Origin of the sequence: Salinimicrobium terrae DSM 17865 (genome assembly GCF_000424665.1) — a bacterium.
GTDB classification, from domain to species: Bacteria; Bacteroidota; Bacteroidia; order Flavobacteriales; family Flavobacteriaceae; genus Salinimicrobium; species Salinimicrobium terrae.
In genome coordinates, this window is sequence record NZ_KE384222.1 from 1 (window position 1) to 55,033 (window position 55,033).

Here is a 55,033-nt window from a genome sequence, read left to right on the forward strand (position 1 = left end):
TGCAGTTAACGCCAATCCTACTCCGGAGCTGGATACTGATGCCGTATGCTATGGAGTGGAATCCACCTTTACAGCGACAACAGGATTTGCAGACTATTTATTCTTCGTTGATGCAAATGAAAACGATGAGTACGATGCAGGAGAGGAAAATCTTCAGCAAGGTGTTGATAATACTTATTCAGCGGTGCTTGCAGATGGTGATGTGATCAGTGTCTGGGTGACTGACGGGAATGATTGTACTGGTTACGCTGAAGCTGCGGCTGAAGTAATACCAAATCCCGAACCTCCCGTTTACCAGACAACACAAGCCGATTGTCTTGGTGGAGATGGCAGCCTGGTGTTTATTGATGCCGGAGAAAATCTTTACTATAGTATCGATGGAGGTGATTTCATCCATTATTCAGAAGAGATTAGTCTTAGCGTAGGCACCCATATCTTTGAAATTCGTTACGACGAAGATGGCTGTATTTCAGCAGAATTTGATGTAATCATAAACAGACCAAGTGAAGTTGAAATTACACTTCTTGCAGAGGTTATTCAGCCTGATTGTGAAACATTAGAGGGCACAATTAAAATTACAAATCCAGACTTAAATCCTGATTTGAGATTTACTGTTACACATGATGGTTCTGGAATGGAATACTACACTAGAGTCCTGTATCCCGTCGATGGTTTCGTAGGACTTCCTGTAGGATCCTATTTAATCGAGGCAAAAAGCAGCGATGGATGTGAATTTGGAAGTACTACTGTTCAATTGGTTGAGCCAAATTGTCCTGAATTCACAGGCTGTACCCTTGGATATTGGAAAAACCATACTGACAGATGGTGTGGTGAATACCAGACTTGTTCAGAATATGGAGACGTATTTGTAAACGCACCCGATGAATTGGCTACTTTAACATTGCTTGAAGTACTGAATCTTGGTGGTGGAGGCATCTATAACCTTGGACGTCAATCTGTAGCTGCATTGCTCAACGCTTGTAGTAGTGAAGTTGATTATGAAATAGGAACCACTGCAGAAGTAATTGAATATGTGAACGCCAACTTCAATAATGCAGACAGTGCTGGTGCGCACCTTGATATGCTCAATAATGCCGGTTGTACTCTTGGAGGTTCCAAAGCAACATCAGCACCATCTGAAAGGTGTGATGACGAAGCTGATAGCGGAAATGGTAAGAATGGAAATAGCGATAACAATGGAAGAGGAAATGATGAGGCTAAAGTAGCTTCTTCAGTAAATGTTTATCCCGTACCGTTTAAAGAGACTTTAAACCTGAAGTTCGAGATGGAATATACTCCAAGTGTTGTAATCGAGGTATACGATATGGGAGGAAACCATCTGAGAACCTATTATGATACAAATGTCGGAGAGGGTTCTGTGACTACATTAAATATTGATTTTGCTTTAAAAGCAAATCAGATGTATGTATTGAAGATCATTACCGAAAGAGAAACTATTGTTAAGCAAATAATTTCTTCTAAAAAGTGATATAATTAGTTAATTTTAATGAAAAAGCAGCCAGAAACGGCTGCTTTTTCATTTTAGTTAAAGATCAGGCAGCAGGAAGATCTCCGTTTCCTTTAGTTGGCAAAAATGATTTCCCCATTAAATACTCATCTACAGATCTTGCTGCTTCCCGGCCTTCAGAAATAGCCCAAACTATTAAAGACTGTCCGCGGCGCATGTCTCCGGCAGTGAATATATTAGGAACGTTGGTTTGATAGTTATCTCCGGCTTTTATGTTCGTTCGGGTATCAACTTCCAAACCGAGTTGCTGACTCAAAGTATTTTCGGGTCCTGTAAATCCTAGCGCCAGGAGTGCAAGATCACATGGCCATTCCTTTTCAGTTCCTTCAATTTCCTGTAACCTGGGGGCTCCACTTTCTGTCTTTACCCACTCAACTTCAATTGTTTCCAGACTCTTTAGTTTTCCTTTATCGTCCGTTATAAATCTTCGGGTGGAAATGCTCCAGTTCCTCTCAACTCCTTCCTCATGAGAGGACGTAGTTTTAAGAGTAAAAGGCCAGTAAGGCCAGGGGCTGGCGTTTGTTCTGGATTCTGATGGCATAGGCATGATCTCAAAATTAATGACAGATTTTGCACCATGTCTGTTTGATGTTCCCACACAGTCAGACCCAGTGTCTCCTCCACCAATGACGATCACATGCTTATCTTTTGCGTGTAAATCTTCAGTAGGTTCTGAAAGCCCGTCTACTACTTCATTGTTCTGTTTCAGAAAATCCATTGCCTGTACTACTCCTTTTGCATCGGCTCCGGGAATTGGTAAATGTCTTTTCCTGGTAGCACCACCACATAAAACTATCGCATCATATTCTTTAAGTTTTTCGATCTCATAATTCACTCCAACATGGGTGTCAGTTTTAAAATTTATGCCTTCTTCTTCCAAAATTGCCAGGCGACGATCGATTATTCTTTTTTCCAGCTTAAAGTCGGGAATCCCGTAACGTAACAGGCCGCCCACCTTCTTATCTCTTTCAAATACGGTAACAGTGTGGCCCGCTCTGTTAAGTTGTTGTGCAGCTGCAAGACCTGCAGGTCCCGATCCTACTACAGCCACAGTTTTCCCTGTTCGCGTTTTGGGAGGACTGGCGGTTATCCATCCTTCCTGAAATCCCCGTTCAGGGATGTATTTTTCGATAAGTTCTATTGCTACCGGTGGTTGTATTATTCCCAGAACGCAGGCAGATTCACAAGGTGCAGGACATAAGCGTCCTGTAAACTCAGGGAAATTGTTTGTGGAATGTAAAATCTTAAGTGCATTTTTCCAGTCGTTCTTGTAAACAGCATTATTAAAATCGGGAATAAGATTTCCAAGGGGGCAGCCGCTGTGACAAAATGGAATTCCACAATCCATACACCGGGCGCCCTGTTCGTTTAGCTCCTCATTGCTTAGTTTATGAGTGAACTCCTGATAATTTTTTACCCTTTCCTGAACTGTAATTGTTTCTTCTTCTCTCCTGGGATATTTTAAAAATCCTTTTAATTTGTCCATTATTATGCTGTTTTAAGTTCTTTTTCGGCATCTGCTCTTTTCTCGTCCTCCAGAAGTTGGAGAGCTTTTTTGTACTCTACTGGCATTACTTTTATAAACTTCCTGATGTTTCCTTCCCAATCCTTTAAAATTTCTTTTGCTACCTCACTTTGGGTATAGGTGTAATGATTGTTGATCAGCTCTCTTAATTTTATTCCGTCTTCTTGATTTGGTTCTTCAAGGCCTATCATCTCCATGTTGAAGTTATGACTGTTTATCTTGTTGTCAGGATCAAAAATGTAAGCAATTCCTCCACTCATGCCTGCTGCAAAATTCCTTCCTATTGTACCTAAGATCACAGCAATTCCTCCAGTCATGTATTCACAACCGTGATCTCCAATTCCTTCAATTACAGCTTTTGCACCCGAATTTCTGACGCAAAAACGTTCTCCACCAATCCCATTAATATATGCTTCTCCATTGGTAGCTCCATAGAGAGCAACGTTTCCAATAATGATATTTTCATTGGATTTAAAAGTTGCTTTTTCCGGTTTCTTTACAGAAAGTATGGCACCACTAAGACCTTTTCCGAAATAATCATTTGTATTTCCTTCAACTTTTAGCGTTAAACCTTTTGTGGCAAAAGCCCCAAAACTCTGACCTGCTGAACCACTAAAATTTATGGTTAGCGTGTTTTTAGGAAGTCCTTTGGCTCCGTGGATCTTGGATATTTCATTACTTATTATTGCGCCTGTGGTACGATTAATATTTGAAATAGCATAATCAAGGTTCATCTTTTCCTTTCTGTAAATGGCGGGATGCGCCTTCTTTAGAATTTTGAAATCTAAAACATCGTCCAGACGGTGATCCTGTTCCAAAGTATTATACAGCGGCATATCTTCGTCGATTTTTGGCTTGTAAAGGATCTTAGAAAGATCAATGCCTTGTGCTTTATAATGGTCAATAGCTTTGTCCATATCTAATTTTTGACTTTGCCCTACCATTTCATTAATAGTTTTAAAACCAAGATCTGCCATGATCTGCCGCAATTCCTGAGCGACGAAATACATGAAGTTTATTACATGTTCAGGAGTTCCTTTAAAATTTTTCCTTAATTCCGGATCCTGGGTAGCTATTCCTACAGGACAGGTATTTAAGTGGCAGGCACGCATCATGATGCAACCCGAAGCCACTAACGGAGCAGTTGAAAATCCGAATTCTTCTGCACCCAATAGACAGGCTACTGCCACGTCTCTTCCGGTTTTTAACTGTCCGTCACACTCTACAACTATTCGGCTTCTCAGATCATTTAACAGCAAAGTCTGTTGAACTTCAGCTATACCGAGTTCCCAGGGAAGGCCGGCGTGTCTCAAAGAAGTTAGAGGTGCGGCTCCGGTTCCTCCATCAAATCCTGACACGAGTACAACATCGGCTTTAGCTTTTGCTACCCCGGCGGCAATTGTTCCCACTCCAATTTTTGATACCAGCTTCACATTAATTCTGGCTTCTCGATTCGCATTTTTTAAGTCGAAAATAAGTTGCGCCAAATCTTCAATCGAGTAGATATCATGATGTGGAGGAGGGGAGATCAAGCCGACATAAGGAGTAGAATTCCTCGTTTTGGCTATTTCGGGATTTACTTTTGGACCCGGCAAATGTCCACCTTCACCTGGTTTTGCTCCCTGGGCCATTTTGATTTGAATTTCCTGTGCGTTTGTCAGGTAATCTATAGAAACACCAAACCTACCAGATGCTACCTGTTTTATAGCAGAATTTCGCCAGTTGCCGTCGGGGCTTTTGTGAAAACGGCTCTCATCTTCACCCCCTTCTCCAGAATTACTTTTTCCTTTCATCCTGTTCATCGCAATGGCCAGGTTCTCATGAGCTTCCCTACTTATGGAGCCAAAAGACATGGCCCCCGTTTTGAACCTTTTTACAATCTCTGTCCATGGTTCTACCTCTTCAATTGGGATAGGGTTAAGATGCCGGAATTTAAACATACCCCGAATGGTCATCAGATTTTTACTCTGGTCATTTATTAGTTTTGAGTATTCCTCGTAGCTCCGGGGATTGTTCTGTTTTACGGCCTGCTGAAGTTTTGCTACACTTGCAGGATTAAACATATGTCTCTCTCCTTTTCTTCGCCAGCGGTAATCTCCGCCTATTTCCAGTTCAGTGGGGGTATTTTCATTGTCTGGATTAAAGGCTTTTTTGATCCTTTTCTGAATTTCTTTTTCTACTTCATATAAACCGATGCCTTCTATTCTCGTTGGAGTATTGGAGAAATATTTATCTACAAATTTTTGGTTTAATCCCAGGATTTCGAATATCTGGGCACCCCGGTAGGAATGAAGAGTTGAAATCCCGATTTTATTCATGATTTTCACAATCCCTTTCCCAATGGCAGTGTTGAAATTTTGAACTGCTACCTCAGGATCTTTTATTTCAATTTCTCCGGTATTTGCAAGATTGTAAATAATTTCATTTACCATATAAGGATTTATTGCACTGGCCCCATAACCAAACAATAATGCAAAGTGATGAGGCTCTCTTGGCTCGGCAGATTCAATTACAATTCCGAAAGAGGAACGGCGTTTGTGTTTTTTCACCATATGGTGCACATAGGAGCAGGCGAGTAAGGAAGGAATTGGAGCATGGGAAAAATCTGCACCTCTGTCAGAAAGAATTATAATGTTGGAACCTGCATCAACTGCTGCTGTTATTTCATTTATCATTTGGTCCAAACGTTCTTCCAGTCCGTTTAGTCCTTTTGCCGTTTCATATAAGATTGATATTGGAGTCGCTTTAAAACCTGGCTTTTGAATTGACTTTATTTTATCAAGATCTTCGTTGGAGATCACAGGGTTTTGTATCCGCAGTTTCCTGGCGTGCTCTGGAATTATATCAAATAGATTTTTGTCCTCACCTATAGAAAGGCTGATGTCTGTTACAATTTCTTCCCTGATTCCATCCAGAGGTGGATTAGTGACCTGTGCAAAAAGCTGTTTAAAGTAGTTGAAGAGCAACTGTGGTTTATCTGAAAGTACAGCTAAAGGGATATCTGATCCCATAGAACCTATAGCTTCTTTTGAAAGCTGAGCCATTGGCGCAATTATACTGTTCACATCTTCAAGAGTATATCCAAAAAGTTTTTGCCGTGTTTTAAAATCAATTTTTTCAATGGGCGTTTTATTGCCTGTATATGGAACATCTGCGAGGGGAAGTAAATTCTCTTTCAACCATTTCCCATATGGTCTTTGAGCTACAATTTTACTCTTTACTTCTTCGTCTTCAATAATTCTTCCTTCATTCATGTCGACCAGGAACATTCTTCCCGGTTCTAATCGACCATGTCTTTCGACATTTTCGGGGGCGATTTCAATTACCCCGGTTTCTGATGCCATTACGACATATCCGTCTTTGGTAAGGGTGTAACGGGAAGGGCGAAGACCATTTCTGTCCAGAAGAGCACCAATATAATTTCCATCTGTAAAAGGTATGGAAGCGGGACCGTCCCAAGGTTCCATTATACAGGAATTGAATTCGTAAAAACTCTTTTTATCCTCGGTCATCATGGGATTTTTTTCCCAGGCTTCGGGTACCATCATCATAATTGCTTCCGGTAAAGAGCGGCCAGTATGAAGAAGCAGTTCCAGGACAGTATCCATTGATGCCGAGTCAGATTTTCCTTCCGCAGTAATGGGCAGGATCTCTTTTACATAGTCTCCCAGTAATTCACTTTTAAAGAGTTCTTCCCTTGCCTTCATGCGGCTTAGATTTCCCCGCAGCGTATTAATTTCCCCATTGTGGCACATGTATCTGAAAGGTTGAGCCAGGTCCCAACTTGGGAAGGTATTGGTGGAAAAACGCTGGTGGACGAGAGCAAGTTTTGTCACCAGGTCAGGATCATCAAGATCCCGGTAATAGATATTAATGTCTTCGGGCATAAGGAGCCCCTTATATATTATGGTGTTGGTAGATAAACTTGAAACGTAGAAATAAAAAGCCTCTGAAAGTTCTGAGTGCTCAATTTTGTGTTCAGCAATTTTTCGTGCTGTAAAGAGACGTGCATTAAATTCTGTAGCAGAAATGTCGTCTCCTTTACTGATAAAGAGCTGTTGGACATTAGGCTCAGTTAAGGCCGCAATACTTCCAAGGCAGGAATGGTCAACAGGAACCTCCCGCCATCCTATTATATCAAGGCCCTGCCGAAGAATTTGTTCTTCAAATTTCTTTTTTACAATTCTCCTTTGATTCTCTGACGGAGGTAGGAAAACCATTCCCACAGCATATTCCTTTGGCTCCGGAAGTGAAAATTTACAGACTTTCTTAAAAAAATTGTGGGGAATCTCAATTAAAATTCCTGCACCATCTCCTGTTCTTCCATCGGCACTTACCGCACCCCGATGTTCTAAACGAACAAGAATATCCAGTGCTTTATGGATAATATCGTTTGTTCTTTCTCCTTTGAGGTTACAAATAAATCCTGCTCCACAATTATCGCGTTCAAATTCCGGCGAATAAAGACCCTGCTGCTCTGGTTTCATTGAAATGTATTTTTATGTGATAATCACAAAAATACATTATTTTATGCATTTAATTTATCATATGGACTAATTATATGATAAAAATGCATAAAAATTAATTAAATCGGCTTATTTTATTAAATTCGGAATTAGGCGGTACCTCAATTATGATATCCAAAATTTATCGGGTTTTGTCTATCCTAAATCCTTGATATTCTAAAAATTTTAAAAAAATAGACCTAAAATTTACACCCCCTATAACATTAGGGGGTTTAACAAATTAAAACACATATTTATTATTGATATCACATAAAAAAACAGCCTTATTGGCTGCTTTTTTATATTAAATATGAGTACACCCCCTTAATCTCTAAAAACGCTTCTTGAGATTACAATTTTTTGAATTTCGGAAGTTCCTTCATAAATCTGCGTAATTTTCGCGTCTCGCATTAATCTTTCTACGTGATACTCCTTCACATATCCGTTTCCTCCATGTACCTGTACGGCTTCGACCGTCACATCCATGGCCGTTTTTGACGCGAACAATTTTGCCATGGCGCCGCTAAGGTCATAATTTTCCCCGTTGTCTTTATCACAGGCTGCTTTCATAACCAGGTGACGGGAAGCTTCAATTGAAGTATACATATCGGCAATTTTAAAAGCAATTGCCTGGTGATTCATTATTTCTGTTCCAAAAGCCTTACGAACTTTTGCATATTCCTTTGCCAGTTCGTAAGCTCCCGCTGCAATACCAAGGGCCTGGGCAGCAATTCCAATACGTCCACCCGAGAGGGTTTTCATTGCAAACTTAAATCCGAAACCGTCTTCTCCAATCCTGTTCTCTTTAGGAACTTTTACATCATTAAAGTTTAAAGAATGTGTGTCACTTCCCCGAATTCCCAGTTTCTGCTCTTTAGGGCCAATTTCAAATCCTTTAGAACCTTTCTCAACAATGAAAGCGTTTATTCCCTTATGCTTGAGCTCGGGATGAGTTTGTGCAATTACAATATAAATATCTGCAGTGCTACCATTGGTGATCCAGTTTTTGGTGCCATTTAAAACATAGTGGTCTTCTTTTTCAATAGCTGTTGTTTTTTGTGAAGTTGCATCACTTCCGGCTTCAGGTTCAGAGAGACAGAATGCTCCAATAGATTCTCCCGTAGCCAATTTGGTAAGATATTTTTGTTTTTGCTCTTCATTTGCAAATTTTTCAAGACCCCAGCAAACAAGAGAATTATTGACCGACATCACTACAGAAGCTGAAGCATCAATTTTTGAAATCTCTTCCATAGCGAGAACATAAGACACTGTATCCATGCCGCCGCCGCCATATTCGGGAGAAACCATCATCCCCAGAAATCCAAGTTCTCCCATCTTTTTTATCTGCTCCTTCGGAAATTCTTGTTTTTCGTCTCTTTCAATCACCCCGGGCAGCAATTCATTTTTTGCAAAATCACGTGCCGCATCGCGTATCATTATATGTTCTTCAGTAAGATTAAAATCCATTCGGTATATTTTTAGAAAATGTTGAATTTTGGATGGCAAAGATACCGTTTTAGAGGTGTTTTATCAATTGAGTTGGCTATTTTTACCTAAATGAATAGAAAAAACTATAACGTTATAGGAGTAATGTCGGGGACATCCCTTGATGGCATAGACCTGGCGCATGTAAATTTTACCTTATCTGAAGGTTGGACTTATAAAATAATTACCGCGGAAACTGTTCCTTATCCTGAAGATTGGCAAAAGATTCTTTCCAAAGCTGTTCTTTATGATGAGGATCAACTGAAACGGCTTAATGAAAATTATACTCAGTTCCTTTCTGAAGTCATTTTAGATTTTCTCACTAAAAATGCCATTTTTGACCCCGATGCAATTTGCAGCCATGGCCACACCATAAAACATGATCCCGAAAATGGTTATACCTTACAATTAGGCAACCTTCCGCAGCTTGCCGAAAATTTGGGACACACAGTAGTATGTGATTTCAGGGTGCAGGACGTGGAATTAGGAGGACAGGGTGCGCCATTGGTCCCGGTGGGGGATGAGTTGCTCTTTTCTGAATACGATTACTGCCTCAACCTGGGAGGATTTGCTAATATTTCCACAAAACCTAACGGGAGCCGGTTAGCCTATGATATTTGTGCGGTAAATACAGTTTTAAATTTCCTTTCTCAGAAGATTGATCTTCCTTACGACAGAAAGGGAGAAGTAGCAGCATCTGGAGAACTAAATGAAGAACTTTTGGAAGAGCTTCAGAAGATACCTTATTACGGACTTCGTCCACCTAAATCTTTAGGGATCGAGTGGGTAAACAAGTATATTTTTCCCCTTTTTGGAAGGTATGAATCTATTCCTTGCTTGCTTAGAACCTACACTGAGCATGCTGCGGAAGTTATTTCGAATGAATTGCGGGATTCTTCCGAAGAAAAAGTGCTGGTAACGGGTGGAGGGGTTTTTAATGATTATCTCATCAAGGAGATTAAAAGGCGCACGCGAACTCAAATTGTCATTCCGCCTGTAGAAATGGTTAATTTTAAAGAAGCTCTTATTTTTGGTTTTTTAGGAGTCCTTAAATTGAGGGGGGAGAATAATGTTTTTAGCTCAGTCACTGGAGCCTCAAAAGATCATTCCACAGGTAAAATTTTTACGGCTAATGGATTTTCTAAATATTCTAAATAAATGATAAGAGAATTATTTAATTAATATCTTTTTACGAATTAATGAAGCCGGCAAGTTTCGTTTAAGATTGAAACTTACCGGCTTATTTTCTAAAAAGCGTAAACTGCCGCCAGGATAAATGAGGATAGATTATCTGTAGGTTCAAGATCTTGATTTAGAAATACATCTCTGTCTACGTTGTCCAGCCTTAACTCAGGCTTAATGATCAGGCTTCCAATGGTATAGTTTCCGGTAAGGGTAAATGCGGTTACACTTGCATCAGAATCGTATACAATTACTTCATTACCCCCATTTGCAAGTTCCTTAAAGTATTCTGCTCTGAGGCCAATAGCAAAATTATCTGAGGTTTGAAGCTGTGGATAAAATGCCGCTCCGTAAAACCCTACATCGTCTGTGTTGTTGTAGGTTGTATTTAATCCAAGGTAAAAAGCTTCCGAAACATTCCATCCGGTAGTAAGATCTATTTGAAAAGTAGGATCTAGACCCGGTGCCTGTTCGCCGTAAATAAGATTTAGGTAAGCACTTCCGGATCCGACTGAGTACCCGAGCTGGGCTCCAAAAGTATAAACTCCGAATGGATCAAATTCAGTATAATCTGTAGGGTTCATGATGGCGAACATTGCACTCCAGTTATCACTAAGAGTTATGTCAGCTTTTAAACCGGTATGGGAGAAAGGACCATAGGAGAACATGTAAGAAGTGGAGTAGTTGAAGTTATCCACCGGGGATATAACTTCATATCCCAAAAATGTATTGAAGTCACCCAGGGTTAGCTTTACATTATCAGAAATATTATAAAATACGTACAGTTGGTTAACGATGTTACTTGAGCCCATAGAAAGGAAAACTGCTTCTTCGCCTCTTGGTCCAAAAACCAGGTCGGCTACAAATCCTATTTTCTCACCTTCGTAGCCAAAAATGACATTTGCCATCCCAAGCGCAAAGCCCGGGTCATTGGCAAAAGCGGTTGCCGGTGCCTGTGGCCCGGCAATTGGAATTTCACCATCAGGTCCATATACAAATTTGTTGAGGCCATTGAAATTCGCCCGGAAATAAGTGTCCACCGAACCGTTAATGCTGAAGCCCGGTAATGTTTCTTCCAGCTCATTTGATTCCTGGCCAGACATTGTAATATTAAACAGGCCGAGCAATGCCAAAAATAAAAATTTCCGCATCTTTGTAATTGTGATTTGTTTCATAATAAAAGCATAGTTTGATTAGTTGAAATGAGTTGAACTTTGGTTTATTGAAATGAATTTAGAGGAGTGCCCTGCCAGGCACTCCTTTTTTTAATTATTTATCTGCCTTACCTGCAAATTCTGCGTAGGCATCCATGCCATGTTCATGAAGATCAAGTCCTTCCGTTTCTTCATGAGTTTCCATCCTGAGTCCTATAATAGCTTTTATACTATAAATGATTATAAAAGCAGAAATGCAGCAAAAAGCTCCGATTACAGCGACTCCAATTAATTGGTTTAGAAATTGTTCCACGCCTGCAAGAGATCCAAATATCCCTACGGCTAAGGTTCCCCAGATGCCGCAAATAAGGTGAACAGCTACTGCTCCTACGGGATCATCAAGTCTTAATTTGTCTATGAGTGCAACACCAAGTACGATGAGCGCACCGGCAATTAAACCTATTGAAACAGCATCTGTAGGAGACATTACATCGGCACCTGCAGTAATTCCTACCAGTCCTCCTAAAATTCCATTCAGAAACATAGTCAGATCGTAATTTTTATACCACGTTGTGGAAATGATGAAAGCAGAAATACCACCGGCCGCCGCAGCTAAACATGTAGTGACTAAGGTTAGGGAAGTTGCGGAAGGATCTGCAGAGAGTACCGAACCTCCGTTAAAGCCAAACCATCCAAGCCAAAGAATAAATACTCCGGCCGTAGCTAAAGGCACATTATGTCCGGGAATGGCAAGTGAGCTTCCGTCTTCCCCAAATTTTCCAATTCTTGCTCCCAAAAGAGAGATTGCCACAAGTGCAGCCCAGCCGCCTACAGAGTGAACCAGTGTAGACCCTGCAAAATCATAAAAGCCCAGTTCATCAAGGAACCCTCCACCCCACTTCCAGGAGCCTGCAATAGGATACACGATTGCGAGGTAGATAATTGAGAATATCATAAAAGAAGAAAGCTTGATTCTTTCGGCAACGGCTCCGGAGACTATAGTGGCGGCTGTTGCGGCAAACATGCCCTGGAAAAGAAAATCGGTCCAATAAGTATACCCTTCACTATATGTGAGGTCCAGGGCTCCCTCGGCTACAGGAGCGCTCAGGCCAAAGAGGCCAAAGAAATAATCGGGTATAACTCCAAGAATAAAGGATCCGGGATACATTAAGTTAAAGCCAATCACAGCATAGAGAAGTAGTCCGGTGCAAATGATGAATACGTTTTTGAACAGGATGTTGATGGCATTCTTTTGACGGGTTAATCCAACCTCCAATAAGGAAAAGCCGAGGTGCATAAAAAACACGAGGGCGGTGCATACCATCATCCATACGTTATTTGTAGTAAGTAATTCCATTTGTATAATTTTATGTTGGTTTAGTAAGTTTTGTGGATTATGACAGGGAGTGGGTCCCTCTCTCTTTGGTTCTTATTCTTAAGGCCTCTTCTACCGGTGAAATAAAGATTTTACCGTCGCCTACAGAACCCGTATAGGATGAATCCAGAATAACCTGTACCGTTCTCTCTAAAAATTCGTCAGAAACCACTAGAGATATCATCCTGCGTTGAATGTCTGTGGTACTGTACGCCACGCCGCGATAGACATGCCCCTGTGTTTCATTGCCTACTCCGGTTACATCCCAGTAACTAAAGAAGTTGACACCCGTTTCATGAAGGGCCTTTTTTACTCCGTCAAATTTTGACTTTCTAATAATTGCTTCAATTTTTTTCATAAAGACATTGTTTTGTTTTGACCGAATAAAATTATGTTAAATGTCAAACATACACTATAAAAAATGGGGTATTCGTTTAAAAAAGTGTATTTAATAAAATTACATCCCTAAAATTATAGGGGGTAAAAAAATATTATATGTTTTTTGTTGTATTGGTAATTAGAAAAGCTCAGTCGGGGGGAAAATTATATCAATTGGAGAGGGAAATGGCTTTAAAAAACTGTCTAAAACATCCAAAAACGTCAAATCCTTAGAACCGGAGGTGAAAAAATTTATAATTTTTAAAATCAGAATCATTAGGTTCATTTTTTGACTTTCTTGTCTTTATTTAAATATGTCTTTCTATATAGATATCACCATTGATAGTTTTTTATATTTGTGCGACAATTTTTAAATTATCATGAAAGAATTACTCGACTTATATCAGAATAAAGCTCCTGAAATTGTTTTTAACTGGAAAGATCCCGAAACCGATGCCGAAGGCTGGGTTGTGATTAACTCTTTGCGCGGTGGTGCTGCAGGTGGAGGGACAAGGATGAGAAAGGGGTTGGACATGAACGAGGTATTGTCGTTAGCAAAGACCATGGAGGTAAAATTCACAGTTTCCGGTCCTGCGATAGGTGGGGCGAAGTCGGGTATAAATTTTGATCCTAATGATCCACGGAAAAAAGGGGTTCTGGAACGCTGGTATAAAGCAGTGTCGCCTCTTTTAAAAAGTTATTATGGAACGGGAGGAGATTTGAACGTTGACGAGATTCACGAAGTAATTCCAATAACCGAAGATTCCGGAGTGTGGCATCCACAGGAGGGAGTTTTCAACGGCCATTTCAAGCCGACCGAAGCCGATAAGATCAACCGTATTGGCCAGTTGCGCCAGGGAGTGATAAAGGTTCTTGAAAATTCAAGATTTTCACCCGACGTTTCCAGGAAATACACTGTGGCCGATATGATCACCGGCTATGGAGTAGCCGAAGCAGTGCGACACTATTATGATATTTATGGAGGCAATGTTCAGGGGAAAAAAGCTATTGTGCAGGGATTTGGAAATGTAGGTGCCGCCGCCGCTTACTATCTTGCCCAAATGGGGGCCAAAGTGGTGGGGATCATAGATCGCAATGGTGGATTGATTAACGAGGGTGGTTTTTCTTTTGATGAGATAAGGGATCTTTTTCTCAATAAAGATGGAAACACATTAAAATCTGAAAACCTGATTCCTTTTGGAGAGATCAATGATCGTATTTGGTCACTTAATGCACAGGTTTTCGCACCTTGTGCTGCTTCCCGCTTGATTACGAGAGACCAGGTTGACAAAATGGTAGCTTCGGGATTGGAAGTTATTTCCAGCGGTGCTAATGTTCCTTTTGCCGACAAGGAAATATTCTTTGGACCAATAATGGAATATACAGATGAAAGAATTAGTGTTATTCCCGACTTTATTGCCAACTGCGGGATGGCAAGGGTCTTCGCCTATTTTATGGAGCGAAGAGTGCAAATGACAGATGAAGCCATTTTCAATGATACCTCTATTACCATAAGAAACGCTATTCAAAATACCGCCAGCCATAACAGTAACAAAACTCACATCAGTAAAACAGCATTTGAAGTTGCACTAAATAAACTGGTATGACCAGAGCTTAGGCCGGTTCAGATTCAGTTGCTGAATAGCTGTTCCGGATAATTGATTATAAAGGTGTCTTTAAAATTTCGGCCTGCGGGCATGTAGATTTAGGTGGTGCAAATAGTTTATTATATTTACTTTCATCTTCACTATTTATATTCCTGTTTTAGGTTGTATTAAATCAAAGGCTGTTTATCTTTACAATTAAAAATAGATTCTCACGTTACATAAAAAACCAGATACACAAATGCTATACTTTTTTCAGGAGGATGGTCTTGCCCAGGCAGCTCAGGAGGCAGAACCGGTAGTAGAGGAAAAAACCCTCTCATTATTTGATTTGTTCCTTAGCGGCGGAATTGGAGGGCAGGTAATAATTCTTATCCTTTTTATTTTGTTGTTTGCAGCCATTTATATCTATTTTGAAAGATTGTTTGCTATTAAAGCTGCTTCAGAGACCGATAGTAATTTCATGAACCAGATTAAAGACAGCGTTTTACACGGAAATATTGAATCTGCACGAATTCGGTGTGCGCAGGCTAATTCGCCGGTTGCCAGGCTTACTGCCAAGGGACTTGATCGTATAGGAAGCCCATTGGAAGATATTAATACGGCAATTGAAAACGCCGGTCGCCTTGAAGTTTATAAGCTGGAAAAAAACGTGAGTGTGCTCGCAACTATTGCAGGTGCTGCGCCTATGATTGGTTTCCTCGGAACAGTAATAGGAATGGTGATCGCCTTCCATGAATTGGCAACAAGTAGCGGACAAGCCGAGATGGGTGCTCTTGCTGAAGGTATTTACACCGCGATGACTACCACTGTGGCAGGTCTTATTGTAGGTATTATTGCCTATATTGGATATAATCACCTCGTAGTAAAGACAGATAAGGTAGTGCATCAAATGGAAGCTACTGCCGTTGATTTCCTTGACCTTCTTAACGAACCTGTATAGTATGAATTTACGAGGCAGAAATAAGATCAGTCCGGAATTCAGTATGAGTTCCATGACAGATATTGTATTCCTTTTATTGATCTTCTTTATGCTCACCTCTCCGGCCATAACTCCGGAAGCCCTGGATCTTGTTCTGCCAAAAGCTAAGGGCAAAACTACGACCAAGCAAAATGTGGCGGTGAGTATCACAAAAGACCTTCAGGTCTATATTGACAAGGAAAGAGTGAGCAATAGCTCCTTGGAAGCAAGACTTAAGCAGGCATTGTCCGGGGTTGAAGATCCAACCATTATTTTAAGAGCCGAAGAAGGAGTGCCAATAGAAAGGGCGGTAGATGTTATGGACATTGCAAACCGCAACCGGTACAAAATTGTACTTGCAGTAAAACCTGAATAATTTTGAATGCTTTTACCATTTTTTGGTAATTGTGGAACCAAGTTTGCTGAATAAAACAATAGAAAAATAGCAGAGTGAAATACCTGGAGACAGAACATGAAAGAAAATCAATGGCAATTACAGTGGTGCTCCACGTATTGCTGATTTTATTATTGCTGTTCTTTGGATTCAAATATCTTGATCCTCCTCCCCAAAATGGAATTGCTATAAACTTCGGAACTTCAGATGTTGGTTCGGGTATTGAGCAACCAACCGAGCCTGTGAGAACATCTCCTCAGCAAACCAGTACTCCTGTTACTCCCGTAGAAAATAATATTCAGGAAGAAGTAGTTACCCAGGACATTGTTGAGGCTCCTGTAGTTGAAAAGAAAAAGGAGGAGAAAATAGTTCAGAAGGTGGAGACTCCGGTGGAGAAGGTGGAAGAACCTGTAAAAAAACCAGATCCTAAACCTTCTCAATCTACAACAGATGCCTTGAGCAGTATTCTTAACGGACCTGTAAGTGACGGGCAGGCGAGAGGCGGAGAAGTCAATGATGAAGCTGCAGGTGATAAAGGTAGTCCCGATGGAGATCCAAACGCAAAGTCGTACTATGGTGCTGGGATGGGACTCGACGGGGACGGTAATTACCGCCTGGGAGGTCGTAAAGCCTTAAACAAAGAAAAATTTGTACAGGATTGTAATGAGTCCGGTTTGGTGGTGGTCCAGATCGAAGTAAACCGTAGCGGCGCCGTTACTCGAGCTATACCCGGAGTAAAAGGTACTACCAACAATGCTACCTGTCTTACAGATCCTGCCAAAAGAGCTGCGCTGGCTACGCGCTTTAATAGTGATCCCGATGCTCCCGTGAAACAGGTGGGGACCATTATCTATAACTTCAAACTTACAGAATAACTTGATGACCTATACAGAAACTGTTGAATGGATGTTTCAACAGTTGCCAATGTATCAACAGGTGGGAAGTTCAGCCTATAAGGTTGATTTGTCAAATATTCAAAAGCTCGTAAAACAGCTTGAATTTCCTCATCATAAATTTAAAACACTTCATGTGGCCGGTACCAACGGCAAAGGCTCTGTGTCTCATATGCTGGCTTCTGTCTTGCAGGAAGCGGGATATAAAGTTGGCCTTTATACATCACCTCATCTTAAAGATTTCAGGGAGCGTATAAGGATCAATGGAGAAGTAATTCCCGAACTTGCAGTTACTGAGTTTATCCACATCAACAAAGCCTTTTTTGAGCAGGAAAGCCTCTCATTCTTTGAAATGACTGTCGGGATGGCTTTTCAATATTTTTCAACAGAGAAAGTCGATATTGCTGTAATTGAAGTTGGGCTCGGCGGAAGGTTGGATTCCACAAATGTGATTTCCCCTGAAGTTTCGGTGATTACCAATATTGGTTACGATCACATGAACATTTTGGGGAATACCCTGCCTGAAATTGCTGCGGAAAAAGGGGGTATAATTAAAAAAGATACGCCTGTTGTTATTGGAGAATATCAGGAAGAGACTTTTCCCGTATTTAAAGAACTGGCTAAAGCAAAAGAAGCTCCTCTTTATTTAGCTGAAGATTTTACCGGAAAACTTTACTCCTCAGATCTTAAAGGATATTATCAAAAAAAGAATATTCGCACTGTTTCCATGACTTTGGAAGTATTGAAGGATCGCGGCTGGGAGCTAATAACAGAAGAGGCTGCAAAAAAAGGTCTTGAAAATGTTATTTTTAACACTGGACTCAGGGGCAGATGGGAGGTGTTGCAGGAAAACCCTAAAGTTATCTGTGATACTGCACATAATAAGGAAGGGCTGGTTTATGCCATGAAACAGCTTCAGGAGGAGAATTTTGAGCAATTGCACTTAGTTATTGGTGTCGTCAATGATAAAGACCTTATATCTTTGTTCCCGGTCTTTCCCCAAAGTGCAAATTATTATTTTTGCAGGCCAAATGTTCCTCGTGGTCTTGATGCTGTTGAACTACAAAAAAAGGCTGCTGAAAATGGCCTTTTTGGAAGGTCATATAATTCAGTTTCTGAGGCTTATGAAGCTGCGCTGTCATTAGCTTCAGTAAGGGATGTTATCTATGTTGGAGGAAGTACTTTTACAGTAGCAGAAATAATTCAATATTTTTGAAATTATTCTTTGCAGAATTAAAATTGTGATCTATATTTGCATCCGCATTCAGAGAGGGATACTTCTTAATAATGCAGAAGTTCATAAATAAGTTAGGGCAATTAGCTCAGTTGGTTCAGAGCACCTCGTTTACACCGAGGGGGTCGGGGGTTCGAATCCCTCATTGCCCACAGAATTTTAAGGCTTCCTCTTGGAGGCCTTTTTTGATTAAGGGTGATTAGCTCAGCTGGTTCAGAGCACTACCTCGACAAGGTAGGGGTCACTGGTTCGAACCCAGTATCACCCACAGATAGGGAACGTCTAACTTCCAAAGAACAGATCTTTAAGTTCAAACCTCACAGGTTTTCAAAACCTGTGAGGTTTTTTAATTTTCAGACTGTTTTAAACACCTTCTTTTAAATTTCACGAACTTCGTAGATTCTTCACATTTTGTTAAAAAACAGATATTTTCTTTTTTTTATCGATTTTGGCTTAAATTAACCTTTTCAAATTTTTCTCCGAGAAAAAGGCCTAAGTATCATCTTTATAAAAAATAAAATATCAGTAGAGTATGAAGAAGTCAGAAAAATATGCAGTTACGGACTTAGTTCACCAGGAGAGTTACCTTGCCAACGGGGAGCTTATTCCCTGGAAGGGAAAAATGGATGAAGTTTATTCTACCATTTCCACTTCCGATAAGTATGAAAAAACTTTATTGGGTACTGTGCCTCATATGGATGAGAAAACAGCTCTTGATGTCCTGGAAAGTGCATGTAAGGCATATGCCAAGGGACAGGGGAAATGGCCCACTATGAAAGTGAATGACAGAATTGCGTCTATGGAGCAGTTCGTTTCACAAATGAAGACCAAAAGAGATGAGGTGGTAAAGCTCCTAATGTGGGAAATAGGAAAATCCTTGCCTGACTCGGAAAAAGAATTTGATCGCACCGTAGAATACATTTATGACACCATTGAAGAGTACAAGCAACTCGATCGTGACAGTGCTAAATTTCTAAAAAGGGATAAAGTTAACGCTCACGTAAGACGAGGTCCTTTAGGGGTGGTTTTATGTCTTGGTCCATATAATTATCCACTAAATGAAACTTTTGCGCTACTTATCCCGGCCCTTATTATGGGTAATACGGTAATTTTTAAGCCCGCCAAACATGGTGTGTTGCTACTTACTCCATTACTGGAAGCCTTCAGGAATAGTTTCCCGGAAGGGGTGGTAAATATTATTTTTGGTAGAGGGAGAGAAGTGGCTGCGCCAATAATGAAAAGTGGAAGAATTGATGTTCTTGCTTTAATAGGAAATAGCAAATCGGCAATTGCACTTCAGGATCAGCATCCGTATAAAAACAGGTTGAGGCTCGTTCTTGGTCTGGAAGCAAAAAATCCGGCCATAATACTTCCCGATGCAGATCTTGATCTTACTATTGAAGAAGTACTATCAGGTACATTGTCATTTAATGGACAGCGCTGCACTGCCCTTAAAATTGTTTATGTGCATGAAGATATAAGAAAAGAGTTCAATGAAAGATTTGCCCGAAGAGTAGATCAACTGAAATTCGGCAATCCATGGGAGCCCGGAGTAAAACTTACTCCGCTTCCCGAACCAGAAAAGCCGGCGTACATACAGGAGCTTATCGATGATGCAAAGGAAAAGGGAGCTTCAATTCTAAATAAAAAGGGAGGACAGACCTCAGATAATTTTATATTTCCTGCTGTTTTGTATCCTGTTACTACGGAGATGAGGGTTTATAAAGAAGAGCAATTTGGACCGGTTATCCCTATTAAATCTTTTACAGATATCGAAAGTCTTCTGGATGAAATCGCAGCTTCAAATTACGGGCAACAGGTGAGCCTGTTTGGCAGAAGTATTAAAGAGTTAGCTCCGTTAATAGATACTATGGTGAACCTGGTATGTCGTGTAAATCTAAACAGTTCCTGCCAACGTGGTCCGGATGTCTTTCCATTCACGGGAAGAAAAGATTCTGCGGTGGGCACCCTGAGTGTACATGATGCTCTACGTTCTTTCTCTATAAGAACCTTCGTGGCCTCCAAGGAAAATGATTATAATAATGCAATTATCCGGGAACTGCTGCAAAGCAGAAATTCAAATTTTGTAAGTACAGATTATATTCTTTAAAGCTGAAGAAAGGAGAATAAAAAGATACGGCTGTGGTCTTGTGAAAAATGAAGAGCGATTTTTCTACAACAATTCCATTAGCCTTTCCAGTGCCATTCCGCGGGAACCTTTAATTAAGATTATGCCCTCATTGAATTCTGAAGGTTGAAACCAGATCCTAAAGTCCTCAAAAGTTTCAAACTTTTTAATTTTTGGTGAGTTTGAAGTTGTTTTATAGAAGTTAGAGCCAATAATATAAATTTTGTTTATAGGAGAGGCCGTGTAATCCTCAACCAGTTGTTGATGTTCGGTTTCGGCTTCAGAGCCAAGCTCGAACATATCTCCTAAAATGGCAATTTTGGGAGAGCCTTCCATGTGGTTAAGATTTTCGAGAGCTGCGGCCATACTCGATGGATTGGCATTGTAAGCATCTAAAATTATCTTTCTGTTATCTTTGAGGATGATCTGTGACCTATTGTTCTGCGGACTGTAATGCTTAATAGCTTTCACAATTTTTTGCGAGGGAACCCCGAAATATTTCCCAACGATGTAGGCGACTGCCATGTTGGTGCCATTATAATCTCCCGTGAGTTGGCCACAGATCTTTTCTCCGTCGACTTCAATACCGGCATAAGAATCTTCTCTAAAATATTTCAGTTGAATATCTGCTTTTTCAGAAGAACTAAAGCTGAAGGTATTGGGATATGATTTTTCCTGTCTTTGTAATGTGTCATCAAGGTTCAGAAAGAGCAATTTGTTATTGTCTTTTAGATGATCATACAACTCTTTCTTGCCTTTGATCACACCTTCCACACCTCCGAAGCCTTCGAGGTGGGCCTTACCAAAATTGGTTATGTATCCATAATTTGGTGTTGCAATATTGCACAGAAACTGAATCTCCTTCTGGTGGTTGGCACCCATTTCCACAATGCCTATTTCGGTCTCATCATTCATAGATAGCAAGGTAAGCGGAACTCCGATATGATTGTTGAGGTTGCCTACTGTGGCCACAACTTTAAATTTCATGGATAGAACCACATTAAATAGTTCTTTTGTTGTGGTTTTGCCATTGCTGCCGGTAAGGGCTAGGATTGGAATTCCCAGGTGCTTCCTGTGAAATGACGCCAGTTGTTGAAGTGCCTGGAGACTATCCTCTACCTGCAGGAATCTTTTATTTTCTCCTTTGAGCTCTTCGTCAATAACAGCATATGCAGCTCCTTTTTCAAGGGCTTCTTCGGCGAATTCGTTAGCATTAAAATTTTCTCCTTTCAAGGCGAAAAAAATACTGTCTTTTTTAATCTTCCTTGTGTCGGTGCTTATTCCGGAGCTGTCAAGAAAAAGCTGGTGGAGTTGGGATATCTTCATAAATTAAAGCTATAAAGAAGAAGCCCTAACTAAATTAGGGCTTCTTCTTTATATTTTCAGAAAATTAATTTCTTGCTGTCTTGTTTTCATTAAGAGATTTAGATCCAACTCTGGACATTGCGTTTCTAAACCCAATGTAATCGGTGGCCATATCCTGTGGGAAATATCTCCTTTGTGCAGGATCTAACCAATAAGCACGATCTCTCCAGCTTCCTCCTTTATACACCCGAACGTTGTCGTCTACAAGTGTAGTACGTCCCGTAGATTGGTCGTACTCTAGGCTCTGGCCTCCAATACTGTCTACAGTGGCAGTATGAATCGGGGAGTTATACATACGCTTATTTGGGTCTTCCATACCTTCTTCACCAAATGAGTCGTAATATCTGGATGATTTCCTGTCGCCATCCCTGAAGTTCCTCTGGTCGCTTTCATTATAATTGGTACGCAGATAAGTATCCTCAGATGTTATTGGAACCGTAGCGATTTCTCCGGGAAGATTTCTTGCTACTATTCTTCCGTTGCTAAGGGTGTCATATACTATCTCATCTTCTCCCAGAACCTTTACTGTACCATCTTCTGTAATGACGTGTTTTGTGTAGACATTACCTCGATAATAATTGAAGTCATTAAATTCATCATCTACAATTGGCCGGTAAACATCTGCAACCCATTCGGCTACATTACCTGCCATGTCATAAAGTCCAAAATCATTCGGTTCATAGGATTTGACTTCGGCAGTAATATCGGCACCATCATCGCTCCAACCGGCAATTCCGCCGTAATCTCCATCCCCCTGCTTAAAGTTGGCCATTTGATCACCACGTCTTCTGGCGTCTCCGCTTCGGGTGTACTGGCTGTCCCATGGATATTTTTTTCTTCCGCGGTAAACATTGTATTCTCTAAGTCCCACAAGGGCAAGAGCTGCATATTCCCATTCAGCTTCGGTAGGAAGACGATATTCCGGTAATAATACCCCATGTTTACGTTGTACGTAAAGATTTTTGGCATCGGTACCATCCTCAGCATTTCCTTCTACTTCAAAACGGTCTGCATTGTCACCGCCTCTCAAGAGCTCTTCATCCCCGCCATATACCTGGCTTGGTGCATTGAGATAAGTTTCTGTGCTAAAGCCCTGACCTGGTTCGGCAGCAAAGCGAGCACCTTCAGCAGTAAAACCTTCTTTCTCAAGTCGAAGTTCATTTACTCTGTCTGTTCTCCATTTACTAAATTCTACTGCCTGGATCCAACTAACTCCTACTACCGGATAGTTTGCGTATGCCGGGTGGCGCAAATAGTTGTTGGTCATGGTTTCGTTGTAACCTAACCTGTTTCTCCATACCAGAGTATCTGGTAATGCACCAATATAAATGTTTCTATACCTTTCTTCACTCGGTGGATATACTCTCTTTAAGTAATCAAGGTATTCAAGATACATGAGGTTCGTTACCTCGGTCTCGTCCATGTAGAAAGATTGTACATGTTGTTGGGTTGGAGTATTATTCCAGTCATGCATTACATCATCCTGCACACGCCCCATTGTAAAGGTTCCTCCTTCTACGAAAACCAGACCCGGTCCCGCTTCCTGTTCATCGTAATCGGCGTTGTAATTAAAACCACCATCCTTGGAATTAATATCCCAACCGGTAGCACGGGAATTATCTTTATAATCCCTGGAGTTGTTACAGCCCACCAGGCCAGCACTTAAAGCGACGGCAAAAAGAGCCCTTACAGCAACATTATTTCTCATATTCACAATATCTTTTATAGCAATTATGGCTTTGCAATATAGTAATTAACGCAAAACTATCAAGATTATTTCATTGGATAAGAAATCTTGTAGTTTCCTGAAAATCTTTATACTAACGCAGCTCTAAAATGATTTATTTTATAGTTTACAAAAACCGCTCCACGAAATCACTTGGTGTTTAGGACGCAAAAGTAATATATTTTAGAAACTATTCTATTTCTTTGAGAATCTATGTCTTGATCTGTTGTTATTTAGATTACAGGGAATACTTTATTTTTATTATAAATTTTAGGATCTGTAGGAAAAAGAGAGAATCTATATAAGCTTCTGCGATATTAAACGTTATGTTAGGATAAAAAGGAGAAAATCGCTTATTGTAACTTATTTTAAAGGTTTTCCGGTATATTTGTTAAATATTAATGAGTCCTATGAGAAAATTATCACTCTTCACCTTGTCGGTGATTTTGCTGTTTAGTGGGAAATCTTTTGCTCAGGAAGAGCGTGATCGGGTTATCACTACGGCGGCCTCCACTTTGATGATAGCGGCCGATGCCCGTGCTGCAGGATTAGGTGACCAGGGAGTGGCAACCTATCCCGATGCTTACTCACAACAATGGAATCCGGCCAAATATGTTTTTATCGAGAGTCAGCAAGGATTTGGAGTAAATTATACTCCTTATTTGAGTGAACTAGTAAATGATATTTTTCTTGGAAACCTTACCTATTATAACCGCATAAGCGAAAGAAGCGCGTTTGGTGCCAGTTTAAAGTATTTTAGTATGGGTAATATTGAAGCCCGGGATTATCCTGATGAGGTCGCGAGAATCCTTAGTCCAAATGAATTCACTCTTGATCTTTCATATGCTCTAAAGTTAAGCGAGAATTTTTCCATGGCTGTTGCCGGAAGATTTTTAAGGTCCGATTTGAAAATTGCCGAGTTGGATCCAGATGCCACTGCTGCCAATACCTTTGGTGTGGATGTGGCTGCTTTTTATCAAAGTAACCGAATTAATTTCACCGATTTTGACGGACGTTGGAGAGCAGGTGTGAATGTTTCTAACATTGGTCCTAAAATTAAATATGATGCCGGTGGACAGGAGAATTTCATACCTACTAATTTAAAAGTGGGAGGCGGTTTTGATTTTATTCTGGATATGTCCAACAGAATTGGAACCTACGTAGAGTTGAATAAACTTCTAGTGCCAACACCAAAGGATTTTGACCATGACGGTGATATTGATGCAGAGGACATACAGGAATATAATTCTATTGGTGCTATTGAGGGAATTTTCACATCTTTTGGTGATGCTCCAGATGGTTTAAGTGAAGAATTAAAGGAAATAACATATGCTGTGGGAGCAGAATATGTTTATGAGGAGGTCTTCTCTCTTAGGACCGGCTATTTTTATGAAAGTCCCGAAAAAGGTTCCCGGGAATTTATTTCCTTTGGTGCCGGTTTTAGACACACCGTGGTAGACATCGATCTTTCTTATCTCTTCTCAACTTCTGAAGTTGTGAGTCCTCTGGAAGGCACTCTGCGATTTGGACTAACATTTAATTTTGGAAGACAGTACGAACAGTATTAACAGGAATACCAATATATCACTGTTTCTGATTATTAATTAACTTTGTACCTCAAAATGAGGAATAAATAAACTCCCGGGCTCTTTAGTTACGGGAGCTTTTTTCTAGAGAAATACCACGAATGAAAACAATTACAATTAGTGCCAATCTTGAAGTTTACGATAGTGAAGCAGAATTACCCGGTGATGTACAAAATTTGATGAAGAAGGCAATAGAAGCCCGGGAAAAATCTTATTCTCCGTACTCACAATTTAAAGTAGGAGCGGCAATTCTTCTTGAAAATGGAGAGGTGGTAACGGGAAGTAATCAGGAGAATGCATCCTATCCTGCAGGTTTATGTGCCGAGAGAACAGTGATTTTTTATGCAGGGGCAAAATACCCCGGGATAAAGATGCTTAAAATGGTAGTGACAGCACGATCTGAAAATCATCCTGTAGAAGTTCCAACCCCACCCTGCGGCTCGTGCAGGCAGGCAATAGCCGAATATGAAGTTAAACAGGAACAACCCATAGAGATCTTTTTTATGGGTGAAAAAGGGAAGGTGGTAAAGGCACATTCTATTTCAGATCTTTTGCCGCTCATCTTTGACAATAGCTACCTATAACGTTTTCGGTTTTTTTAAAAGAGAAACTGTTTTTAGTTCCTTTTGAAAATAGTATTTTTGTGTTTCGCTTGGCGCAAGCATTGCTTAGCCTTAAAAATAAGTAGTTAATGAAGAAAATTACAAAAGCCACTTACCTTAAGTGGTACGAGGACATGTTGTTTTGGCGGAAGTTTGAAGACAAACTGGCCCAGGTATATATTCAGCAAAAAGTAAGAGGTTTTTTACACCTGTATAATGGACAGGAAGCCATTCTTGCCGGTGCTTTGCATGTGATGGATCTTTCAAAAGATAAGATGATCACGGCCTACAGGAATCACGTCCAGCCAATTGGAATGGGTGTGGATCCAAGGAAAGTTATGGCCGAGTTGTATGGAAAGAAGACGGGGACTTCCCAGGGTATGGGTGGTTCCATGCATATTTTCTCAAAAGAACATCGTTTTTACGGGGGGCATGGTATAGTAGGAGGACAAATTCCTCTTGGTGCCGGTCTTGCCTTTGCAGATAAATACTTCAAGAGAGATGCAGTAACATTAACCTTCCTTGGAGACGGTGCTGCGAGACAGGGGTCTTTACATGAGACTTTCACTATGGCTGTAAAATGGAATTTACCTGTTGTTTTCTGTGTAGAGAACAACGGTTATGCTATGGGAACCTCGGTTGCACGTACTTCCAAAAGTACAGAGATCTGGAAACTGGGTCTTGGTTACGACATGCCCTGTGGTCCTGTTGATGCGATGAATCCTGAGAAAGTCGCCGAAGCTATGGATGAGGCTATAAAAAGAGCTCGTAAAGGTGAGGGTCCAACTTTTCTTGAATTAAAAACATATCGCTATCGCGGTCATTCCATGAGTGATGCGCAGCAATATCGTACAAAAGATGAGGTGGCAGAGTATCAAAAAATAGATCCTATTACCCAGGTTAAGGATATCATCAAAAAGAACAAATACGCTACAGATAAAGAGATCAAGGAGATCGACAAGAGAGTAAAAGATCTTGTTTCTGAATGTGAGAAGTTTGCAGAAGAGTCTGAATTTCCGGAAATCCAGCAGTTGTATGATGTCGTATATGAGCAAGAAGATTATCCGTTTTTACCCCATAAATTATAATCAGTTATGGCAGAAGTAATTAAGATGCCACGGCTAAGTGACACCATGGAAGAAGGTGTTGTAGCCAAGTGGTTAAAGCAAAAAGGTGACAAGATTGAAGAAGGGGACATTCTTGCCGAAATCGAGACAGATAAGGCAACTATGGAATTTGAATCCTTTTATGAAGGCACCTTGTTGCATATAGGAATTGAAGAAGGAGAAACTGCACCTGTTGATGCACTCCTTGCTATAGTGGGAGAAGAAGGAGAGGATATTTCCTCACTTTTAGATGGTGATGGAGGATCTGCTAAGGATGCTTCGGAAGGTAAATCGGAAGAAAAGGAGAAAGATAAAAAAGCTGAATCTTCAGATGCTGAGGAGGCTTCAAATGAAGAAGATACTTCTGAAGAAGATGAAATTCCTGAAGGAGTAGAAGTGGTTAAAATGCCGCGTCTCAGCGATACTATGGAAGAAGGTACTGTTGCTTCCTGGCTGAAAAAAGAAGGAGATGAAGTGGAGGAAGGTGAGATCCTTGCCGAAATTGAAACCGATAAGGCTACCATGGAATTCGAATCTTTCTACACCGGAACTTTGCTGCATATAGGAATTCAGGAGGGAGAAACTGCACCTGTTGATGCGGTTCTTGCTATAATAGGACCGGAAGGAACCGACGTTTCTGCATTGTTAAAAGGAGGCGGGGCTTTAAAGCCCGCAGCTAAAAAGACTGAACAAAAAGAAGATAAAGAGGAAACCAAATCAGAAGATCCTGCAAAAACTTCAGAAAGCACATCAAGTTCAGACGGAAAGCGAATTTTTGCTTCTCCTCTAGCAAAGAAGATGGCCGATGATTTAGGTATTGATCTTTCCGACGTAAAAGGTTCGGGAGAAAATAATCGCATTGTCAAAAAGGACATTGAGAGTTATAAGCCTTCAGAAAAAACTGCAGAAGCTAAACCGGCGGCCGCTAAACAGGAACAGCAGGAGCAAACTTCGGCGGTGCAAACCTACACTCCTGCAGGAGAAGAGAGCTTTGAAGAGATTAAAAACTCTCAAATGCGCAAGACTATTGCCAAGAGACTTGCAGAATCTAAATATAACGCGCCACATTACTACCTCACGGTTGAGGTGGATATGAGCAATGCTATGGCGAATCGCAAGCAGATCAATGAAATTCCGGATGTGAAGGTTTCCTTCAACGATTTGGTGATCAAAGCTTCTGCTATGGCATTGAGGAAGCACCCAAGAGTGAATTCTCAATGGACAGGTGATACTACTAAAATTGCAAAGCACATTCACATGGGAGTTGCGGTTGCCGTAGATGAAGGGCTGGTAGTTCCTGTTTTAAAATATGCAGATCAAATGTCACTCACTCAAATTGGTGGTAATGTTAAGGAACTTGCAGGAAAGGCGAGAAACAAAAAATTACAGCCCCAGGAAATGGAAGGCAGCACTTTTACAGTTTCAAACCTTGGAATGTTTGGGATCACTGAATTTACGAGTATAATTAATCAGCCAAATTCAGCAATACTTTCTGTTGGAGCTATAGTTGAGAAGCCTGTGGTAAGGAATGGAGAAATTGTGGTTGGAAATACTATGAAGCTCACCCTGGCTTGCGACCATAGAACTGTAGATGGTGCTACAGGAGCGCAATTTCTGGAAACCCTTAAAACTTACATCGAAAATCCTGTGACCATGTTGGCATAAGGAAAGTTGTTACTAACAATGAAAAATCCCGCTTTTCGCGGGATTTTTTTATCTTTAGCCACATGAGAAATAATTACTTATCAGGAATATGGGGTTTAGGATTCTTTTTTCTTTTTGGTTGCGGTCAAACTCAGCAAATTGCTGAAAATTCTGAACCGGAGATTGCCACCAGAACGGATGCTTCCACACAAATTGCTTTTGAAGAAGCTATAACGGAAGACGATATTAGCAGTATCCTGAAGTATCTTTCTTCCGATAAATTAGAAGGTCGAAAAACCGGTAGCGAAGGAATAGAAAAAGCCGCTGATTATATACAGACGATCCTGAGAAAGAGCGGCGTAAAACCCTTTTTTGAGACCTATAGGGATTCCTTCCAGGTGAAGGGGATGACCGGTTTTAATGTTGTGGGATTGGTTGAGGGCACAGATCCTCAGTTAAGGGATGAATATTTAATTATTGGTGCACATTATGACCACGTGGGCCTCGTAGAACCTGTAGATGGGGATTCAATTGCTAATGGAGCCAATGACAATGCGGCAGGAACTACGGCTGTACTTGAATTGGCTGCATATTTCGCAGAAAACCCTCCTAAAAGAAGCATTTTGTTCACACTTTTTTCTGCAGAAGAGTTAGGCCTGGTAGGAGCGAAACATTTAGCAAAGAAACTGGAGAGAGAAGCTATTGACCTGTATGTGATGTTTAATATTGAAATGGTGGGGGTGCCTATGGTAGATAAAGATTATTTAGTTTACGTAACTGGTTATGAAAGATCAAATTTAGCTGACAAGTTTAATGAGTATTCAGATGCTAAGATTTTAGGATTCCTTCCGCAGGCTAAAGAATACAACCTTTTTAGAAGGAGTGATAATTATCCCTTTTTTGAGAGATTTAACGTACCGGCTCAGACAATTTCGACATTTGATTTTACCAACTACGAGTATTACCATCATGTGGATGACGAGTTTGAGGAAATGGATCTTTCCCACCTTGAAAATGTCATTGAATCCCTCATTCCGGGATTAACGGCAATGGCAAATACTCCCGAAAAGGAAATCAAGATGAACACAAAATGAAAAAAATAATAATTACAGGTACAAGCCGGGGGATAGGTCTTGAGCTGGTAAAAATATTGGCAGGTGAGGGACATAAAATTCTGGCCTTGTCCAGAAATACGGTGCCGGTTGAGGAGCTAAACCTACAAAATGTACAAGCTTTTCCCTTTGATATTACTTCGGAAGATGATCTGGATAAAGCATCTGGATTTGTAAAAGAGAATTGGGAGCAAGTAGATATCCTTATTAACAATGCCGGTGCAATTGTAAATAAACCTTTCGAGGAAACTTCTTCCGCAGAATTTGAACAGGTTTATAAGATCAACGTCTTTGGGGTAGCAGCTCTTACTAAAAAGTTGTTGCCGTACATGAAAAGGGAAGGACATGTAGTGACGGTGAGTAGTATGGGGGGAGTGCAGGGGAGTATGAAATTCCCGGGGCTTTCTGCTTATAGTTCCAGTAAAGGAGCGGTCATAACCCTCACAGAGCTTCTTGCTGAAGAATATAAAGAATCAGGACCTTCATTCAACGTCCTGGCTTTGGGTGCAGTGCAGACCGAAATGCTGGAAGAGGCCTTTCCCGGGTACAAAGCTCCATTGCAACCTGAAGAAATGGCTCAATACATTGCAGATTTTTCCCTTACCGGAAACAAATTTTATAATGGGAAGATGTTACAGGTCTCCAATAGCACTCCCTAAAAGGAATGAAGGATATTCTCGAGAAATATATTCCCACCCATGCTGTTGAGCCAATATTTGCCTTAATTAAAGGTAATAACATTCACCTCAAGATCGTGAACGAAAGAAAGACCCGTCATGGCGATTATAGAAACTTACCGGGAGGAATGCATCAAATAACGGTAAATGCAAATCTCAATAAATACCGGTTTCTTATCACTCTTGTGCATGAAATCGCACATCTACTGGCATTCGAAAATTTTGGAAGACATATTAAACCACATGGGGCAGAATGGAAAAGGAGTTTTCAAAAGCTTATGCTGCCTTTCATTAGACCAGAGATATTTCCTGCTCAATTACTTCCGTTAATTGCCCGTCATTTTAAAAATCCGAAAGCGAGCAGTGATACAGATGCTCATCTTTCTGTAGCTTTAAAACAATTCGATGAGGACAACGATAAAAATTACATTTTTGAGATTCCGCGTGGAGGTATCTTCAGGATCTACAATGGTAAGGTTTTTAAAAAAGGAGAACGAAGAGTTAAACGTTATGAATGTCTTGAAGTCAAAACGGGTAGAATTTATCTTTTTCAACCTAACGCAGAGGTGGAATTATTAAAAGCAGCCAATTAAAATGAAGGAGAATAATTTTGCAGTTATAATGGCTGGCGGAGTAGGTTCGCGATTCTGGCCGGTGAGTACTGCGGCAAAACCTAAACAGTTTCGGGATTTATTGGGAAAGGGGGAAACTTTGATTCAAACGACATTTAGACGGCTTACGGGTCTTGTGCCGCCACATAATATTTATGTGCTTACAAATTCGATCTATGAGCACCTGGTGAAGGAGCAGTTGCCGGAGGTGAACGAGGAGCAGATTGTACTGGAACCGGTAATGAGAAATACGGCACCGGCAGTTTTGCTAGCTGCCCTTAAGATTAGAAAAAAGAATAAAAATGCCACGATGGTAATGGCCCCCAGTGATCACTGGATAGAAAATGAAGAGGCTTTTTCTAAAGATATTAAAACTGCTTATGAAGCCGTAAGAGATCAAGAGAAAATTGTTACTTTAGGAATTAAGCCTACCTTTCCAAATACGGGTTATGGCTATATTAAATTTGATCCTGCGGCCACAGAAAAAGTAAAACCCGTAGATACTTTTACCGAAAAACCTTCCTACGAAATTGCCAAAAGTTTTCTTGAAAGTGGGAACTACTTATGGAATGCCGGAATTTTTATTTGGAGTGTGAATTACATTATTAAGTCATTTAAAAAAAATCTTCCCCAGACCTATAAATTATTTTCTAAAAAGGAAGATCTTCTCAATACGACTTTTGAAAAAGATTTTATATTGAAGACCTATTCCTCAGCAGATAATATATCTATTGATTATGGAATATTGGAGAAGGAACAGGGGACAGTATATGTTATTCCGGCTTCATTTGACTGGAACGACTTGGGAACCTGGGGTTCTCTGTACGAAGAGAGTTTGCAGGATGAGAACGGTAACGTGGTTTTAAATTCACGTCTTTTTGCTGAAAACGCAACGGGAAATTTGGTTTCTTCAGATAAGAATAAAGTTGTGGTTATTGAAGGTATAAAAGATCATGTCATTGTTGACGAGAATGAGATCTTACTCATAGTGCCGCGGGCAAAGGAGCAGGATATCAAGGGTATAAGGGATAGAGTGCAGAAGAAATTCGGTCAAAATCTTGGGTAGTGAATGGAAAGCAATTCAGAAAGTAGTACGGTAATACCAGCAGGAAATGAGAACAAGGGCAGAACTGTCCTGAAGGAAATAAAGGAATTCCTGCGGGAACTCCTGGACATTCACGATGATACCGATCGGGAGACTACCATGGAGACAGTTAAACGGGATATTTCCTTTAAAGGCCACAACGCCTGGATTCTTGTTTTTTCCATTTTTGTGGCTTCCATTGGCCTCAACGTAAGTAGTACAGCGGTGGTAATAGGTGCGATGTTAATTTCTCCTTTAATGGGGCCTATCGTGGGAGTGGGATTTTCTGTAGCTATAAATGACATTGATACCCTTAAACGCAGTTTGGTCAACCTCGGAGTAATGGTGTTTCTAAGTGTGCTTACAGCATATTTATATTTTCTTATTTCACCTATAAAGGAAGAAACACCCGAACTTGTTGCCAGGACCTATCCTACTATTCTTGATGTTTTAATTGCAATATTCGGAGGCTTGGCTCTTATTGTGGCAAAAACTAAAAAAGGGGCCATCGCCAGTGTTATCATGGGCGTGGCAATTGCCACAGCCCTTATGCCGCCTCTTTGTACAGTTGGATATGGTCTTGCCATCGCTAACTGGAATTATGCCGGGGGAGCATTATATCTTTTCTCCATAAATTCTGTTTTTATCGCTTTATCCACGTTCTTAGTGGCAAAATTGCTTAGGTTTCCACTCGTTAAATATGCCAACAGCAAGCACCGCCGAAACACAGCCCGACTCGCTTCTCTCATTGCCGTTCTTGTGATGATTCCCAGCATCATATTGTTTGTGAACCTGCTAAGGGAGCAGGTATTTGTGACCAAGACTAAGGACTTTGTGCAAGAGGTGATCAATAACTATCCGGGAGCAGAAGTTGTGAGATTTAGTCAGGACTACAAAACCAAGGTTATCGAGATATACCTGATTGGCCGCAGAGTTCCTGATGATCAAATTGACCTGTGGATTCGGGAGATCAAACAAGTTCCGAATTTTGAGGATGTGGTACTTGAAGTGCATCAGAGCTCCGATCAAAGTTCAGAAATGGCGAGTCGACTTTCGACCGAGGTCCGGGCGGGAATTCTGGAAGATCTGTATGTCAGAAACCAGGAACTGGTGGAAAACAAGGATCAAAGAATACAACTACTGGAGGAAGAATTACTCAAATACAGAAGTGCCGGAATTCCGTTTGCAGCTATTGCTAAGGAGGCCAAAATCAATTACAGTGCAATTCAGGAAATGAGCTATGCCAACAATGTTATCACAAATTTCTCCAGAATAGACACTATTCCAACCATTAACGTAAGATGGTCATCCAACCTTGGTCCTGCAGCCAAGAGATCCGAAATGAATAAGCTTGAACAGTGGCTCCAGGTACGATTATCTCTCGATACTCTGGCGGTGAGATCGGTTAATTAATTTAAAGTCCCTGTTGTTGGGCTTCACGTACTTTTTTAAACAAGTCTGAAGAATAAACGAAGTCGGTTACAGTCTCATCTTCGGTTTTAAAAATTTGTGATTTATCTCCTTTCCAGGCTAAAACCCCATCTTTTAAAAAGGCAATATTTTCTCCTATTTCCAGGAGAGAGTTCATGTCGTGCGTAATGACCACTGTAGTTATATCATACTCCACAGTAAGCTCATGTATTAAATTATCAATAACGGTGGCGGTGTGAGGATCCAGACCTGAATTTGGCTCATCACAGAATAAGTATTTTGGGCGATTGACGATTGCACGGGCAATAGCTACACGTTTTTGCATACCCCCACTTATTTCTGCAGGAAATTTTTTTCCGGAATCAACAAGATTTACTCTTTCAAGAACTTCATCAACCCTCTTTTTTAATTCTCCCTTTTTCTTTTTTGTGAACATTCGTAATGGGAACATTACATTTTGTTCAACGGTCATAGAGTCAAATAATGCTCCGCCCTGGAATAGCATCCCCATTTCCTGGCGCAGGTCTCTTTTCTGTTCATCAGTTAAGTCGGAATAAGCTTTTCCATCATATTCAATAGTGCCTTTTTCCGGAGTGAAAAGTCCAAGCATACATTTCATCAACACGCTTTTCCCTGACCCCGATTGTCCTATTACAAGGTTTGTTTTTCCCGTGTCGAATACAAAGTCAATCCCTTTAAGGATGTGCTCATCACCAAAACTCTTATGTAAATTCTTTACTTCGATCATTAGCTTAGTAGTAATTGAGTGACTACGTAATTTGTGACAATAATAACAACACTGGTCCATACAAAAGAGGTAGTACTTGCTTTTCCAACCTCAAGTGAACCTCCTTTCATATAAAAACCATGATAAGAAGGTACAGTAGCCAGGATCATGGCAAAAAGAAAAGTTTTAAAGAATGCGTAAAATAGATGATACGCATCAAACTCTTCCTGCAGGCCTTGCATAAAAACATCTGCCGGAACAAATCCTCCCATCACTGCTGCCGAGTAAGCTCCCATAACTCCCAGGAACATGGAAATTGCGATAAGAAAAGGGTACGTAAGCATGGCAATGATCTTAGGGAATACCAGATAGTTGAGAGCGTTAATACCCATCACTTCAAGGGCATCAATCTGTTCTGTTACCCTCATTGATCCAATACTGGAAGTAATAAAGGAACCCACCTTTCCTGCCATAATTATAGAAATGAAAGTAGGGGAGAATTCCAGAATAATGGATTGTCTGGCCGCAAAAGCAATGAGCGTTCTTGGTATTAAAGGATTATTTAAATTCAGTGCAGTTTGTAGTGCTACAACTCCTCCAATAAAGAAGGACAAAAATGCCACGATCCCTAAGGAACCAATAATAATTTCATCTATTTCCTTGAAAATTAATTCTTTTAAAACTGTGCGTTTGGTCATTCTTCCAAACACTCCTTTTAACATTAAGAAGTATTCTCCAATAGACTGCAGGTATCTCATTCTATGCTTTTGTGGCGGCTAAAATACTAATTTTTTATGCCAATGTATTTAAGCTTAACTTAATCTTAAAACTACTTAAACTTTGTATTTTTACAAGATAAAATTTTTACCATGAGATATATCATTCAGACTTTTATTTTAGTCTTTTTCTTTTCAGTAGCAAAAGCTCAGGAAACCCCTCAGAGACCGTTCGGGCAACAAAAAGATCTTTTCGCTACTCCGAAGTTGGTGGTTGGAGTTGTAGTGGACCAGATGCGCTATGATTATATTACCAGGTTCTGGAACCACTATGGAGATGATGGTTTTAAAAAACTTATTTCTGAAGGTTTTAACTTGCGAAACAATCACTTCAATTATATACCTACTTACACAGCACCGGGACATGCTTCAGTTTATACCGGGGCTGCTCCCGAAACGCACGGGATTATTGGGAATAACTGGTACAACAAATTTGAAAAGGAGTATGTATACTGTGTAGAAGATTCAACAGTGGAGCCCATTGGGACTAATGATGAGGCTGGAAAAATGTCTCCTCACCGGTTGATCACTACCACAGTAGCCGATGAAAATCGCCTGCACACGCAAATGAGAGGTAAAACTATTGGCGTAGGGATAAAAGACCGCGGGGCGGTCCTTCCTGCTGGTCACACTGCCAACGGTGCTTATTGGTTCCATGGTAAAAATGAAGGAAAATGGATCACCAGCTCATTCTATACGCAACAACTACCTCAATGGGTGCAAAATTTTAATTCTTCAGGAATAGCAGATTCCTACCTTAAGCCATGGACCACGCTTGCAGATATCAATACTTACATTGAAAGCGGAATAGACGTAAATATTTATGAAGGTGGGTTTGACGGTAAAGCAGATACCGGTTTCCCTTACGACCTGGAGGATCTAAAAGATCAAAATGGGGGATATGACATTATAAAAGATACCCCTTATGGTAACAGCTTAACAACAGATTTTGCCATTGCGGCAATAGATGGAGAACAACTGGGGAAAGATAATGATACAGATTTTCTAACCATCAGCTATTCGTCCACAGATTATATAGGTCACAATTTCGGAGTGAATTCCAAAGAGATCCAGGACGCATACCTTAGGCTGGATCAGGATCTTGCCCGACTTTTGAAATCTTTAGATGAGCAGGTAGGAGAGGGAAATTATACCTTATTCCTCACTTCAGATCATGGCGGAGTTCACGTTCCGGCTTACCTGGAGTCAGTTAAAATCCCTTCAGGATACTTTGATTTTGACAAGTTGAAAGAAGATCTAAATATTTTTCTAAGCGGAATGTACCAGAATGAAAACCTGATTGAGCATATTTCCAACAATCAAATTTTCTTTAATTATGATGAGGTATGGGATATGGAAGTTTCTTCAGAAGAACTTCAGCAAGAGATTACCCATTTTCTCCTGCAATATGAAAAGATCAACAAGGTATTTACACGAAATCAATTACAATCGGCTAGTTTTTCAGAAAAGATCGCGTCGGCTGTTGATAATGGATTTAACCAAAAGCGAAGTGGGGATATTGCTTTGGTTCTAAAACCATCAGTAATCTCTTATTCCCGTACAGGTTCAACACATGGTTCAGGGAACAACTATGACACTCACGCACCTCTTATTTTCTTCGGAAAAGGTATAAAAGCGGGGAATAGCCTTGAAAGAACAGAAATAGTGGACATAGCACCAACGATCTCGGCCTTGCTGGGAATTTCCTTTCCTAACGGTGCCACGGGAAGACCTTTGTACATGGTATTTGATAAGTAATTAAAAAATTTTTGATAGCATCTTCTTATAACGGAGCCTTCTAATGAAGGCTCCTTCTTTTTTATCTACCAAAAATGGCATTTTTGAAGCCTTTGCTCTGCGGAAGCCTTGCAGGTAATCGAGTGCGAGTTTAGGATCTCCTTTTTTCATGGCTAGCTTAGCTGAAGCTATTGCAGTGATAAAATAGCCGTATCGCAGCTTATAAAAGGCCTCGCCCTGCTTCCATTTAGCTGCTTTACTGTAGGTGAAGCCCGTGGGTCGCAGGTGTTTTACTACCAAAGTAGGATCGGTATGAATTTTCCACCCGTGATACTGTGCCAGTAATTCATCAACTGTATCCCATCCCATTGAAGGCTTAAGACCTCCAATGTTCTTAAAACAGGCTTTCCGGTATGCTTTTAAAGCCCCACGAATATGATCTTTACCGGTTAAATTCTCCAGCTTCCAAATGCCATTGTCTTCCAAATGGCAAAAACCGCCTGCCATCCCTATCTTAGGATCTTCTTCAAAGTGCCTCTGAATACTCTCCAGGTAATTTAATGGAAAGATAAGGTCGGCGTCAAATTTACAGATGATGTCGTAGTTGCTATCCAGTAGCTCAAGGCCATGGTTAAATGCATTGATCACCTTACTGCCGGGTAAATGTGCTTCGGAAGAAGTAGTGCTTACGAGGGAAATGAAAGGAACTTTTGCTGAAAAAGTTTTTACGACTTCGGCAGTGTTGTCTGAGGACTGGTCATCTACCACCACGAGCTTATCAGGTTTCAGGGTTTGTTCTGAAAGTGATTTTAAGGTTTGACCTATAAAATCTGCTTCATTGTGTGCGGGAATAACGATGTAAAATTTCAATGCTGCAAAATCTTTGAGCTAAATTACAATTTTTAGCTATCTGTTTCAGTAGGAGTGTGAGATCGGGATGATTTTAAAATTAGTAAGGTGGAGAAAAAAATTACCGGTAAAACAGAGGTGTCAAAAATGGCATTTTTTGACTAAACCTTTCTTTCAGCATAAACTGCATAATAGCGAGGAGTGAACTTCCTAAGCAATGGTCTTATTCCCATTTTCTTTACAGGATTGGTCCACTTATGGCGCTCCTTTATTTCCCATCCTGCTTTTTCAAGAAGCCAATCAAATTGCCAGTCTTCGAATTCATGAAAATGACGATCCCACTTATCAGTTTTGCTACGATATGCGGAAGAAAACCAAAGGTTCAAAGGAACACTTGCTACCAGTTTTTCGGCGCGAATATCTTTAAGTATATTAAAAGGAGCCACAAGATGCTCAAAAATTTCAAATGCAGTGACAATTTCTGCAGTAGAAGTTTTAACGCTTGTAGAATCGAGGTCGAGATCTTCTCCCCCTGTATTCGTGACGCTGTAGCCGTACTCTTCCATCACCTGAGTAAATGGATTTCGCACTCCAAGATCGAGAATATAGGCAGGAGCAGGAGCAACTTTTGTCAAAAAATCTATAGTTTCTTTATATCGCTTGTTCGGAAAAGTCTTCTCGTACATTTAAAACTGGTACACAATTGCATTGATATTCATTCCGGCACCAACACTTGCCAGGATCACAACGTCTCCCTTATTAATGCCTTGATTTTCCAACTTTCCTTTCAGGATAAGGTCCAGCAAGGTGGGAACGGTTGCCACAGAACTATTTCCCAGTTTTTCTATGGTCATAGGCATTATGCCCTCGGGTGGTGTAGTTTGGTATAGTCTGTAAAAACGTTTTATAATGGCCTCATCCATTTTCTCATTTGCCTGGTGAATAAGAATTTTTTTCACGTCAGAAATGTTCTTACCACTATTTTCCAGACAGGATTTCATTGCATCGGGAACATGACTTAGAGCGAACTCATAGATCTTTCTTCCGTGCATTTTAATGTAACGTCTGGAATCTTTGACTTCCCGCTTATTGGACTTTCCGAAGAAAATAAAATTAGATTCTTCAAAGGTATAGGAAGCGGTTTCGTGTGAAAGAATTCCTCCTTCTCCATCGGCTGCCTCAATAACTGCGGCACCGGCCCCGTCGGAATAGATCATGGAATCCCTGTCGTGCTTATCAATCACACGGGAAAGGGTTTCGGAACCAATAACGAGGCATTTTTTAGCCATGCCGCTCTGAATAAAAGCTTTGGCCTGAATAACTGCTTCAACCCATCCAGGGCAGCCAAATAATATATCATAGGCTACGCAACGCGGATTTTTAATGCGAAGTTTGTGCTTGACACGGGAGGCGAGGCTGGGAACGGTGTCACTCTGTACATCATTATGAAGCACATCTCCATAATTATGAGCAACAATGAGGTAATCCAGCTCCTCGGGATTTATTCCGGCATCCTCAATAGCAGTATTGGCAGCGAGATATGCAATGTCTGAGTTATTAAGTTCTGAATGAATATACCTTCGTTCAGCAATTCCCGTTATGGCTTTGAATTTTTCGATTATAACGGTATTGGACTGTTCAAAAGAGGAACCATCTTCATATAAAAATTCATGCTTTTGAAAGTCAGAATTTTTTTCAACTTTGTTTGGGATGTAACTTCCAACCCCTGTTATTTTTATACTCATTGTCTGTCTGTTATACGATCGACATTTTCCAAAATTAATAAATGAATAGCCGTCTTTCCATCTTTTTTGCTTTAGGACACCAGATTTCTAGCATCTTCAAAAAGACTGTATGAATAAAGTTTAATAAAATTAAAAACCATACCAAAAATTATCTTTCGTTAAGAAGATGTTAAGATAACAAAAAATTAAAAACCGAAGGTGGTATGCCTTCGGTTCTTATTTATTTAATCTTCCATGTATTCTTCAATGGGAGCACAGGTGCAAATAAGATTACGGTCTCCATAAGCTTCATCTACTCTCCTAATAGCAGGCCAAAATTTATTTTCAGTTAAATAATCCATTGGATAAGCAGCTTTTTGACGGGTATAAGGAAAATTCCATTCATCTACAGTCAGCATTGCCAAAGTATGCGGAGAATTTTTGAGAACGTTATTCGGCTCATCTTCCGAAGCTTCATCAATTTCTTTTCGGATTGAGATAAGAGCATCACAAAATCTATCCAGTTCAGCTTTGCTCTCACTCTCTGTAGGTTCGATCATAAGCGTTCCGGCAACAGGGAAAGAAACTGTTGGGGCATGAAAACCATAATCAATTAGTCTTTTTGCAATATCAGTAACTTCAATTCCTTTGTCTTTAAAAGGGCGACAATCTACGATCATTTCGTGAGCTGCCCTGCCACGTTCACCACTGTAGAGTGTTTTGTAATGCTCTTCGATACGGGCTTTAATATAGTTAGCATTTAAAATTGCAAATTGGGTCGCTTTTTTAAGCCCATCTGCACCAAGCATTTTTATGTATCCATAAGAAATAAGACATACAAGAGCCGATCCCCATGGCGCTGCAGAAATTGCAGTAATTGCTTCATCACCGCCGGTCTTCACCACAGGATTTCCGGGTAGGAATGGCACCAGTTGCTCAGCCACACAAATAGGACCAACTCCCGGGCCACCACCACCATGTGGAATAGCAAAAGTTTTATGCAGGTTAAGGTGACAAACATCGGCGCCAATGACTCCGGGGCTGGTTAAGCCTACCTGAGCATTCATGTTTGCACCATCCATATACACCTGTCCGCCATACTCATGAACGATGTTTATGATCTCAATGATGGCTGACTCGAACACTCCGTGAGTAGAAGGGTAAGTCACCATCAAAGCTGCAAGATTATCTTTGTGCTTTAAGGCTTTTTCTTTAAGGTCTTCAACATCGATATTTCCCGATTCTGTCGATTTTGTAACCACTACTTTCATGCCTGCCATTACAGCCGATGCGGGGTTAGTTCCATGAGCAGAAGACGGGATAAGACAAATATTCCGGTGTGACTCTCCTCTGGATTCATGATAAGCACGAATTACCATTAACCCTGCATATTCTCCCTGTGCGCCAGAGTTTGGCTGAAGGGAAGTACCGGCAAACCCTGTAATTTCAGTAAGCTGTTCTTCAAGTTTTTTAAGGACAATCTGATAACCCTCTGCTTGTTCAATGGGTGCAAACGGATGCAGGTTCCCCCATTGCGGATAACTTATTGGTAACATTTCAGCAGCCGCATTCAATTTCATGGTGCAGGAGCCTAATGAGATCATGGAGTGAGTGAGAGAAAGATCTTTGCGCTCAAGTTTTTTGATATAACGCATCAACTCTGTTTCTGAATGATAGGAGTTGAAAACTTCATTCTTGAGAAATTCAGTTTTACGTTCTACTGAAGCAGGAATATGATTTTTTTCTGAAAGCTTTGAAACTGAAATTTTTTCCTTTCCGGCAGCTTCAGCAAAAATTGCAAGAATATCGTTTACATCATCCAGATTCGTAGCTTCATTTAAAGAGATAGCAACAACATCTGATGAAGGATAATAAAAGTTTACTTCATTTCTTTCAGCAATTTCTTTGATCCTGTTGGCATCAGCTTTGATGAGAACGGTGTCAAAGAAAGAAGAATTAAGTTGGGAAAACCCGAGTTTTTCAACATTTTCAGCAACTGTAACCGCAGTACTATGAACCCGGTTAGCAATAAATTTCAAGCCTCGGGGGCCGTGGTAAACTGCATACATTCCCGCCATGACAGCAAGAAGCACTTGTGCAGTACAAATATTTGAAGTAGCTCTATCTCTTTTAATGTGCTGTTCGCGGGTTTGAAGAGCCATCCGGAGTGCATAGTTACCATCGGTATCTTTGGTGACTCCAATAATTCTTCCCGGAATATTTCGTTTATATTCTTCTTTTGTTGCGAAATAAGCCGCGTGCGGACCTCCGTAACCAAGAGGAATTCCGAATCGTTGTGTGGTCCCCACCACCACATCAACTCCAAATTCTCCCGGAGCACGAAGTTTTATAAGGCTCAAAATATCTGCAGCAACTGCAGTTTTAATATTATTTTCTTTTGCTTTAGCAACGAATTGCGAATAGTCATATACGTGACCCATTCTTCCAGGGTATTGAAGGAAAGCTCCGAAAAATTCATTTGAAAAATTAAATTCTTCATGATCTCCAATCACAAGTTCGATTCCCAGTGGAGTCGCACGGGTTTGAAGTACATCTATTGTTTGTGGAAGAACAAGTTCAGAAACAAAGAATTTGCTTACTTCATTCTTCTTCTGGTCCCGCTCTCTTACTTCAAATAACAAGGACATAGCTTCGGCTGCTGCAGTACCTTCATCAAGCAAAGAAGCATTTGCCAGTTCCATTCCGGTAAAATCGGCTACTACTGTTTGGAAATTTAGCAAAGCTTCCAGTCTTCCCTGGGCTATCTCGGCCTGGTAAGGAGTGTAAGCTGTATACCAGCCTGGATTTTCAAGAATATTCCGCTGAATGACCGGGGGAGTAATAGATTGGTGGTACCCAAGACCTATGTAAGTTCGGAAAACCTTATTTTTGGCTGCCAATGAAATACTGTGAGCAATATACTCATGCTCGCTCATGGCAGGGGCAAGTTCAAGATCTTTTTTAAGGCGGATATCATCGGGGAGGGTTTCATAGATTAGTTGATCTAGGGAATCAACACCAATGGTCTCCAACATATCCTTTAGATCATGTTCCCGTGGGCCTATATGACGTGTGGCAAAAGAAAAAGTATTCATCAAATTAAAGTTGTGTTTTGAACGGCGAAAATACACAATTTGAACCTAATTTTTAATGATTTAGAACAGCAAGATGGGTAAAGTTTTTCCTTGCTTTAGGCAACACTAAAATAGTTGTGAAGAGGATTTTTAATTTCTATATCAACAGCAGTACACATGTGGCTTTGGCAGTAGTTTCCCTTAGTCTCATCACTATGTTGCAATTTGAAACAGAAGTCAATGCTCCGCTGCTTCTATTTATCTTTTTTGGAGCTGTTCTTGGATATAACTTCGTGAAGTATGCAGGGGTGGCTGGTTTGCATCACCGAAACCTTACCCGTGGGCTTAAAAATATTCTGATTTATTCCCTTTTCTGTTTTATCGGATTAGTCGTCACAGCTTTTGTGGTTGATACAATAATTTTATTCTTGAGTGCTATTTTTGGAGCTCTTACTTTGCTCTACGCCCTGCCGGTATTCAATAAAAAACGAAATCTAAGAGGAATTTCGGGAATCAAGATTTTTATTATTGCCGTTGTTTGGGCGGGGGTTACTGTTATTCTTCCGGTTGTTGGTGTCAAAAATGATATTACAGGAGTCCTTTTTCTGGAATTTCTTCAGCGTTTCTTGTTGGTCTTAGTATGGATTCTGCCGTTTGAGATTCGGGATTTAAAGTTCGACCTGGAACAATTGGGGACCATTCCGCAGAGGGTAGGAGTGACCTCAACGAAGATTTTGGGGATGAGTATTTTAGTGGTGGTAATTGTGCTTGAATTCCTGAAAAGACCAGCCACATGGGAAACTATAACAGCAGTTGTAATTATTGTGGCGGTAACCTCTCTTCTTATTTGGAAATCAAAAGAAAATCAATCGCGATACTTTGCTTCTTTTTGGGTTGAAGGAATCCCGGTGCTGTGGTTACTGCTTTTTTTGCTGTTGACTAATTTGAGAGTGTTCGCTTTTGATCTTATTTTTTAAATGCTCTTTTTCCTGAGATGAACAGGTTTTTAAATCTGCTTTTTTAAGCAATCCAGAAAGTTTCTTATTGTTTTTGTGGTAATCTTTACAGGTTCTGCAAAAGTAGAGGTGGAGCTTAAGTCTTATTTTCTCCCGGAGACTTGTCTCTTTATATTCGGCTTTTGTGCAAAGTTCTGCCGCTTCTGCACAACTTAATTTCATAAGACTTATTCCCTTCATGCTAAAACCAATTTTTCTCCAGGCACTTTGCCAGAGAAGTTCTGGCTCTGTGAATAATTACCCAAAGGTTAGACGGACTAATATTAAATTCATTACAAATGGCTTCGGTATCTACGCCATCAATAGTTTTCATTTTGAAAATTGCCGCCTGTTTCTCATTAAGTTGATCCATGCATTCCAGGATCGCCAGGCCCAATTCCCGATTTTCCATCTGGTCTTCGGCTGTCATGTCGGTAAGGTCAGCAACTTTTTCTTCAAGCCAGTCCCCTTCATTGTCACTGTCGGGAAAATTCATTTTCACCTCTGCCTGCCCTTTTGCAGAATTGTTTTTGCGGTAGTGGTCAATGATCTTCCGCTTCAAAATTGAAATAAGCCAGGTTCTTTCAGATGCTTCTCCTTTATAATTTTTCATCGACTTTAGACCTGCCAAAAAAGTTTCGGAAATAATATCATTGGCAACCTCCCGGTCATTTACCCGCGTGATGGTATAGTTGAACAGGTAATCTGCATACCGGTCAACCCATTTATCGGGATGTAGGGAGTTTTCTTCCATTTTTGGCAGGTGGTGTCTCTCAAAAATAGGAAAAGATTTAGTTAAACCTTCTTCAAGTTTAGCTAAACCTTTTCCTGTAACTGCGGAAGAAGTTAAATCCTTCTGAAAATTATTTCTTCGGAAGCAATCCGGTCCGACGTAATAAGGCTTCCGGAGCAGCCTCTCTCCCCCTGAAGCGTTTGTACAACGTCAATGGATGTTCGGTTCCTCCCCGGGAAAGTACCGTCTCCCTGAATTTATTTGCAGTTTCCCTGTCAAAAATGCCATTTTCAGTAAAGAATTCAAAAGCATCGGCATCCAGGACTTCCGCCCATTTGTAAGAGTAATATCCTGCGGCATAACCACCCTGAAAAATGTGAGAAAATGATGTACTCATACAATTTTCCTTCACTTCGGGATAAAGCTGTGTGGATTCAAATGCCTTTTCCTCATGAGCTTTTACATCTTCAATGTCTGAAGGATCCTGCCCGTGCCAACTCATGTCCAGCATTCCGAAGCTCAACTGTCGCAGCGTTGCCATTCCCTCGTGAAAAGTAGCCGAATCTTTTATTTTCTGAATTAGCTCATCTGGAATGACTTCCCCGGTTTCGTAGTGTTTAGCAAAGAGCTTTAAAGCATCTTTTTCGTAACACCAGTTCTCCAGCACCTGACTCGGAAGTTCCACAAAATCCCAAAACACATTCGTTCCCGATGTACTGGGATATGTTGTATTTGCCAGCATGCCGTGCAGCGCATGGCCAAACTCGTGAAAAAGTGTGGTGACTTCATTAAACGTTAGTAAGGAAGGTTCCTCATCTGTAGGTTTTGTAAAGTTGCACACAATCGAAATGTGTGGTCGTTCTTCTTCTCCGTTTTGCCTGTACTGTGATTTATAGGATGTCATCCAGGCTCCGCCGCGTTTCCCTTCCCTTGGATGGAAATCAGCATAGAACAGAGCGATCTCCTTATCGTTTTCATCCGTCACTAAATAGGTGGTAACTTCAGGATGGTAAACCTCTATTTCAAAAACCTGCTGAAATTTTAGTCCATAGAGTTTTTCGGCTACCATGAAAACCCCGTTGATGACGTTGTTGAGTTCAAAATAAGGTTTGAGCTGTTCGTCATCCAGATCATAAAGTTTTTCTTTCAGCTTTTCTGAATAATAAGCCGCATCCCATTTTTCGAGCCGGTCGATCTTATCAAGGCCCTTAGCGAAATCTTCAAGTTCTTTAAATTCTTTTTTGGCAGCAGGTTTAGCTTTCTCCAAAAGCTCTTCCATAAAAGAATTTACTTTTTCCGGAGTTTCGGCCATACGCTCCTCCAGCTTAAAATGGGCATAGGTGGGGTAACCGAGAAGATTCGCTTTTTTGTGACGAAGTTTTACAATCTCTAGAACATTTTCGCGGTTATCCAACTCATCTCCATGAAACCCTTTTGCGCCAAAAGCCAAAGCAAGTTCCTTTCGTAACTCCCGGTTTTTCGCATATTTCATAAAGGGAATATAGCTGGGGTAATGAAGATTGAAGATCCAGCCATCTTTATTCTTCTCTTTTGCAAGCATTCGTGCGGCAGTCCTTGCACCTTTAGGTAAACCCTCAAGTTCTTCTTCACGAGTGATATGAAGTTCATATTTATTAGTTTCTGCGAGAACATTTTCTCCAAAGTTCAGGCTTAGCGTAGCAAGTTTTTTATCCAGTTCCCTGAGTTCCTGTTTTTGCTCCGGTTCAAGGTTTGCCCCGTTACGCTCGAACATTTTGTACTTCTTGTCCAGTAATGTGGTTTGTTCCACGTTAAGGTTGAGGGAATCCTTTTGGTTGTAAACTTTCTTTACCCGCTCGAACAAATCCGGATCCTGAATAATATCATTTTTGAAGTCGGTTAAAACAGGGGAGATTTCCTGTGCCAGTTTTTGGATCTCATCATTCGTTTCCGCCGAATTGATATTAAAAAAAATACTCGTAACACGATCAAGTTTTTCTCCTGCAAACTCAAGGGCTTCTATTGAGTTTTCGAAAGTAGGTTCCTCTTTTGATGCCGTTATTGTGGCAATATCGGTTTTAGCCTGCCGAATAGCTTCTTCGATAGCAGGTTTGTAGTGTTCGGTCTTTATTTTCATAAATGGAGCTGAATCAAATTGCTCCAAAAGCGGATTTCCCTTTGTCATATTCACTCTTGTTTTAGCCTAAAAGAAATTTGTTTAACTAAATTTTTGGAAAAAATTCGGAAAGTTCTGAAATATTCCTTTACTTCACATTTCCAAAATATTTAAGACAGTAGCTTTTAGGTTTTTGATTAATATATTTAGAATGGTTAATAAATACTATTAGAACAACAAAATGCTACTTTAAAGCCACGTGAAAACGTGGCTTTATTTTTTTACATTTTTTGCGCCTTCAATGACTTTCTGCTTTAGGCTCTCCTTGTAATCTACAATTTTTTGAAGGACCTGAATGTCGGCACTGCCAAGGATTTGTGCAGCAAGGATTCCTGCATTTTTTGCGCCGTTTAAAGCCACGGTTGCAACGGGAACACCTCCGGGCATTTGAAGTATGGAAAGGACAGAATCCCAGCCATCGATCGAATTGCTTGATTTTACAGGTACTCCAATCACGGGAAGAGGAGAGAGGGATGCGACCATTCCCGGAAGGTGGGCTGCGCCTCCTGCGCCTGCGATAATCACATTGATCCCACGGGTATGGGCGTTCTTACCATAATCAAAAAGCTTTTCGGGGGTACGGTGAGCGGAGACAATATCAACTTCTGTCTCTACTCCAAAAGATTCTAAAATGTCAATTGCTTCCTGCATTACCGGCATGTCGCTGGTGCTGCCCATGATGATCCCTACTTTGCTCATATATTTAATTTTAGAATATACAGGTTTTTAATTCTATAAAAGCTTTTTTTATTATTCACTTATGACTTCAATCGTCTTCTTTACTTCTTCGGCAATTCTTCTTGCTTCAGCAATATCTGTATTTACAATCGTTACATGTCCCATTTTTCTAAAAGGTCTGGTGATCTTTTTTCCGTAGATATGAGGAGTCACTCCTTTTAGCTTTAATATCTCAGAAATGTTCTTGTAAACCACCTTCCCTGTATAGCCTTCTTCTCCCACCAGGTTTACCATAATACCTCCGGTTTTGCTCTCGGTTTCCCCCAGCGGAAGGTCCAGAATGGCCCTTATATGTTGTTCAAATTGATTTGTAAACGCTGCTTCTATGCTGTAATGACCGCTATTGTGCGGTCGCGGAGCTACCTCGTTTACCAAAATTTCGTCGTCGACTGTCTGAAACATTTCAACGGCAAGCAAACCTACATGTTGATATGCTTCGGAAACTTTTTCGGCTATTTTTCGGGCCTTTTCAGCTACGGAAGCTTCAATTCGCGCCGGACAAATCACATATTCTACCTGATTGGCTTCCGGATGAAATTCCATTTCTACTACCGGATAGGTTTTAACTTCTCCCGAAGGATTTCGTGCCACAATTACTGCAAGTTCATTCTTAAAAGGAATGAGGTCTTCGGCGATGCAGGGAATTTCGGGTAAATCTTCAGCAGTATTTGCATTTCTCACCACAGCAACACCTTTTCCGTCGTAGCCTCCCGTGGTACTTTTCCAAACCACAGGCATGGAAACTTCCCCTTTTTGAAGACCTTCCAAAAATGCCATTTTTGAAGAGTATTTCTGGTAATCGGCTGTGGGAATTCCGTGGTTTTTAAAGAAGTCTTTTTGGATCCCTTTATCCTGAATCTTTTTCAGGGTTTGCGAAGAGGGATAGACTTTTACTCCTTCAGCTTCCAGTTTTTCCAGCGCTTTTACATTTACCCCTTCAATTTCAAAAGTAAGAACATCTGCTTTTCTTCCAAATTTGACTACAGTGTCAAAATCCATAAGATCTCCTAGTGTAAACTCATCACAGGCAATCCTACAGGGAGCTTCAGCACTGGGGTCAAGAACTACAGTTCTAATATCGTATTTTCGGGTTTCGTAAAGAAGCATTTTTCCCAATTGGCCTCCGCCAAGAATTCCGAGGGTGAAATCTGAAGAAAAATAATTAGCCATTAATGCAGTGTTTCAGCAAAAATAATTTTAAAAAACTGAAAAGCCGCAAGATTCAGGTATAAATGCGCAGGGTTTGCAGTCCTGAGTTGATTGGAATATGTATCTTTGGTTCCCAAAAATATTTTTGTTTTGGTACAACTACATGATCTAAAATTTACTCCTTTTATTTCTGAAGCCGAGATAAACACGGGCATAGAAAAAGTGGCCGCGCAAATAAATGCCGACTTTGAAGGAAAAAATCCCTTTTTTCTTGGAGTTCTCAATGGGGCTTTTCTTTTTGCAGCAGAGGTGATAAAAAGGTTTAAAGGAGACTGTGAGGTAAATTTTGTAAAGTTAAGTTCTTATCAAGGTACCGGGACCACAGGAAAAGTGGAATCCCTTCTTGGGCTTACAGAGTCTTTAAAAGGTCGTAATGTGGTTGTTATTGAAGATATAGTTGATACCGGTAATACCCTTGAAAGTATTGATAAGATCCTTAAAAATGAGGAAGTGAATCAATACAGGATCGCCACTTTATTTTATAAACCAGCTTCTTATAAGAAGTCTCTCACCATAGATTATGTAGGAATAGAAATTCCAAATGACTTTATTGTAGGATATGGGCTGGATTATAACGGTCTGGGAAGGAATTTAACCCAGGTTTATAAACTTAAAAATAGCAAAATGACAAACCTCGTGCTGTTTGGACCTCCTGGTGCAGGAAAAGGTACCCAGGCCTCAATTCTTAAAGATCATTATAATCTTAAACACATTTCTACAGGAGATGTTTTTAGATATAACATCAAAAATGAAACAGAACTCGGGAAGCTTGCGAAAGCTTACATGGATAAAGGTCAACTAGTGCCCGATAGTGTTACTATTGACATGCTTAAAGCTGAAGTAAGGCAGGCAAAAGAAGGAAATGGTTTTATCTTTGACGGGTTTCCACGCACTGTAGCACAGGCCGAAGCCCTTGAGGAATTCCTGAATGAAGAGGGGACCGAAGTAAGTGCTATGATCGCGCTTGAAGTGGATGATGAGATTCTTGTGCAGCGTTTGCTTGAGCGCGGAAAAACTTCCGGTAGGCCAGATGATGCCAATGAACTTGTGATTCGAAAGAGAATAAAGGTTTATTATGAAGAAACTGCCATTTTAAAGCAGTTCTATTTAAAAGAAGGGAAATATTACGGCGTAAACGGCGTGGGGTCTATTGAAGAGATTACTACACGTTTAAAAGAGGCAATAGACCAGCTGGTTTAAGACTGGTAGGTAAAGTAAGATATCATGACTGAAGGGAATTTTGTTGATTACGTTAAGATTCACGTAAGCTCCGGAAACGGAGGAAAAGGATCTGCTCATCTACACCGGGAAAAATATGTTGCCAAAGGAGGACCCGATGGGGGAGACGGTGGCAGGGGAGGTCATGTGATCATCAAAGGAAATAAAAACCTCTGGACCCTTTTCCATTTGAAGTTCAAAAGACATGTAAAGGCGGAGCATGGGGAACATGGTAGTAAACAACGAAGTACCGGTGCCGAAGGGCGGGATGAAATCATCGATGTGCCGCTCGGGACAATTATCCGTGACACTGAAACACAAAATATACTTCACGAGATAACCGAAGATGGGCAGGAAATAATTATTGCCGAAGGTGGAAAAGGAGGCCTTGGAAACTGGCATTTTAAATCATCTACAAATCAAACTCCGCGATATGCTCAACCGGGAATACCGGGAGAGGAGCATGATGTAACTCTTGAACTAAAGATTCTGGCCGATGTTGGACTGGTAGGTTTTCCAAATGCCGGAAAATCGACTTTACTTTCCGTCATCACTGCCGCCAAGCCTAAAATAGCCGATTATGAATTTACGACTCTTAAACCCAACCTGGGGATTGTTGAGTATCGCGATTTTAAAACCTTTGTAGTAGCTGACATTCCTGGTATCATTGAAGGTGCTGCGGAAGGTAAAGGAATAGGTCACAGATTTTTAAGACATATTGAACGAAATTCCACCCTACTATTTCTTATTCCTGCAGATGCTAAAGATATCAAGAAGCAATATAAGATCCTGGTCGATGAATTAAGGCGTTATAATCCTGAAATGCTGGATAAAGACAGGTTAGTAGCAATTTCCAAAAGCGACATGCTGGACAGGGAATTAAAGGATGAAATGAAAGCCGAACTTGATGAGGTGATGGAAACTCCTTACCTGTTCATTTCATCTGTTGCACAACAAGGTTTGACCGAACTAAAGGATAAACTTTGGGAAATGCTTAATAAGGAGTCTGTTTAATTCCTGTTAATCTCTTATTATTCAGAGGTGTTTTCTTTAACTTTAGATAAAACACCTTATGAAACTTCTGAAAATTTCCCTTTTTTGCCTGATGATTTTTTCCTGTGGTGGACCCCAGGCGGTATATGACTATGATGAACAGGCCGATTTTAATACATATTCTTCCATTGCCATTTATCCCGAAATCCAGACAGGTCTTAGTGAGCTAGATGAGAGGAGGCTTATTTCCAGTGTTGAAAATTCTCTTGAAACCCATGACTTGATTGCCCCCAATAGCCCCGACCTTTACCTCAATGTTTACACAGAGCAATATCAGGAACCTAGCAGGACCAATGTTGGAGTAGGAATTGGCGGTACGGGAAGGAATGTTGGAGTAGGAGTGAGCGGAGGAATCCCTTTAGGAGGGCCTGAGACGTTTCTAAGACTCACTTTCGATCTTGTAGATGTGCGGACAGATGAGCTGGTTTGGCAAGCTGTAGTAGACAGCAAATTTGATTTCAACGCAGCCCCTCGTGAAAGGCAACAACGCTTCAATAAAATAGTTGAAGAAGCTTTGGAAGGTTACCCTCCAAAAACTTGAAATAAATTCTTTTTGAGTTCAGAATACAAAATAAAAAGGCCCCGATCTCTCGGGGCCCTTCTTTTGGCTGGTTAGTTAGGAGGCCTAGTTATTATTATCATCCTCTGCAGCTTCAGGCTTATCCTGGAAGAAAGGAGTTTCTGCGCTTATCTCAGTGAATTCACTTCTCCTGTTGATAGCATACATTAATTCCGTACACATGTTAGGTCTTACACAATCATTAAGTGGAACCTCTTCTCCATATCCTTTAGGCACCAAACGGTTTCTGTCGATCCCTTGAGCAACAAGATATTCCAACGTAGATTCTGCACGTGCCTGGGAAAGTTCTAAATTATAAGCGTCACTTCCTCTTGCATCAGCATGAGAACCTATCTCTAATCTTAGTGTTGGATAATTCTTTAAAATCTCCACTATTCTGTTTAACGTAGGCTCCGACTCAGGCTTAATAGTTGCTTCGTCAAAGTCAAAATAGATATTATCTACGTTAGCAATTTGCCTTCTTCCGGTTTCAGGATTAATTTCTACTTCTTCAATTGGAAGTACAGGCGGAGTGTATTCCTCTCTCGAAAAAGAGTACAGATTATCTGAACCTCTTCTGTTTGAGGCAAGGTATCCTTTTTCTTCTCCTTCTTTTAGAACAAAGGCGAAGTCATCAAACTCGCTGTTTAAAGAATTCCCCAGATTTTGAGCTACTCCAAAAGAACCGTTTTCTTGCCTACTAAGATAAACATCCAGGTTTCCATAGCCAAGATGCCCGTCAGACGTGAAATACAAGGTTCCGTCATTAGCGATGTAAGGGAATTGTTCACGGTGAGCAGTGTTTACGTTAGGACCAAGATTTACCGGTTCGCCAAATGTACCGTCTTCATTAACAGCAACGCTGTAAATATCAAAAGAACCTAATGAGCCCGGCATATCACTTGCAAAATATAATGTTGAACCATCCTCACTTAGCGTAGGGTGCTCTACAGAATACTGATCGCTGGTGAAAGGCAAGGCTTCGATGTTGGTCCACTCTCCATCAACTAATTCAGCTCTATAGATCCTGATGGTTGCTACAGGAACTTCTGCCCAGTCAACTTTTACTCTACGAGAGTTAGTGCGATCAAAGTACATGGTTTGTCCATCGCTTGAAAAAGCAGCTGAACTTTCATGAGTGTCTGTGTTGATCTTGTCATTGAATAATTCAATGTTACTCAATTCTCCTTCGTCATTAATATCGGCTACATAAAGGTCGAGGTAAGGTTTTCTGTTCCATGCATAAATTGGCCGATCCTGATTACGGGTAGAAGCGAAAACTATTCGATCTCCCATAAAGGTAATTCCAAAGTCTGAAGATGCAGCATTCTGCATTACCTGATTTGTAGTGTAGGTGTGCGATACCGCAGTGTCTAATTTGGTACTCCAATCCTCAAAATCTATAGTCGTGTTATAGTATTGACTAAAGTACTTATCGGCATCTTCGTCTTGTCCTGTAGCACGTAAAGCGTGTGCGAACCTAAAGGTATATTCAGGTGCAATAGTGCCGTCATCGTACTTCAGGAAAAGGTCACGATAAGTCTCTGCAGCATTACCCATTCTATTTGTAAAGAAATAGGAATCTCCTAATCTCTGAAGGACTTCCTGATCCTTATCCTGAACTAACCTGTATGCCTCTGAAGCATCCATATAAGCTCTTTGCATGTAAAGGCGGTTAGCTTTCTTTACTTGCGAACTCTGGGCCAGGGCCGAGAACCCAATAAGGATCGCTAAAAGTGTCGTATAAAATTTTTTCATGTTTTTTAGGTTTTAGAAGAATCTTGGGGATACGTTGTAACCTTTTGAAAGGCCAAGAAGGTCAAGGTCAAATAGGACCATGATCTCATGAGTGCCATCATTGAAGTCACCGAGGTTTCCTGTAGTATAATCATAGGCATAACCTATTCTAAGTTCAGGAGTGACTCGGAAGTTCACAAGTCCACTTACAGTTTCATCAAAGCGGTAAGCAGCTCCTACTTCAAAACGATTATAAAGTAACACGTTTGCGGTGATGTCAACAGAAAGAGGTGCACCTTCTACGGCACGTGCCATAAAAGCAGGCTTCAGTTTTAGATTTGGATTTAAGTCGAATACATAACCCCCTGTCAGGAAGTAATGAATGTTCTCTTCTCCTAAACGAGCCAATCCTGTTTCATTTTCCAAATGCTTTGCAGTAAAAAGGTTGGGAGCAGATAAACCTACATAATATTTATCTCCAAACCAGTAAGCACCTACTCCAAAATTTGGGAATACCTCGCTTATATTCTGTGCCGCAGGATCGACTACATCGCTTCCTGTTTCCAGTGTTGAGAGGTTGGCATCAAAGAAAGTTACTCCTGCCTTCACACCAAACGATAGTTTGGAAGTTTCAGAAACAGGTAAAACGTAAGCCACATCGGCAAATAAGTTGTTTTCTTTAACGATTCCACCAATTTCATCATGAACGATGGAGATTCCTGCTTCCAGCCTGTCAGTAAGCCCTGTATGAGCAAAAAAATTAGCTGTTTCAGGGGCTCCGTCGATTCCGGCCCATTGGTTTCTGTAAATACCACCAACGTTTAGTATGCCCAGATCATCTATTGCATAAGCGGGATTAATTACGCTCATGTTGTACATGTATTGGGTGTACATGGGATCTTGTTGTGCATTACCCTTTAGTGAAAAAAGGGCAATGCAAACAATTGTAAAAATTTTTATAAAAGAATTTCTCATGTGTTTCAAATATTTCAAAATTATCTGCTTAAGTACAATCTACCTTGAGTAGGTGCGGTTTGACCATCGTTGTAATACAGGATGTAGAAATACACACCTGCAGGTACTACTCCGCTTCCAAACGAACCTTCGGTAGAGGTTCCATCCCATCCTGCGTCTTCTCCAGCCTTACCAATGAATACCGGCTCACCCCATCTATTGTAGATTTCTAGCATGTGATTAGGATATTCAGAAGAGATACCTAAGATGACAAACTTGTCATTAATACCATCTCCGTTTGGAGTAAAGATTTCAGGAATTACAATTGGACAGAAATCAGCGGTCACCGCTAATCTTTCTGAACTTTCACAACCTTCACTATTAGTAGAAGTTGCGTAATAAGTAGTACCATCTACAAGAGTCATAGTTCTACTTAAAGGATCTGTACTTGTTGCAGTAGCATACCAGGTTATTTCTCCATTAGCAGAAACACTCTCTTCAAGATCGGCAATTGTTCCATTAATAGGAGTACACTCACCGTTGGCAACAAGAGTAGGAGCATCTGAAACAGAGAGAGTAACAGTCACAGTGGTAGCTAAAGATTCGCATCCTGCAGCATTTGTCTGCGTAACGTAATAAGTACCTTCAGTAAGTACCTCAGTTTGGTCTACTTCAGTTTCAAGAGCCTCATCAGAGTAAACAGTGAAAACTGCATCAACTTCTCCGGTGATTACCAAGTCGTTAATAGTTGGATCATTAGCAGCACAATCATCAAAAGCGGCCACTGTTGGAGCAGCTGGAGTGTTTTCTTCAGTACATCCTGGTTCTACAGTTCCTACAATCACAGTAACTGTGGCTGAAGCTGTACATCCATTTTCACTAGTAACAGTATAAACGTAAGCACCTTCTTCATCGGTGGCAGGATCAAACGTTCCGTCCACTTCTTCTCCGTCAAAAGTCCATGTTCCACCTGTCGCCGGAGTTCCTTCTAATTCTTCGAAAAGATCTACTGTCTCTGTCGCATCTTCTTCAAGGTTCACAGTAGCACTTCGACCAGCGCTCAGGTTAGGAAGAATGGTAATGTTTAACTCTACAGAATCCTCACATTGACCATTACTTATTGTATAGGTAGTTGAGAAATCTCCAATTTGATCGCCACTATTATATCTGGCAACAAGAGATTCAATCGACGGATTAAATGTTCCTGTTGTTGGAACACCTTCATCAAGGAAATTTAAGTAGAAATTCCTTACAGCAGTAGTGTTTGGGAACATCGTTCTCACTTCAGAATTACAAACATCCTCCGATTGGTCGGTACCTGCATCAACACCTTCTAACACCTGAATGGTGAAAGTTTCAGAATCTTCGGTTCCTGGAGTTACACAGTCAGCAGAGTCATCTACTGAATAAGTAATTGTATAGGTGTCGATTCCAGTTGAAGGATCAAACATTCCATTAGTTACTCCGGTTCCTGAGAAGGTTCCTCCCATAGTTGCACCAGATCC

43 protein-coding genes and 2 tRNA genes are annotated in these 55,033 nt (G+C 40.6%); 24 read left to right on the plus strand and 21 right to left on the minus strand.

Annotated features, from left to right (window positions below; genetic code table 11):
- The coding region (locus tag H148_RS18040) for a T9SS type A sorting domain-containing protein (protein WP_037325416.1) at nt 1-1,489 on the plus strand (1,489 nt) is incomplete at its 5' end.
- A gap of 64 nt (nt 1,490-1,553) precedes the next feature.
- Here the strand turns inward: H148_RS18040 and H148_RS0114340 are convergent.
- The 3 genes from H148_RS0114340 to H148_RS0114350 all read right to left on the minus strand — a co-directional run bounded on the left by H148_RS0114340 (nt 1,554) and on the right by H148_RS0114350 (nt 9,025).
- Nucleotides 1,554-3,014 (minus strand): glutamate synthase subunit beta, encoded by a 1,461-nt coding sequence (locus H148_RS0114340; RefSeq protein WP_029035412.1) that lies wholly within the window; start codon nt 3,012-3,014, stop codon nt 1,554-1,556.
- Nucleotides 3,015-3,016: 2 nt separating this feature from the next.
- Nucleotides 3,017-7,540, minus strand: a complete 4,524-nt coding sequence (gene gltB / locus H148_RS0114345) for a glutamate synthase large subunit (RefSeq protein WP_029035413.1) — start codon at nt 7,538-7,540, stop codon at nt 3,017-3,019.
- A 342-nt stretch (nt 7,541-7,882) separates the two neighbouring features.
- Nucleotides 7,883-9,025, minus strand: a complete 1,143-nt coding sequence (locus tag H148_RS0114350; RefSeq protein WP_029035414.1) for an acyl-CoA dehydrogenase — start codon at nt 9,023-9,025, stop codon at nt 7,883-7,885.
- A gap of 90 nt (nt 9,026-9,115) precedes the next feature.
- Here H148_RS0114350 and H148_RS0114355 point away from each other — a divergent pair, with 90 nt between their 5' ends.
- Nucleotides 9,116-10,201: an anhydro-N-acetylmuramic acid kinase gene (locus tag H148_RS0114355; protein ID WP_029035415.1), complete on the plus strand. Its 1,086-nt coding sequence runs from the start codon at nt 9,116-9,118 to the stop codon at nt 10,199-10,201.
- 89 nt (nt 10,202-10,290) lie between these two features.
- Here H148_RS0114355 and H148_RS0114360 read toward each other — a convergent pair whose 3' ends face one another.
- The 3 genes from H148_RS0114360 to H148_RS0114370 all read right to left on the minus strand — a co-directional run bounded on the left by H148_RS0114360 (nt 10,291) and on the right by H148_RS0114370 (nt 13,112).
- Complete coding sequence (locus H148_RS0114360; RefSeq protein ID WP_029035416.1) at nt 10,291-11,400, minus strand: porin; 1,110 nt, start codon at nt 11,398-11,400, stop codon at nt 10,291-10,293.
- 94 nt (nt 11,401-11,494) lie between these two features.
- Nucleotides 11,495-12,736: an ammonium transporter gene (locus H148_RS0114365; RefSeq protein ID WP_037325418.1), complete on the minus strand. Its 1,242-nt coding sequence runs from the start codon at nt 12,734-12,736 to the stop codon at nt 11,495-11,497.
- 37 nt (nt 12,737-12,773) lie between these two features.
- Complete coding sequence (locus tag H148_RS0114370) at nt 12,774-13,112, minus strand: P-II family nitrogen regulator (RefSeq protein ID WP_029035418.1); 339 nt, start codon at nt 13,110-13,112, stop codon at nt 12,774-12,776.
- Between the two features lie 400 nt (nt 13,113-13,512).
- On the opposite strand from H148_RS0114370, the gene H148_RS0114380 reads away from it, so the two are divergent.
- The 8 genes from H148_RS0114380 to H148_RS0114415 all read left to right on the plus strand — a co-directional run bounded on the left by H148_RS0114380 (nt 13,513) and on the right by H148_RS0114415 (nt 20,328).
- The gene (locus tag H148_RS0114380; protein ID WP_029035419.1) at nt 13,513-14,739 is read left to right on the plus strand and encodes a Glu/Leu/Phe/Val dehydrogenase dimerization domain-containing protein; all 1,227 of its coding nucleotides are present in this window, start codon (nt 13,513-13,515) and stop codon (nt 14,737-14,739) included.
- A 238-nt stretch (nt 14,740-14,977) separates the two neighbouring features.
- Entirely contained in the window at nt 14,978-15,679 is a 702-nt protein-coding gene (locus H148_RS0114385) for a MotA/TolQ/ExbB proton channel family protein (RefSeq protein ID WP_029035420.1), read from the plus strand.
- Between the two features lies 1 nt (nt 15,680).
- The gene (locus H148_RS0114390) at nt 15,681-16,073 is read left to right on the plus strand and encodes an ExbD/TolR family protein (RefSeq protein WP_029035421.1); all 393 of its coding nucleotides are present in this window, start codon (nt 15,681-15,683) and stop codon (nt 16,071-16,073) included.
- Between the two features lie 74 nt (nt 16,074-16,147).
- Entirely contained in the window at nt 16,148-16,966 is an 819-nt protein-coding gene (locus tag H148_RS0114395; RefSeq protein ID WP_029035422.1) for an energy transducer TonB, read from the plus strand.
- Between the two features lie 4 nt (nt 16,967-16,970).
- Nucleotides 16,971-18,200 (plus strand): bifunctional folylpolyglutamate synthase/dihydrofolate synthase, encoded by a 1,230-nt coding sequence (locus H148_RS0114400; protein WP_029035423.1) that lies wholly within the window; start codon nt 16,971-16,973, stop codon nt 18,198-18,200.
- A 95-nt stretch (nt 18,201-18,295) separates the two neighbouring features.
- Nucleotides 18,296-18,370, plus strand: a tRNA-Val gene (locus H148_RS0114405).
- A gap of 41 nt (nt 18,371-18,411) precedes the next feature.
- A tRNA-Val gene (locus H148_RS0114410) sits at nt 18,412-18,486 on the plus strand.
- A 264-nt stretch (nt 18,487-18,750) separates the two neighbouring features.
- The gene (locus H148_RS0114415) at nt 18,751-20,328 is read left to right on the plus strand and encodes an NADP-dependent glyceraldehyde-3-phosphate dehydrogenase (protein ID WP_029035424.1); all 1,578 of its coding nucleotides are present in this window, start codon (nt 18,751-18,753) and stop codon (nt 20,326-20,328) included.
- Nucleotides 20,329-20,391: 63 nt separating this feature from the next.
- On the opposite strand, the gene H148_RS0114420 is transcribed toward H148_RS0114415, so the two are convergent.
- Both H148_RS0114420 and gldJ read right to left on the minus strand, forming a co-directional pair.
- Entirely contained in the window at nt 20,392-21,672 is a 1,281-nt protein-coding gene (locus H148_RS0114420) for a UDP-N-acetylmuramoyl-tripeptide--D-alanyl-D-alanine ligase (RefSeq protein WP_029035425.1), read from the minus strand.
- A 64-nt stretch (nt 21,673-21,736) separates the two neighbouring features.
- Complete coding sequence (gene gldJ / locus H148_RS0114425; RefSeq protein ID WP_029035426.1) at nt 21,737-23,419, minus strand: gliding motility lipoprotein GldJ; 1,683 nt, start codon at nt 23,417-23,419, stop codon at nt 21,737-21,739.
- 428 nt (nt 23,420-23,847) lie between these two features.
- Between gldJ and porV the strand changes: the two genes are divergently transcribed.
- The 9 genes from porV to H148_RS0114475 all read left to right on the plus strand — a co-directional run bounded on the left by porV (nt 23,848) and on the right by H148_RS0114475 (nt 33,272).
- On the plus strand, nt 23,848-25,005 hold the full coding sequence (porV, locus tag H148_RS0114430; RefSeq protein ID WP_029035427.1) for a type IX secretion system outer membrane channel protein PorV: 1,158 nt from the start codon (nt 23,848-23,850) through the stop codon (nt 25,003-25,005).
- A gap of 119 nt (nt 25,006-25,124) precedes the next feature.
- The gene (cdd, locus tag H148_RS0114435; protein ID WP_029035428.1) at nt 25,125-25,607 is read left to right on the plus strand and encodes a cytidine deaminase; all 483 of its coding nucleotides are present in this window, start codon (nt 25,125-25,127) and stop codon (nt 25,605-25,607) included.
- A gap of 107 nt (nt 25,608-25,714) precedes the next feature.
- On the plus strand, nt 25,715-26,713 hold the full coding sequence (pdhA, locus tag H148_RS0114445; RefSeq protein ID WP_029035429.1) for a pyruvate dehydrogenase (acetyl-transferring) E1 component subunit alpha: 999 nt from the start codon (nt 25,715-25,717) through the stop codon (nt 26,711-26,713).
- Between the two features lie 6 nt (nt 26,714-26,719).
- Complete coding sequence (locus H148_RS0114450) at nt 26,720-28,396, plus strand: pyruvate dehydrogenase complex dihydrolipoamide acetyltransferase (RefSeq protein WP_029035430.1); 1,677 nt, start codon at nt 26,720-26,722, stop codon at nt 28,394-28,396.
- Nucleotides 28,397-28,458: 62 nt separating this feature from the next.
- A complete protein-coding gene (locus H148_RS0114455) occupies nt 28,459-29,469 on the plus strand; it encodes a M20/M25/M40 family metallo-hydrolase (RefSeq protein WP_037325421.1) in 1,011 nt (336 codons plus the stop codon).
- Nucleotides 29,466-30,146, plus strand: coding sequence for an SDR family NAD(P)-dependent oxidoreductase (locus H148_RS0114460; protein ID WP_029035432.1), 681 nt, complete (start codon nt 29,466-29,468; stop codon nt 30,144-30,146). The genes H148_RS0114455 and H148_RS0114460 overlap by 4 nt, the downstream gene beginning before the upstream one ends.
- Nucleotides 30,147-30,151: 5 nt before the next feature.
- Nucleotides 30,152-30,757 (plus strand): SprT-like domain-containing protein, encoded by a 606-nt coding sequence (locus tag H148_RS0114465; protein WP_029035433.1) that lies wholly within the window; start codon nt 30,152-30,154, stop codon nt 30,755-30,757.
- Between the two features lies 1 nt (nt 30,758).
- A complete protein-coding gene (locus H148_RS0114470) occupies nt 30,759-31,841 on the plus strand; it encodes a mannose-1-phosphate guanylyltransferase (protein ID WP_029035434.1) in 1,083 nt (360 codons plus the stop codon).
- Nucleotides 31,842-31,844: 3 nt separating this feature from the next.
- On the plus strand, nt 31,845-33,272 hold the full coding sequence (locus H148_RS0114475) for a DUF389 domain-containing protein (RefSeq protein ID WP_037325423.1): 1,428 nt from the start codon (nt 31,845-31,847) through the stop codon (nt 33,270-33,272).
- Nucleotide 33,273: 1 nt separating this feature from the next.
- Here H148_RS0114475 and H148_RS0114480 read toward each other — a convergent pair whose 3' ends face one another.
- Both H148_RS0114480 and H148_RS0114485 read right to left on the minus strand, forming a co-directional pair.
- Nucleotides 33,274-34,038 (minus strand): ABC transporter ATP-binding protein, encoded by a 765-nt coding sequence (locus tag H148_RS0114480; RefSeq protein WP_029035436.1) that lies wholly within the window; start codon nt 34,036-34,038, stop codon nt 33,274-33,276.
- Nucleotides 34,038-34,775 (minus strand): MlaE family ABC transporter permease, encoded by a 738-nt coding sequence (locus H148_RS0114485; protein WP_029035437.1) that lies wholly within the window; start codon nt 34,773-34,775, stop codon nt 34,038-34,040. The genes H148_RS0114480 and H148_RS0114485 overlap by 1 nt, the downstream gene beginning before the upstream one ends.
- A 111-nt stretch (nt 34,776-34,886) precedes the next feature.
- Between H148_RS0114485 and pafA the strand changes: the two genes are divergently transcribed.
- Nucleotides 34,887-36,551, plus strand: a complete 1,665-nt coding sequence (gene pafA, locus H148_RS0114490; protein ID WP_029035438.1) for an alkaline phosphatase PafA — start codon at nt 34,887-34,889, stop codon at nt 36,549-36,551.
- On the opposite strand, the gene H148_RS0114495 is transcribed toward pafA, so the two are convergent.
- The 4 genes from H148_RS0114495 to gcvP all read right to left on the minus strand — a co-directional run bounded on the left by H148_RS0114495 (nt 36,552) and on the right by gcvP (nt 42,198).
- On the minus strand, nt 36,552-37,400 hold the full coding sequence (locus tag H148_RS0114495; protein ID WP_029035439.1) for a glycosyltransferase family 2 protein: 849 nt from the start codon (nt 37,398-37,400) through the stop codon (nt 36,552-36,554).
- Nucleotides 37,401-37,540: 140 nt separating this feature from the next.
- On the minus strand, nt 37,541-38,065 hold the full coding sequence (locus tag H148_RS0114500; protein WP_029035440.1) for a methyltransferase: 525 nt from the start codon (nt 38,063-38,065) through the stop codon (nt 37,541-37,543).
- A complete protein-coding gene (locus H148_RS0114505; RefSeq protein ID WP_029035441.1) occupies nt 38,066-39,124 on the minus strand; it encodes a 3-oxoacyl-ACP synthase III family protein in 1,059 nt (352 codons plus the stop codon).
- Between the two features lie 224 nt (nt 39,125-39,348).
- A complete protein-coding gene (gcvP, locus tag H148_RS0114510) occupies nt 39,349-42,198 on the minus strand; it encodes an aminomethyl-transferring glycine dehydrogenase (protein ID WP_029035442.1) in 2,850 nt (949 codons plus the stop codon).
- A 116-nt stretch (nt 42,199-42,314) separates the two neighbouring features.
- Here gcvP and H148_RS18045 point away from each other — a divergent pair, with 116 nt between their 5' ends.
- Nucleotides 42,315-43,154, plus strand: coding sequence for a UbiA prenyltransferase family protein (locus H148_RS18045; protein ID WP_156877265.1), 840 nt, complete (start codon nt 42,315-42,317; stop codon nt 43,152-43,154).
- 220 nt (nt 43,155-43,374) lie between these two features.
- Here the strand turns inward: H148_RS18045 and H148_RS0114520 are convergent, their stop codons facing one another.
- From H148_RS0114520 to H148_RS0114535, 4 genes are all read right to left on the minus strand, one after another.
- Complete coding sequence (locus H148_RS0114520) at nt 43,375-43,926, minus strand: sigma-70 family RNA polymerase sigma factor (RefSeq protein ID WP_029035443.1); 552 nt, start codon at nt 43,924-43,926, stop codon at nt 43,375-43,377.
- A gap of 109 nt (nt 43,927-44,035) precedes the next feature.
- Nucleotides 44,036-46,069: a M3 family metallopeptidase gene (locus H148_RS0114525; protein WP_029035444.1), complete on the minus strand. Its 2,034-nt coding sequence runs from the start codon at nt 46,067-46,069 to the stop codon at nt 44,036-44,038.
- A gap of 204 nt (nt 46,070-46,273) precedes the next feature.
- Nucleotides 46,274-46,759, minus strand: coding sequence for a 5-(carboxyamino)imidazole ribonucleotide mutase (gene purE, locus H148_RS0114530; RefSeq protein ID WP_029035445.1), 486 nt, complete (start codon nt 46,757-46,759; stop codon nt 46,274-46,276).
- Between the two features lie 51 nt (nt 46,760-46,810).
- The gene (locus H148_RS0114535; protein WP_029035446.1) at nt 46,811-47,968 is read right to left on the minus strand and encodes a 5-(carboxyamino)imidazole ribonucleotide synthase; all 1,158 of its coding nucleotides are present in this window, start codon (nt 47,966-47,968) and stop codon (nt 46,811-46,813) included.
- Nucleotides 47,969-48,097: 129 nt separating this feature from the next.
- Here H148_RS0114535 and H148_RS18535 point away from each other — a divergent pair, with 129 nt between their 5' ends.
- The 3 genes from H148_RS18535 to H148_RS0114555 are packed head-to-tail and all read left to right on the plus strand — an operon-like array spanning nt 48,098 to nt 50,819.
- Entirely contained in the window at nt 48,098-49,207 is a 1,110-nt protein-coding gene (locus tag H148_RS18535; protein WP_083961692.1) for an adenylate kinase, read from the plus strand.
- A gap of 24 nt (nt 49,208-49,231) precedes the next feature.
- Entirely contained in the window at nt 49,232-50,239 is a 1,008-nt protein-coding gene (gene obgE / locus H148_RS0114550; protein WP_029035448.1) for a GTPase ObgE, read from the plus strand.
- Between the two features lie 58 nt (nt 50,240-50,297).
- Complete coding sequence (locus H148_RS0114555) at nt 50,298-50,819, plus strand: DUF4136 domain-containing protein (RefSeq protein WP_029035449.1); 522 nt, start codon at nt 50,298-50,300, stop codon at nt 50,817-50,819.
- Nucleotides 50,820-50,903: 84 nt separating this feature from the next.
- Here the strand turns inward: H148_RS0114555 and H148_RS18050 are convergent, their stop codons facing one another.
- From H148_RS18050 to H148_RS0114570, 3 genes are all read right to left on the minus strand, one after another.
- On the minus strand, nt 50,904-52,595 hold the full coding sequence (locus tag H148_RS18050) for an OmpA family protein (protein WP_051286513.1): 1,692 nt from the start codon (nt 52,593-52,595) through the stop codon (nt 50,904-50,906).
- 12 nt (nt 52,596-52,607) lie between these two features.
- On the minus strand, nt 52,608-53,549 hold the full coding sequence (locus H148_RS0114565; protein ID WP_029035450.1) for a PorP/SprF family type IX secretion system membrane protein: 942 nt from the start codon (nt 53,547-53,549) through the stop codon (nt 52,608-52,610).
- A 20-nt stretch (nt 53,550-53,569) separates the two neighbouring features.
- The coding region (locus H148_RS0114570) for a gliding motility-associated C-terminal domain-containing protein (RefSeq protein WP_029035451.1) at nt 53,570-55,033 on the minus strand (1,464 nt) is incomplete at its 5' end.

What these genes read in the sequence shown, in the direction of transcription:
- H148_RS0114340 (WP_029035412.1), bottom strand. Translation starts at nt 3,014, where the DNA reads ATGGACAAATTAAAAGGATTTTTAAAATATCCCAGGAGAGAAGAAGAA.
- gltB (WP_029035413.1), bottom strand. Translation starts at nt 7,540, where the DNA reads ATGAAACCAGAGCAGCAGGGTCTTTATTCGCCGGAATTTGAACGCGAT.
- H148_RS0114350 (WP_029035414.1), bottom strand. Translation starts at nt 9,025, where the DNA reads ATGGATTTTAATCTTACTGAAGAACATATAATGATACGCGATGCGGCA.
- H148_RS0114355 (WP_029035415.1), top strand. Translation starts at nt 9,116, where the DNA reads ATGAATAGAAAAAACTATAACGTTATAGGAGTAATGTCGGGGACATCC.
- H148_RS0114360 (WP_029035416.1), bottom strand. Translation starts at nt 11,400, where the DNA reads ATGAAACAAATCACAATTACAAAGATGCGGAAATTTTTATTTTTGGCA.
- H148_RS0114365 (WP_037325418.1), bottom strand. Translation starts at nt 12,736, where the DNA reads ATGGAATTACTTACTACAAATAACGTATGGATGATGGTATGCACCGCC.
- H148_RS0114370 (WP_029035418.1), bottom strand. Translation starts at nt 13,112, where the DNA reads ATGAAAAAAATTGAAGCAATTATTAGAAAGTCAAAATTTGACGGAGTA.
- H148_RS0114380 (WP_029035419.1), top strand. Translation starts at nt 13,513, where the DNA reads ATGAAAGAATTACTCGACTTATATCAGAATAAAGCTCCTGAAATTGTT.
- H148_RS0114385 (WP_029035420.1), top strand. Translation starts at nt 14,978, where the DNA reads ATGCTATACTTTTTTCAGGAGGATGGTCTTGCCCAGGCAGCTCAGGAG.
- H148_RS0114390 (WP_029035421.1), top strand. Translation starts at nt 15,681, where the DNA reads ATGAATTTACGAGGCAGAAATAAGATCAGTCCGGAATTCAGTATGAGT.
- H148_RS0114400 (WP_029035423.1), top strand. Translation starts at nt 16,971, where the DNA reads ATGACCTATACAGAAACTGTTGAATGGATGTTTCAACAGTTGCCAATG.
- H148_RS0114415 (WP_029035424.1), top strand. Translation starts at nt 18,751, where the DNA reads ATGAAGAAGTCAGAAAAATATGCAGTTACGGACTTAGTTCACCAGGAG.
- H148_RS0114420 (WP_029035425.1), bottom strand. Translation starts at nt 21,672, where the DNA reads ATGAAGATATCCCAACTCCACCAGCTTTTTCTTGACAGCTCCGGAATA.
- gldJ (WP_029035426.1), bottom strand. Translation starts at nt 23,419, where the DNA reads ATGAGAAATAATGTTGCTGTAAGGGCTCTTTTTGCCGTCGCTTTAAGT.
- porV (WP_029035427.1), top strand. Translation starts at nt 23,848, where the DNA reads ATGAGAAAATTATCACTCTTCACCTTGTCGGTGATTTTGCTGTTTAGT.
- cdd (WP_029035428.1), top strand. Translation starts at nt 25,125, where the DNA reads ATGAAAACAATTACAATTAGTGCCAATCTTGAAGTTTACGATAGTGAA.
- pdhA (WP_029035429.1), top strand. Translation starts at nt 25,715, where the DNA reads ATGAAGAAAATTACAAAAGCCACTTACCTTAAGTGGTACGAGGACATG.
- H148_RS0114450 (WP_029035430.1), top strand. Translation starts at nt 26,720, where the DNA reads ATGGCAGAAGTAATTAAGATGCCACGGCTAAGTGACACCATGGAAGAA.
- H148_RS0114455 (WP_037325421.1), top strand. Translation starts at nt 28,459, where the DNA reads ATGAGAAATAATTACTTATCAGGAATATGGGGTTTAGGATTCTTTTTT.
- H148_RS0114460 (WP_029035432.1), top strand. Translation starts at nt 29,466, where the DNA reads ATGAAAAAAATAATAATTACAGGTACAAGCCGGGGGATAGGTCTTGAG.
- H148_RS0114465 (WP_029035433.1), top strand. Translation starts at nt 30,152, where the DNA reads ATGAAGGATATTCTCGAGAAATATATTCCCACCCATGCTGTTGAGCCA.
- H148_RS0114470 (WP_029035434.1), top strand. Translation starts at nt 30,759, where the DNA reads ATGAAGGAGAATAATTTTGCAGTTATAATGGCTGGCGGAGTAGGTTCG.
- H148_RS0114475 (WP_037325423.1), top strand. Translation starts at nt 31,845, where the DNA reads ATGGAAAGCAATTCAGAAAGTAGTACGGTAATACCAGCAGGAAATGAG.
- H148_RS0114480 (WP_029035436.1), bottom strand. Translation starts at nt 34,038, where the DNA reads ATGATCGAAGTAAAGAATTTACATAAGAGTTTTGGTGATGAGCACATC.
- H148_RS0114485 (WP_029035437.1), bottom strand. Translation starts at nt 34,775, where the DNA reads ATGAGATACCTGCAGTCTATTGGAGAATACTTCTTAATGTTAAAAGGA.
- pafA (WP_029035438.1), top strand. Translation starts at nt 34,887, where the DNA reads ATGAGATATATCATTCAGACTTTTATTTTAGTCTTTTTCTTTTCAGTA.
- H148_RS0114500 (WP_029035440.1), bottom strand. Translation starts at nt 38,065, where the DNA reads ATGTACGAGAAGACTTTTCCGAACAAGCGATATAAAGAAACTATAGAT.
- H148_RS0114505 (WP_029035441.1), bottom strand. Translation starts at nt 39,124, where the DNA reads ATGAGTATAAAAATAACAGGGGTTGGAAGTTACATCCCAAACAAAGTT.
- gcvP (WP_029035442.1), bottom strand. Translation starts at nt 42,198, where the DNA reads ATGAATACTTTTTCTTTTGCCACACGTCATATAGGCCCACGGGAACAT.
- H148_RS0114520 (WP_029035443.1), bottom strand. Translation starts at nt 43,926, where the DNA reads ATGGAAGAAAACTCCCTACATCCCGATAAATGGGTTGACCGGTATGCA.
- H148_RS0114525 (WP_029035444.1), bottom strand. Translation starts at nt 46,069, where the DNA reads ATGACAAAGGGAAATCCGCTTTTGGAGCAATTTGATTCAGCTCCATTT.
- purE (WP_029035445.1), bottom strand. Translation starts at nt 46,759, where the DNA reads ATGAGCAAAGTAGGGATCATCATGGGCAGCACCAGCGACATGCCGGTA.
- H148_RS0114535 (WP_029035446.1), bottom strand. Translation starts at nt 47,968, where the DNA reads ATGGCTAATTATTTTTCTTCAGATTTCACCCTCGGAATTCTTGGCGGA.
- obgE (WP_029035448.1), top strand. Translation starts at nt 49,232, where the DNA reads ATGACTGAAGGGAATTTTGTTGATTACGTTAAGATTCACGTAAGCTCC.
- H148_RS0114555 (WP_029035449.1), top strand. Translation starts at nt 50,298, where the DNA reads ATGAAACTTCTGAAAATTTCCCTTTTTTGCCTGATGATTTTTTCCTGT.
- H148_RS18050 (WP_051286513.1), bottom strand. Translation starts at nt 52,595, where the DNA reads ATGAAAAAATTTTATACGACACTTTTAGCGATCCTTATTGGGTTCTCG.
- H148_RS0114565 (WP_029035450.1), bottom strand. Translation starts at nt 53,549, where the DNA reads ATGAGAAATTCTTTTATAAAAATTTTTACAATTGTTTGCATTGCCCTT.